Origin of the sequence: Leisingera sp. ANG-Vp (genome assembly GCF_000813725.1) — a bacterium.
In the GTDB taxonomy this organism is placed as follows: domain Bacteria; phylum Pseudomonadota; class Alphaproteobacteria; order Rhodobacterales; family Rhodobacteraceae; genus Leisingera.
This window is the reverse complement of the sequence record NZ_JWLD01000045.1, coordinates 57,672-102,870: the sequence shown is the minus strand read 5'-3', so window position 1 is coordinate 102,870 and position 45,199 is coordinate 57,672. Positions and strand designations below refer to the sequence as shown.

The window sequence follows — 45,199 nt, the reverse complement described above, 5'->3', positions numbered from 1 at the left end:
CGAGATGTATGGCGGCGGGGTGGCCACCCTGGGCCTGACGGCAGCGCTGCGATTGGCAAATTCAGAGGCGGACATCACTATAGTAGTCACCAGCATCCGCAACCAATGCCTGGATCTGGCGCATTTCACCCATCTGGGGCTGGAGCCGGAGAGCTTCCGTACGGTTTGCGTCAAAAGCACCGCCCATTTTCGCGCCGATTTCGAGCCGATAGCCAGTGCGGTCTACCCGGTCGCGGCACCGGGGGTGTTTCCCTGCGATCTGGAGCACTTCCCATACAGGAACTTGTATCCGGACGTCAGAACCGCCCCCGCTCAGGCCTGAACCCTGATGCAGGAGCGGTCTTCGCAAGCGGCCTGAGATCTGCCGCTTGCGGGGAGGATCACTCCTCGTCTTCGCCGTTCTGGTAGGGCACCACCAATGTCGGGATCTGCGAGCGCCGCAGAACCCGCTTGGCAACGGTGCCCAGGAAGGTGTGCGAGAACCCGTGGTCATGGGCGCCCAGCACAATCAGGTCGCAACCCAATTCGGCCGAGCGGCGCAGGATCACCTCTGCCGGATGGCCGTCGGTGACCTCAATCGAGGTCACCTGGTCGCGGATCTTGGCATCATCGCCGTCGAAAGAGGCCCAAAACCGGGTCTGGCGTTCGGCCAGAACCTGTTTGACCATTTCGTGCCGCCGCTTCGCCGCTGCTTTGCGGGTCTCGTCGTTCAGCACGAACATCTCGAAGGTGATCTTGGCATCTTCCGAGATCGGCTCGTTCACATGCAGCACGTGGATCTCGGCCCCGGTTGCCTGCGCCAGGCTGGCGGCATGGCGCAGTGCATGGGTCGAATTGTGCGACAGATCAGTGGCAAACAGGATGTTTGTGATCAGCGGTTTCATGTCAGTCCCCTTTCAGATCAGTAGCCAAACAGCCGTGGCAGCCACAGCGAGATTTCCGGGAAGAAGGCGATGATGAAGATCGCAATCGTGTTCACTGCAGCAAAAGGCAGGGCGCGCAGCGAGATCTGCTCGATTGTGATGTTCGAGATCCCCGAGGCGATGAACAGGTTCTCACCCAAGGGCGGCGTCTGGAAGCCGATGCCCAGGGTACAAACCATCACCACCCCAAAATGGATCGGGTCGATGCCCACCGAATAGGCCACCGGCAGCATCACCGGCACCAGGATCAGGATGGTGGCCAGCGTCTCCATGAACATGCCGACAAACAGCAGGAAGAAGATGATCAGCGCCCAGATGACATAGAGGTTCTGGGTGAAGCTCAGCATGCTGTCGGCAATCACCGCCGGGATCTGGTTTTCCACCAGGAGGCGGCCGAACACGGTTGCGGTGAACAGGATCAGGAGCACGCGGCCGGTGAGCCAGGTGGTGGCTTCCAGCGACTGGAACAGCGAGGACCAGGTCAGCTCGCGGTAGATGAAGACACCAACAACCAGAGTGTAGAAGATCGCGACGATGGCGGCTTCGGTCGGAGTGAAGAAGCCGGTGTAGATGCCGCCCAGGATCACAATCGGGGCCATCAGCGCCCAGAAACCGCGGTACATCTCGCAGCCCACGTTGCGGATCGACCAGCCGTCAGCGGAGCCTTTGTAGCCGCGTTTCTTCGACATGAAGAAGTTCAGGATCAAGAGGCTGGTGGCGATCAGGAAGGCGGGCACAAAGCCGGCAATGAACAGCTTCGAGATCGAGACCGACTGGAAGGTGCCGTATTTCTCAACCGCTTCCGGCGGCGGTGCCATGCCGAGGGCGGCAATGCCAAAGATCACCATCGGGATCGACGGCGGAATGATGATGCCGAGGCCGCCCGAGGATGCGGTGATCGCAGACGCATAGCCGCGCTCATAGCCGCGGTTGATCATCGCCGGGATCATCAGCATACCGACGGCGGCAGTGGTTGCCGGGCCGGAACCGGAGATTGCGCCGAAGAAAAGGCAGGCCATGACAGTCGCTGCCGAGATGCCGCCGGTGAACGGCCCGGCAAAGCTTTCGGCCACGTTGATCAGCCGCTTCGAGATCCCCGCGGCCTCCATCAATGCACCAGCCAGAATGAAGGCCGGCAGTGCCATCAGCGGGAAGGAGCCGACCGAGGTGAAGGCGATCTGCACAAACTTGATCGGGTTTTCGTCCAGATACAGGAACGACAGCAATGACGACACACCCAGCGCAACGGTGATCGGCGCGCCGAGGAACAAAAGCAGCAGAAATGATCCAAACAGGATCGTGACGATTTCGGTTTCCATTATTCTATCCCTCCCTTTTTCACGCGCGATTGTCCGCGCCAGCGCTGCCCTTGATCTCATCAAGGTCAATCTGGTCGGGATCGTGGATTTCTTCGCCACGGATCAGTTTGCGGTAGTTCACCTGCAGAATGCGGATGGTCATCAGGGTGAAGGCGATGGGCAGCACCATGTAGATGTACTTCATCTCAATGCCCAAGGTCTGCGACTTCCAGAACTTGTTCATTTTGTTGAAGACGAAATCGGTGGCCAGCCACAGGAAGTAGCAGTTGAAGAACAGCCAGAAGAGGTCGGCAAAGGCCTCAATGTATTTGATCCAGCCCGAGGGCAGGAATTTGAACTGGAAGGTGACCCGGTTGTGCGCCCCCTTCAGTGCGGCATAGCTTGCGCCAAAATAGACAAACCAGACGAACATGTAGACCGAGAGCTCTTCGATCCACGAGAATGAATGACCAAAGACTTCGCGTGAGATGATCTGCACGAACAGCAGAATGACAAAACCGGACAGTAATAGACGGCAGATATAGCTTTCTATGTTGTCCAGGACTTTCCAGATCATGATGTACTCCTCCCCTGTGCGAAGCAGCGCACGTGGCGCTGCTTCGTTGTTTTTATAGGTTTGCCAGAGGCTTACTGAACCGGGTCGCGGCCGATGGCGGTCAGGACCGCGTTCATCTTCTCAACACCGCCGATGGAGTCGTAGAACTTCGGCCACACGGCTTCGGTTGCCAGCTTGATGAACTCGGCTTCGTCGTTTTCCGGATCCACGATGGCCATGCCCTTGGCAGTCAGCTCTTCCTTGATCGCGGCTTCGGAGTCACGCAGGAACTGGGCCGATTTCAGGGTGGCTTCCTTGCCTGCTTCCAGAATGATCTGCTGATCTTCTTCCGACAGGCCCTGGAATACGGCTTCGGAGACGATCAGCGGCTCGATCGAGAAGATGTAGCGCAGGTTGGTGACGTGGTCCTGCACTTCGTAGAACTTCATCGCGTTGATGGTCATGTAGGGGTTGTCCTGACCATCAACCACCTTGGTCTGCAGACCGGTGAAGGTCTCGGACCAGGCCATCGGAGTCGGGTTGATGCCCCAGGACTTGTAGGTCTCGATCATGATCTCGTTCTTGGGAACGCGGATGACCAGATCCTGCAGGTCGGCAACCGAAGTGACCGGCTTCTTGGAGTTGGTCAGGCGGCGGAAGCCGGTGTAGGTCCAGGCAATGATGCGCACGCCGGCGTCACGCAGGGTGTTTTCGGTCAGCTCTTGGCCGATCGGGCCCTGGGTCAGGGTTTCTGCATCTTCCAGCGACAGGATCACGTAAGGCAGAGTGAACACGCCCACGGTCGGGGAGAACGGGGTCACGTTGTTGATAGCCAGCAGCGACATGTCCAGGGTGCCGATTGCGGCTTCGTTCACGGTGTCCTGCTCGGAGCCCAGCTGGCCGTTCAGGAACAGGGTTGCGGTGTGCTCGCCGCCGGACTTTGCTTCCAATGCCTCAACAAAGAACTTGCCGGTCGCTTCCTGCGGGCTGCCGGCGCTGTCGCCCACGGCAATCTTGAAGTTCTTTGCGGAAACGGCACCGGTGGTCAGCATCGCGGCGGCAGAAACGGCTGCGGTCAGCGTGCAGACCTTTTTGAGAAATGACATAACTTCCTCCCGTATTGTCATCTTGAAGCCCAAGGCGCGCGCCGGCATGCCCTCCATAAGCATAAATGCCGGTCCGATCCGTCCTTGGTGGGCAGGAAGCTACATTGCGTTTCATGTTTCTAGAATGTAAACTTTTGAAAGCAAAGTTTCACAAATTGCGAACCTGGAACATGAACCGGCAATCCCGTGTCAAACACATTGCAGACGCTGATCTGAAATTGCTCCGAGTCTTCAAGGCCGTGGCCGAAAGCGGCGGGCTGGCGGCAGCTGAAACCGAGTTGAACATCGGCAAATCCACGATTTCTAAGTACATAGCCGATTTGGAACTCCGGCTGGATCTGAAACTGTGCAACCGCGGCCCGGCCGGGTTTTCCCTGACCGACGACGGTGAACAAGTGCTGCGCTCTGCCGAAGGTCTGCTGGCCTCAGTCACTGACTTCCGCGCTCAGGTCAACGAGATCAAACAGCAGCTGGTCGGCACCATCCGGATTGCCCTGTTCGACCAATGCGCTTCTAATCCCGAGGCATTTGTCCCGGGCACCATCCGCGAGTTCAACAAGGCGGCACCCTCTGTGGAGATCGAATTGTCGCTGGAACCGCCGAACGTGATCGAAACCAAGGTGATCGGCGGCCAGCTTGATATCGGCATTCTGGCGCTGCACCGGCCATCCCCCAGCCTCGACTATTTGCCGCTTTATGGAGAGAGCATGTTTCTCTATTGCGGCAAGGGGCATCCGTTCTTTGACTGCGACCAGACCAGCCTTGGGCTGCCGGATGTGCAGGCCGAGAACTACGCCGGGATCCGGGTGAATTCGCCAAACTTGCACGTGGGGCAAAAGCTGGGGTTCCGGCGGGCTGCCAAGGTCCAGAACGAACAGGCGCTGGCCATACTGATCATGTCGGGCAGTTATCTGGGGTTCCTGCCCGATCATCTGGGAGACGGGTTTGTCCGCTACGGATTGATGAAGAAAGTGCTGCCTGGCGAAATCTCCTACCGCAGCCAGTTTGCTGCGGTCACCCGCAAGCGGCCTGCCGTAAACCGGATTACCAAGCTGTTTCTCGACACATTGGTTGCGGCGCATTCCGGACACGGCGACGGGGCTTGACGCGTTCCAGCCTGTGTCAGCCGCCTCGCTGATAAACTTTCAAAGTTTCCGCAGTTTCGGTCTGCAGCCAAAGTTTGAACGCTTCTGCAGCAGCAGCGGTTTTGCCGGGGCCGCCAGCTGAGCGCACCCAATAACCTTGCCCGGAGCGGCAGGCAGTGCCCGCCAGATAACCCAGAGATCCCGCACGCAACCCTCGATCGGCATTCATAAGGCTGACCAAGGCGAGGCAATCGCCGGATTGCACCGCGTCGATGGCGGCATGTTCGGCAGTAACCTGAAGCCCTGCAGGGAAATGCACTGCTGCTCCAAGCCGGTGCAGCCCCCAGTCGTGCCAGGAAAACTCGCCACTGCGGCTGCCCTGTTCGTGGCTGATATGCACCAGCGGGTAGGAGGAGAGAGTTTCCGGCAGAGAATCCTGCTCCAGAACAGGATGATCAGAGCTGCAAACAACAGCACAGATATCTTCGAACAATGGTTCCCAGTCACCGCCGTCCGGGCGCTGGCCGGAATGAACGATCACCAGGCTGGTACTGATACGCGCCTTCTGCACCGGGGTGTGGCTGGGCTCGATGGTGATCTTCAGGTCCGGAAAACTGGCCTGAAACCCAAGCAGGTTCGGGATCAGCCAGGAAACCGCAAACGAGTAGGACGCAACGACTTCCAGCGCCGGTGCGGCGGCGATTTCCCCGATCATCCGGCTGGCAATGCGGATCCTTTTAAATGCGTCGCCCAACTGAGCCAGTACTGCCCGGCCTTGCGGAGTCGGGAGAAACTGTCCGCTCTCGCGGTAGCAAAGCCTGGTTTCAGATCTTGCTTCCAGATCCTTCAGCCGGTGACTGATGGCAGCGGGTGTCACACAAAGCTCCTGCGCTGCACCGGTCAGAGAGCCATGCCGGATCACCGCCTCAAAGGCGCGCAGACCGGTCAGGGAAGGGGCGTTGTGCACGAAGCATCCTTTTTACTTTTTGTAAAAAACCTGCGGCGGAATCGTCATTTTGTAAAGCCGGTTGCAGCGGGCAGTCTCTGCAGCAACGCGAACCCGGGACTGCAGTCATGAAAAATACGGATACCTCCTTCGCCGTTGAGCTGACGGACAACAGATATGCACTTTATCAGGCACGGCTGGCACATACCCGCGAAGGGATGCGGCGGCACGATATCCCGGTGATGGCAGTGATCGACCCGAATCAGATCTTCTACTCCACCGGGGCAATGAACATGCAGCTATGGTCGTCGCGAACGCCGGCCCGCTACCTGCTGGTGTTCCTGGAAGGGCCAGTGATCCTGTACGATTTCGCAGGCTCCCAGCATCTGGCAGAAGACCTGCCGACGATTAGCGAAATCCGCATGGCGGAGGGATTGGATTATGTCAGCTCCGGCGGCGATATGCAGGGGGCCTGCGCGAGGTTTGCTGCGGAGATTGCCCAAACAGTGCGGGATTACAACCCGGCCATCGACCGTATCGCCGTCGACCGTTTTCCGTTTCAGGCTGTAGACGCTTTGCGGAGCGAAGGGCTGCAAACCAGCGATGCGGGCAAAGCGCTAGCGCTGACCCGGATGATAAAGCTGCCGGTTGAGCTTCCCTATATCCGCGAGGCAATGCGGCGGGTTGAAGCCGGTGTCGAACGGCTGGAGACCCGCGCCGAGCCCGGCAAGAGCGAAACCGAAACCTGGGCCGAATTTTACTACGCTCTGATGGCCAAACACGGCCACTATGTTTCAACCCGGCTGTTTCAGAGCGGGCCGAACACATTTCCCTACTTCCAGGAGGCCGGCAGCCGCCTGCTGCAAAAGGGGGATCTGCTGTGCCTCGACACCGACGCGCTGGCATTCGAGAACTATGCAGTTGATTTCTCCCGCACTTTCCTGTGCGGCGACCAAAAAGCAACTCCGGACCAGCAACTGCTTTATGCGCGCGCGCGTGAACAGCTGGAGTGGAATGCAGATCTGTTAAAGCCGGGTGTCGAGTACCGCGAACTGGCGGAAAAGGCCTGGAAGGTACCGCCTGAACACCAGGCCAGCCGCTATTACTGCATCGGCCACGGCCTGGGGATGGCTGGTGAATTCCCGAACATCCCGCACATGGGCAGCAGCGGCACTGTCTATCCTCTGCAGGGCGCGCTGGAACCCGGAATGATTATCTGCCTCGAAAGCTACATTGGCTGGGACCGCTCCAAAGAAGGCGTAAAGCTGGAGGATCAGTTCCTGATCCTTGAGGACGGGGTGGAGCGTATGTCGAACTATCACTTCGATCACCGGCTTGGCGGGCGGATGATTTAACAGCGATCCGTTCACGGCGCGAAACGCGGCAGAGCGGCATCCGCTGCAATGCTGGAACCATTGCCGGCGGCAGCTCAATGGCTGGCCAGATAGCCGACTTGCATTCCGAGGGCTGGACCCAGGCATCAAAACACACGGGCACTCATGGAGCGAGATTGAACCCAGACACAGCCCAAGCCTTGAGCAACTCCGGCCGGCCCGCCTGGCTGCCTCAGTTGCCGCTGAGCTCGACCCAATAGGGCAGATGGTCGGAGCCCTCCGCCTCCTTGTCCACCCACGCGCGCGCAACGCAATCCGCCAGGCCTGCGCTCAGCAAGCAATAGTCCAGCCGCAGCGGCTCGCCTGGTGCACGGTCTGGAGGATCGGGCAGCCAGGTGTGGCCTTCATCGCCAGCGCAGTCTTTGGCATGGGTCCAGCTGTCGGCGAAACTGTCCCAATGCAGGTTATGCCCTGTGGCGAGGTCGGGTTCTCCGGTGAGGGCCAAATACTCCGGACCGCCCGGTACCATATTGAAATCACCCATCAGGATCGTGTGGCGCGGCAGGGCAGGCTGTTCCTCTCCCTGAGCCCAGTCCATCGCGTGGAAGTTGGCCAGCTCACCCGGATCATGCACCGGAGCCTTGCCAGTCCAGGCGCCGCCGCGGGCATGGGCCCCCTGATGCAACGAGATCAGATGCTGGACCTGCAGCAGCTTTTCCCGCCGGGATGCCGAGGTCAGATGCAGGGAATAAACCCTGAGCGGACCATCCGGTGCATCCAGAACACATTCCAGCGCACCGGTTTCCATGCCGAAACTGCGCGCGGTGGCGATCTTGGGCAGCGGGTGGCGGCGGATTTCGAGAAGCCGGTGTTTCGACAGCAGCATCGGACCGAACTGGCGGCGGCGGTTCACGACACGGCCATCAGCGCCGGTGCTGCTGGCATCCATGTCAAAAGCCGGGAAGAAGGCCCAGTGATACTCCGGCAACAGCTTAGCCAGCAGCGCAGGCTGGTCGGCCATGCTGCTGCGGCGCCAGTTGCGCTCAACCTCTTGCAGCGCAATGACATCGGCACCGCGCACCGCATCAGCGATCCGGCCATAGTCATAAACCCCATCCGGACCAAGCGCATAGCGGATGTTGTAGGTAACCAGTTTCATCGGCGCGCCCTCATAAAAAACGGCGGACAGCCTGGGGCCGCCCGCCGCAGTCTTCGGGATATCAGATTACAGCAGCCAGGTTTTCACCAGCGCGCCATCGTACATCATGCCGCCGCCGGAATCGTTCTCCCAGCCGCCAACCTGCTCGCTGACCCCATCGATGAAATCGTTGAACATCGGAATGATGGCGCCGCCTTCGTTACCGACCATGACGCTCATTTCACGGTAGAGCGCGGTGCGCTTGGCCGTGTCCAGCTCGCCCTTGGCCTGCAGCAGCAGCGCGTCAAAGTCGTCGCGCTTGAACCGGGTGTCGTTCCAATCTGCGTCCGATTTATAGGCGGTCGAGAACATCTGGTCCTGCACCGGACGGCCGCCCCAGTAGGAGGCGCAGAAGGGCTCCTTGTTCCAGACTTCTGACCAGTAGCCGTCGCTGGGGACGCGCTCGATCTGCAGCGGGATGCCCGCCTTGGAGGCGCTTTGCTGGAACAGCTGCGCGGCGTCCACTGCACCCGGGAAGGCGGTATCGGAGACTTTCATCACGACCGGGCCGTCATGGCCGGACTTCTGATAATAGTGGCGGGCCCGGTCCGGATCGTAGGCGCGCTGCTCGATATCATCCGAGAACAGCGGATAGGCGGCATTGATCGGCGAGTCGTTGCCGACACTGCCAAAACCGCGCAGCACCTTGTCGACCATTTCCTGCCGGTCGATCGCCAGTTTCAGCGCCATCCGCAGATCATTGCTGGCAAACGGCGGAGTGTCGCAATGCATCAGGAAGCAGTAATGGCCGCGGCCGGCAATGCTCTCGATCCGCAAGCCGGGCGCGCGGCCCAGCAGCTTGGCGATCTTCGGAGCCACCCGGTTGATAAAATGCACCTGGCCGCTTTGCAGCGCGGCGGTGCGGGCGGTGTCATCGTTCAGCACAAGGATCTCGATCTCATCGGCGTGGCCGCGGCCGTCGTCCCAGTAATTGGCGAATTTCTTGAAGGCATGGCGGGCGCCCGGCTCATTGACTTCAAGCGTGTAGGGGCCGCAGCCGATGCCGGACGCCGGGGCATCCATGCCGCCATCCGGTTGCACCACCAAGTGGTAGTCGGCCATCAGATACGGCAGGTCGGCGTTCGGCGTGTCCAAGGTGACGCTGAAGTAGTCGCCGTCAACTTTCATCGACTCGATGCCGCGCATGATGCCAAGCGCGCCGGACTGGCTGTCTTCGCTGGAGTGGCGCTGCATGGTTTTCAGCACGTCCTCTGGCGTCATTGTCTTGCCGTTGTGGAACTCCACGCCTTTGCGGATCTTGAAGGTCCAGGTCTTGGCGTCGGCGCTGGCTTCAACCGCCTCTGCCAGGCGGGGCACGAGTTCCCCGTGCGTGTCGACTTCAACCAGCAGGTCGCCATAGGCAGTCAGCACATTGTTGGGGACCGAGCTGGCCGCCAGTGCCGGGTCAAGGCTGTCGGTGCTGGCGCCGCCCTGCAGGCCGGAGCGGAGCAGGCCACCCTTTTTGGGACCTTCTGCACGCACTGCCGAGGCCAGCAGGCTGTTGGCAGAGGCCGCGGCAACCCCCAGCGCGCCAAGACGGCCGATGAATTCGCGGCGGTTCATGAATCCCTTGGCCGCCTGTTGGACATAATGGTTGATAATGTCAGACATGTTCTTCCCCTGCCGGCTGCACGAGGCCCATCTGGCAGGCAAAGGGCAGCCATCTTTGCTGTTCATGTGCCCAAACGCGGGCTGACAGAGATGTGTTGGCAGGAATTGGTTTTACCATCAACGTCCAATTTGCTTAAATGTTGCAAACCATTTTTGGAGCCGGTCATTGACGGAGCAAACCAAACATACCGCACCGCTGCCCTTCCTTCAGCTGGAGCGTGAAAGCGGCACCCCGCTGTATCTGCAGCTGATACAGCAGCTGCGCCGGATGATCCGGAACGGCGGCATAAAGCCAGGGCAGAAGCTGCCCTCGACCCGGTGGATGAAAGAGCATCACGGCATCGCCCGCAGCACCTTGGTGGCTGCATATGAGCAGTTGGACAGCGAAGGATACCTGCAAAGCCGGACCGGTGCCGGGACCTTTGTCAACCCAGAGTTCCCGGGGCTGCGCCCCGGCGCCAGCAGCCCGGCCAAAAACAACCGCCTCCCGAATCTGTCAAGGCGCGGCAAGGCTGCCGCCGAAGGTTTGGACCCCTCCTATTTCGAGCCCCCGCAAGTGCGGCCATTCATTGCCAATATCCCCGCTATCGACTTGTTCCCGCACAAGATCTGGGGCCGGATCGAAAACCGTATCCGCAACCGGCTGGACAGCGCCATGATGGCCTATGGCCAGCCCGGAGGCTACCCGCCCTTGCGTGCAGCCATTGCCGATTATGTACTGAACCGGCGCGGGCTGAAGTGCTCTCCGGACCAGGTGATCATAACGAATGGCAGCCAGCAATCGCTGAACCTGATTGCCGCGCTGCTGGTGGATCCCGGGGAAAAAGTGCTGATGGAAGATCCTTCCAGCCCGGTCGTGCGGCTCAGCTTCCAGGCTCAGGGCGGATCTGTTGTACCTGTCCGTGTCAGCGGAACCGGCGCCGCAGTGCCGCCGGAAGGGCCGGATTCTGCCGGCGCACGGCTCGCCTACCTCACACCGTCCTGCCAGTACCCGCTGGGGGCGGTTATGCCGATTGCGCAGCGGCTGGAATGGATGGACTGGGCCGCCCGTACCGATGCCTGGCTGATCGAGGATGACCTGGACAATGAGTTCGTGTTCGGCGGCCGCCCGGATCCAGCCATCTATTGCGACGACCATCAGGCCCGTACGATCTATGTTTCAAGCTTCAACAACGCCTTGTTCCCTTCGCTGAGGCTGGGCTTCATCATCGCTCCGCCTGTACTGGCCAAACCGCTGATGGCGCTTAGCGCGATCACCGACCGCGGCCCCAACACCTGGCTGCAGGCGGTGCTGGCGGAGTTCATCGAACAGGGCCACCTCAGCAGCCACATCCGCCGCATGCACAGTGCCTATTCCCGGCGCCGCAAGGCGATGCTCAGCAGTTTTGCCAGGATATCCAGCCCTTTGGTAGAACTGCGCCAAAACACCAGCGGGCTGCGGGTGATCGCCAATCTGCGAGAGGACATCCGCGATATGGATGTATTGGGCGCATTGGGCGCCAATGGCCTTTCAGCTTACGCGCTGTCTTATTACTGCATGGAGCGGCAGGACCTGAACGGCCTGCTCCTGGGCTTCGGCTGCACCCACGAAGATGACATCCCCGCCGCGGTGGAAAAACTCTGCGCCTGCCTGGCCACAGCCTGACCCTCAGAAGATATCCAGAGACACTTTCACCCGGTCCATCACCACCGATGATGTAAAGCGGCTGACGTTGGATTCATCAAAGAAGTACTCCTGAGTGAAGGTCTCGTATTCCTTGATGTCCTTGACGATCACCACCAGGATGAAGTCCGCCTCGCCCGTGGTGTAGTAGCACTGCTGCACCTCCCGCGCCTGGCGCATCTTGCGCTTGAAGGCGTCCAGATGCATGCGGCTTTCGCGCTCCAGCACCACCTGCACGATCACCGTCATTTCCCGCCCCAGCTTGGACGGCGATAACAGGGCAATCTCCTTTTCGATCACACCCGTATCGCGCAGCTTCTTGAGCCGTTTCTGAACTGCGGGCGGCGACAGGCCCACCTCATGACTGATTGCCTCAGCCGTCAATTGAGCATTGGACTGGATCAGCCTCAGAATATCGTAGTCTTTGTCATCCATGGTTGATTTTTCGTCCGATCCGCTGGGTTTGACAATGTTTTTCGTACTTTGCCGCAGTGTCCAGCCGCCTCACGCTGCGGAACCCTGATCAGCCAGCCAGGAAAAAATCTCGTGGCGGCCTTTGCGCCATGACAGGAAAACACGCTGACTGAAAGCGGCAGAGCCCTCAACTTCGAACAGGCGGCCCTCTGCGACCAAGCCGGCCACCATACGCCGGGGCAGATAGGCTGAACCGCCATGAGCCAGCAAATGCCGCAAGGCCCAATCAGGGTTGCTGAAGGCGACTGCGGCAGTTTCTCCTGTCGGCCATGTCTCTGCATGCTGGGCCCGTATCGCCGGGCCGTAGTCGACATAGATGTAACCCGGGTCCCATTTCACCGCCTTGCGGGGCTGGATTGCGACCTGGATCAGATCATCCGCCGCCAGTTCGCGGCTCTCGAAACCTGCCCCGGTCAGCGGCTCTGTCAGCAGGGCCGCATCGCTCATCCCGCTTTGCAACCAGGACCGGGCATCCCCGGCGGTTCCGGACCAGATCTCAAAGGCGGTTTCCGGATGGCCGGAGCGGATCTGCGCGGTCCAGGCCTCGCCCAGCCCTGTCCACAGGCAAGGGTCGCAGACAAAACTGAATAGCCGGGTGACTCCGCTCGGCAGGCTGATACGCGCACGCGCGTTCTCCCAGCTGCGGGTAATCACCTCGGCCTGCTCGAGAAAGGCGAACCCCTCCTTGGTCAGGGCCGCGCCTTTGCGGGACCGGATGAGAAGTTTGGCGCCCAGAGCCTGTTCCAGCGTGTCCAGCCGGGCCGTAACAGCGGATTGGGTGACATTGAGCTCCTCCGCAGCGCGGTTGAGGTTACGGGTGCGGACAACACAGAGGAAAGTCTGGATGGCAGAGATGTTCATTCGGCCGATAATGCAAATTTCTTGCACCAACTGATAGATTAAATCCGTTTTCCTGTTTTAAATTTTTCTGCCAACCTGCCTGCACATGACAGGGAGGGGCTCCATGGAATTCTCTATTCAGCTGTCCGCGGATTATCCGGACAAATCCTACGGTGGCGACCGGGTCTATGTCGACATGCTGGATCAGGCAGTGCTGGCCGACCGGCTGGGGTTTGATGCTGTGTCGGTGACCGAGCATCATCTGATCAACTGCTTGATGATGCCTGCACCGCTGCAGTTTGCCGTCAAAATCGCAGCCATGACCCGCCGGATCAAAATCATGACATCCATCGTGGTGCTGCCACTGCATGACATGCGCACCTATGCGGGCGAGGTGGTGGCCACGGATATCTTCACCGATGGGCGGCTTCTGCTTGGCGTAGGCCGCGGCGCCTTCAAATACGAGATGGAGCGGCTGGGGGTGCCGATGGAGGAGACCCAGGCCCGGTTCAATGAATCGCTGGCCGTGCTGCAGGCGCTGCTGTCCGAGGAAGAAGTGAGCTGGGACGGCGACTATTACAAGTTCGATCCGATCACCATCATGCCGCGTCCGGTGCGCCCCGGCGGGCCGCAGATGATGATGGCGGTCTTGAACCCCGAAGGCATCTATCATTGCACCAAACGCGGCTTTCACATCCAGACCACGCCGCTGGCGGGCAACCATCAGCTGCTTCTTGACCAGGTTAGCGGCTTCAACCGCGCCAAGGCGGAAATGGGAGACGCGGGGCAGGGGCTGACCCTGTCGCTGTCGCGGGTAGGGTTTGTGACCCAAACCCCTGAAGATCGGCAGCGGAAGATCGAAGCCGCACACCGCTACTACAGCCGGTTCGACAATGTTTTCACCGGTCCGGGCCTTGTCGACAACGGCATGGTCCGTGAACTGCCGCGCAAGCAGACGGCAGATGAACTGGCCGAAAGCCTGCTGATCGGCACCCCGCAGGAAATGACGGACAAGCTGGCGCCTTATGCGGAACTGGGTATCGACCGGGTGATCCTCAACCCCAATTTCGGCTGCGGCGCGCAGGAAACCCTGGATGCAATCCAGTGCTTTGCAGAAGAGGTGATGCCGCATTTCACTTCACGCTCTGCGGCGGAGGCGGCGGAATGAAAATGGCGGACCGCGATGCCTTCATAGCGGCAATGCGGCAAGTGGCCAGTTCTGTCACCGTGGTCACGACTGACGGGCCCGCCGGCGCCGCGGGCGCAACCGTCAGCGCCTTTTCCTCGCTGTCGGCGGATCCGCCTTCTGTTCTGGTCTGCCTGCGCAGCGGCAGCAGGATTGCCCGGGCAGTAACGGCAAACGAAGCGTTCTGCGTCAACGTCCTGCCCGAGCATGCCAGCGGGACCGCGCAAACCTTTGCAGGCCATCTGGATCATCTATGCGATGATCGTTTTCAGGGAATTGCGCTGACCAGTTCCCGATCAGGACCGGTGCTTGACGGAGCCACTGCTTTTATCTGCACTGTCGGGAATACTCTGGTTCACGGCACCCATACCATAATCGTTGGCAATGCCATGGACATTCAAAATACGGGCCTGCGCCCACTGACCTACATGGACGGCGCTTTTCATGCCGTCCGCCCTCAACAACCTTTATCAGGAGAGCAGCAATGCCGATAATCCGTGTCGAAATGTTCACCGGCCGCAGCGAAGATCAGAAGCGGGCGATTGTCCGCGACCTGACTGATGCCTTTGTCAAGGCAGCAGGCGGCAATCCCGAAAGCGTGCATGTTGTGATCACCGACGTGGACAAAAGCAACTGGGGCTCCGGCGGCCAGCTGTGCTCTGACAAGTTCCCCGATTGATGGAGGCCGCCATGACAGATGTTATCGACTGTGCCTACTCGGTTCAGGGCGACGGTCCGCCGCTGTTCCTGATCCACGGAATTGGCGCCGCGCGTAATACCTGGGCCAAGGCACTGCCGCTTCTGACCCGCCATTTCACCGTTGTCACCTATGATCTGCGCGGCCATGGTGCTTCGCCTCTGCCGCAAGGGCCGTTCGGATTGGACGAACTGGTGGCCGACCTCGAACGGGTCCGGCAGCGGACCGGATTCGACAGCGCACATTTCGCAGGCCATTCACTGGGGGGCATGATCGGACCTGCTTACGCATTGCAACACCCGGACCGGGTGCGGTCCTTGGGTTTGCTTTCGACGGCCGCCTTCCGGACGGAAGACGACAGTGCCAAGGTCTGGGGGGTTGTGCAGGCGATGGAGGACAAGGGCATCCCGCAAGTGCTGGAGACCCTTACCGCCCGCTGGTTCACCGACAGCTTCATTGCGGAAAACCCGGACATGGTCCGGAACCGGTTGAAGCAGGTGGTGGACACCGATCCTGAAGTGTTCCTGAACGTTTTCCGCATCTATGCCGGCACCGAAATGGCTCCTTGGCTGCATCAGGTGGCCGCGCCGTCGCTGGTGCTGACCGGCGAGCATGACGGCGGCTGCAATCCGCGGCTGAACCGGCAAATCGATCAGGCCTTGCCGCACTCGGAACTGGTAATCCTGCCGGATTTGAAGCACTCGCTGCTGCTGGAGGCCGGTGAAACTGTGGCGGAACACATTGTCCGCTTCCTTACCACGGCAGAGTAATTTTATTACCACGGCACCGGAGCAACGGCCGGGCCAGCCCCCGGCAGAGGTCGGCATTTCCTGCAGAAACACGAAATATAAAACCGTCCGCACCGGACGGTTTGCGACACATAAATGGCCTCGGAGGGCTAAAGATACATCGACTGCCCGAATTTTTTGTGGGCTTTCCGCAGCAAATGCCCGAACCTTCAATTTGCGGCAGCAGGAAAGAGGGATTTCCAGAAATCTTCATTTGTGATGGGTTTGCGATATACGATTTCTCAGGACTTTCCTGATTAACACTCCTCAATGCCCCGGCCGCTTTGGCCGAGGCCCGCCGACTGCAGGAGACCTTCGCCAATGCCCCGGACCACGAATCTGCCTCTGAAATGGAAACTGCCTCTGATCATGGTAGCGCTGACAGGAGCCTTTCTGGTCACTGTGTCGCTGCTCATCTACTCGATGGCAGAACGCAGCATCCGGGAAAATGCCTTTGCCGCCCAGGAGATCGAGGCGAAGTCCGGTGCCCAGGCGCTGGCGTTCCGGCTCCAGGCCGCACGCTCGGATGTCTCGAGCCTGGCAGGCCAGCCTGCAGTGTTCCGCGCCATCAGCAATTTTGAGCGGGTGATCGGCATGGTCGAGGAAGACGACCCGGTGTCTTACCTGAAGCAGACCTATGCGGCCGGAAACCCGCATCCCGCCCATCAGCGCGAAGAGCTGACCGATGCAGGTGACGGTTCCTACTACAACCAGTCACATGTGACCTACCATCCGACTTTCCTGCAAAGCCTCCGCCTCAACGGCTATCAGGACCTGTACCTGATCAGCGCCCAGGGGCAGGTGGTCTATTCGGTGAAGAAACAGGCCGACTTTCTGACCGGAATCCAGGCCGGAGCAAGCGACGGCCTGGCGCAGGTGTTTGAAGCTGCCATGCAGGCGGAATCAGGCACAGTGGTGACCGCGGACTTTGCCGCATACAGCCACAGCACCGAAGGAGTCGCTGCCTTCATGGCCGCGCCGGTGTTCACCAAGCGGGGCGACATCGCCGGCGTAATCGCCGTGCAACTTGGAAGCGCCGCCATTGTCGAAGCGCTGACCAGCAACCTCTCTGGCGGCTCTCACCAGAACATCTTTGTGGTCAGCAGCGATGGTCTTGCCCGCAGCCCTTCGTCGGTCGAAGGGCTGTTCCCGGTACTGCAGCCAATGCCCAACACACCCCAGATCCGCGCAGCCGCAGCACGCGAGCCAGGCCAGTTTGCAACGGCCGCTTCCTCGCTCGGCGAAGCCGCAATTGCACTCGTCATGCCCCTGGACCTGCCCGGGTTCGACTGGTCGCTGGTACTTGAAACCGACGAGCAGACTGCCTTTGCCGCGGTGGAGAAAATCCGCCTGGCAGCCGCAGGACTAATTGCGGCAGCGCTGCTGATTGCAGTCGCGGTTTCCTGGATTGCCGCCCGCAGCGTCACCCGCCCGGTCCACGCGCTGCAGCAGGCCACCAATGCGTTGGCGGACAGCGACTATGACACGGATATTCCCGGCCTCACCCGTGGCGACGAGCTGGGCGACCTGGCCCGAAGCCTGGACAGTTTCCGCGGCAAACTGAAAGCCGCGGATACCGCAGCCGCACGCGAAGTGGAGACCGCGCGGCACACGGCGGCGGTTGTCGACAGCATGAGCGCGGCTCTCTCCGAATTGCAGCGGGGCAACCTGGCCTGCGACATCCAAGCGCCGTTTGACGGCCACTACGAGACCTTGAGGGAGAACTTCAACCGCAGTCTGGATAAGCTGCGCGGCTCGATGAGCGAGGTTGTCGGCACGGCTGGCAATGTAGGCCGCTTCTCTGAAGAGCAAGGCAGTGCCGCCACCGAAATGGCGCATCGCACCGAAGGCCAGGCTGCCACTTTGGAGGAAACCGCTGGCGCGATCCGGGAGCTGACCGGTGGCATCCGTGCCACCGCCGACCGGGCCGGGCGGATGGACGAAGCAATGCGCGGCACCCGCCAGGAGGCCGAACAGAGCACCCAGGTGGTTACATCAGCCGTTCAGGCAATGGATCAGATCCAGGAAGCCGCGGCAGAGATCTCGAAGATCATCAATCTGATCGACGACATCGCCTTCCAAACTAATCTCTTGGCTCTGAACGCAGGCGTCGAGGCAGCCCGGGCAGGACAGGCGGGTGCGGGCTTCGCCGTAGTCGCTTCCGAGGTGCGCGCGCTTGCGCAGCGGGCCTCCAATGCAGCCGGGCAGATCAAGGCGCTCACCAGCGCAAGCGAAGAGCATGTTGCCAACGGGGTCTCAATGGTCGGCAGGGCGGGCAATGCGCTGACCAGCATCATTGAACAGGTTTCGGAAGTTTCGGGCCTGGTAAGCGAAATCGCCGACGGGGTGCGCGCCCAATCCCGCGGATTGGAGAAGATTGACAGCGCCATGCACCAGCTCGACAGCATGACTCAGCAGAATGCCGCAATGGCTGAGCAAGCGGCAGCGTCCAGCCAGCTGCTGCAGAATGAATCGCACAGCCTGTCGGGCATTGTCGGCCGGTTCGACTTGGGTCAGCCCAGTGCCGGTACCGCGGGCACAAGCCGCTTTGCAGCAGAGCGCTTGCGGGCCTGACAGGCCAGATGGGCGCGGCAGGGCTTACTGCATCCGGTATTGGAAGCCCGTTTGCGCGGCGCTGTAGCTTGACCGCGCAAACCGGCTGCCCGGTGAAGGCTTGTTATCAGGCTGCAAGCTGACCAGACAAAAGTTCTCGCTAATCATGGAATAATCTTTACATAAGACGGATTACAGGTCGAAATCACACACCCAGGTAGCGGTCTGCGATTTCTCCTTGCAGATCGGCAATCCGACCTTTCCAAACGTTGCTTCCTTTGTTGAGGATCACAGCACGGTCCGCAATGAAAGACAGTTCCTTCAGCGACTTGTCGACGACAAGAATGGACAGGCCCGCATTGACTTTAAGTTGGCCAATTGCGCTCCATATCTCCTGGCGCACCACCGGAGCCAAACCTTCGGTCGCCTCATCCAGGATCAGCAGCCGCGGGTTGGTCATCAGGGCGCGGCCGATCGTCAGCATCTGCTGCTCGCCGCCAGACAGCGAGCCGGCCTTCTGGCTCCGCCGCTCCTCCAGCCGCGGGAACAGCGCTGCCACTTGTTTCAAATCCCAAGGACCGGGGCGGGCCGCCGCGATCAGGTTTTCCTCCACTGTCAGCGGTGCAAAGCAGCGGCGTCCTTCGGGCACCAGACCGATGCCCAGCCGGGCAATTCTGTGCGACGGCAGCTGGCGCAGGTCATGGCCGTCAAACCGCAACTCGCCTGCAGAAGCCGCCAGCATGCCGCAGATTGTCTTGATGGTGGTCGATTTGCCCATGCCGTTGCGGCCCATCAGCGCCACCACCTCGCCTTCAGCAATCTCCAGGCCGACCCCGAACAGCGCTTGTGCCGGCCCGTAAGACGCCTCGACTCCTTGCAAGCTCAGCAGGCTCATGCAGCGTCCTCCTCTCCCAGATAAGCGCGGCGCACCTCGGCGTTGGCGCGGATCTCATCCGCGGTGCCGGTGGCGATGATCTGGCCGTAGACCAAGACGCTGATCCGGTCGGCCAGGGCAAAGACCGCGTCCATATCATGCTCTACCAAGAGAATCGGCGCCTGCTGGCGCAACCCGTCCAGGAAGCCGGTCAGCTCTTTTGATCCGGCTGCGCCGAGCCCTGCCATCGGTTCATCCATCAGAAACAGTTTCGGCTGCAGCGTCAGCGCCACCGCCACCTCCAGCTGGCGGCGCTGGCCGTGCGACAGATCGGCGGTGCGGCGGCCAGCGTCATCTACCAGCCCGACCCGCTCCAGCGCGTCGCGGGCAGGCTCCAGTAGGCCTGGATCCTTCATCACATTGCGGAAAAACCGGAACGGACGGCCCTGCCCGCCAAGCGCGCCCAGCACCGCGTTCTGCAGCACCGTGTATTCCATCGCCAGCGCCGAGATCTGAAACGTCCGCCCCAGCCCCATCCGCGCCCGCGCCACCGTGTCCAGACGGGTGACATCGCGGCCGAGCAGCTCAACAGTGCCGCTGTCCGGCGCGATATTGCCTGCGATCTGCTTGATCAGGGTGGACTTCCCCGCGCCGTTCGGACCAATCAGAGCGTGGATTTCACCCGTTAGCAGGTCCAGCGAGACGTCGCTGCTGGCCTTCAATGCGCCAAAACTCTTGTTCAGCTTGTTGGTCTGTAAAACCAGATCAGCCATGCGCCTTCTCCCGCCCTGCCAAGGCTCCGATCAGCCCGCCGCGGGCAAACAGCACGATCAGCAGCAGAAGCAGCCCGAGGAAAATCTGCCAGTAGTCACTGATCCCGCCCAGAAGATGCTCCAGCATGATGTAGAGCGCAGCCCCCGCCACCGGGCCATACAGCCGCCCGACCCCGCCAAGGATGACAAAAATCATGATCTCGCCGCTGGTGTGCCAGCTGAGCATGGTGGGGCTGACAAAACGGTTGAGGTCGGCAAACAGCGCCCCCGCCAGCCCGGTGATCGCGCCGGAGATCACAAAGGCAATCAGCCGCAGGGTAAAAGGCGTGAGGCCAACCGCTTCAACCCTGTCCTCGTTCTGCCGCGCCGCCGCCAGCGCCAGGCCAAAAGGCGAGCGTGCCAGCCGGGCGGCAAAGACCAGCGCCAGGCAAAGGATCACATAGGCAATGGCAAAGAACTGGATCGGATCGAGGGTGTTGAGGCCAGGGAATTCATTGCGCACCCAGATCGACAGCCCGTCCTCGCCGCCGTATGCGCTCCAGCTGATGGCGAAGTAATAGAGCATTTGACCGAACGCCAAGGTGATCATGATGAAATAGACACCTGAGGTGCGCAGGGACAACGCCCCGATCACCAGCGCCGCCAGCGCGCTGAAGACAACCGCCACCAGCCAGATCAGCGGCATCTGGTTGCTTCCTTCGAACAGAAACGGCCATGCGAACAGCGGCTCATAGTTCTGGGCATGGGCCGCAAGGATGCCCATCGCATAGCCGCCAATCCCAAAGAATGCCGCATGGCCCAGGCTGATCATCCCGCCAAGGCCAAGCGCGATGTTCAAGCCGACACCGGCCAGCGCCAGGATCGCCGCTTTGGTGGCGAGCGTAATGATGAAGGGTTCGTCCAGGCTCCAGGCGGCCAGCGGCACGATCAGAAGTGCTGCAATCATTGCCCAATTGAGAAGGCGCTCACGGGTCAGCATCATGCGCTCCCTCCATAAAGCCCCGAAGGGCGCACCAGCAGGATCGCCGCCATCAGGATGTAGATCAGCATCGACGCCAGCGAGGCGCCGGCCGAGGCAGCACTTGCCGGATCCATGAAGACGGCAAACAGCTGCGGCAGGAACACTCCGCCCAGAGTGTCGGTCATTCCGACCAGCAGCGCACCGGCCAAGGCGCCCTTGATCGAGCCGATGCCGCCAATGACGATGACCACAAAGGCGAGGATCAGCACCGGCTCGCCCATGCCGACCTGGACCGACTGGATCGCACCCACCAGTGCGCCCGCAAGCCCGGCCAGCGCCGCGCCAAGGGCGAAGACCAGCGTGTAAAGCTTGGATATGTCGACACCAAGCGCAGCGATCATCTCGCGGTCCGCCTCCCCTGCCCGGATCTGAATGCCGATGCGGGTGCGGGCGATCAGCAGGAACAGCCCGGCGGCAATCGCCAAACCAATCAGGATGATCGTCAGCCGGTAAAGCGGGTATTCAATGCCGCCCGGCAGGCTGACGGGCCCGGACAAGTGGGACGGCACATCCAGAAACAGCGGGAACGAGCCGAACAGCCAGCGGGTGCCTTCGGAAAAGATCAGGATCAGGGCAAAGGTTGCAAGCACCTGGTCCAGGTGGTCGCGCTGATACAGGCGCCGGATCACCACCAGCTCCATCAGCGCCCCCGCGGCGGCCGCCGCGGCAAGGCTTGCAATCAGCGCCAGCAGGAAGGAACCGGTCCAGCCTGCCACAGCCGCGGCGGCAAAGGCGCCCACCATGTAGAGCGAGCCATGGGCCAGGTTGATCAGCCCCATCACCCCGAACACCAGCGTCAGCCCGGCTGCCATCAAGAACAGCATCACCCCGAGCTGGAGCCCATTCAGGATCTGCTCCAGAACTAGAATATAGGTCATTTGATTTTCCGAAGGGGACGTCTTGCCGCTTGCGGAGGCGCCTTAGACGCCTCCGCTTTCAGGCAATGCCTTACATCTTGCACTCGCCGGCATAGGCGTCGGCATGGTCGCTCAGCCCGGTGGCGATAATCTTGTTGGTGAAGACATCGCCTTCCTTGATCACTTCACGCACATAGATGTCCTGCACCGGATGGTGGTTGGAGCCGAACTTGAAGTCGCCGCGGACCGAGTCGAACTCAGCTGCCTGCAGCGCCGCACGGAAAGCGTCCTGGTCGGAGGCCTCAGCCTTGTCCAGCGCGCTCAGGATCAGGTTGGCAGTGTCATAGCCCTGGCTGGCATAAAGCGAAGGCAGACGGCCGTATTTTTCCTGGAAGGCGGAAACAAAGGCAGCGTTGGCCGCATTGTCGATGTCCTTGTTCCACTGCGAGGTGTTCTTGACCCCCAGCGCGGCCTCGCCCACAGCCTGCAGGATGCCCTGATCAAAGGAGAAGGCCGGGCCGACCACCGGCAGGTCGACACCGCTGCCCGCGTACTGCTTGAGGAAGGAAATGCCCATGCCGCCGGGCAGGAAGAAATAAACCGAGTCGGCGCCCGATGCCCGGATCTGGGCAATTTCTGCCGCATAATCGGTCTGCCCCAGCTTTGTGTAGATCTCACCGGCCAGCTCACCGCCGTACATCCGCTTGTAACCGGTCAGCGCATCTTTGCCCGCCGGATAGTTCGGCGCCAGGATAAAGCTGTTCTTCAAGCCCGCCTCATTGGCATAGGCACCGGCTGCTTCGTGCAGATTGTCGTTCTGCCAGGCCACGTTGAAATAATTCGGATGGCAGCGCTTGCCCGCAAGGGCCGACGGGCCGGCATTGGGCGAGAGATAGAACACGCCCTGGGCCGTTGCGGCGGGAACAACAGCCATCGCCAGGTTGGACCAGATGATGCCGGTCAGGATGTCGACCTTCTCGGATTGGATCATCCGGTCGGCGATCTGCACTGCGGCATCGGGTTTGCGCTGATCGTCCTCGATTACCACCTCGACGCCGTCGCGCCCGTCCTGTTCGATCGCCAGCATGAAGCCGTCGCGCACATCCACGCCAAGGCCCGCGCCGCCGCCGGACAGGGTGGTGATCATACCGATCTTCGTCTCAGCCTGTGCTGCAGCTGCCAGCGCCGGAATTGCGGCCGCCATGGCGAGCATTCGAATGGTTTTCATAACGTCGTGTCCTCCCGGAATTTTCCCGGCCAGCGGCCGGGGTTCTTGTTCAAATGCTTGCGACAATACCGCGGCGGCAGCAGAAGCCAAGCCCGGCGGCGGTCCGCATTTCCCTGGCCGGTCTTGCGCCGGCCTTGCAATGAGCCTACGCAGGCTTGGCAATATATTTCAAGATTAAAATATATAGGGCAGAAGCGCTGTCCTTGTTCCCGCACCACCGCCGGGGGTTATACAGAGCGCGGCTGCAGAAGCGAGGGGCCGGCCCCTCGCGCTCCCCGGGGTACTTTTCACCAGAAAGAAGCAAGTTGCGGCTCAACCATCTGCAGAAGAACGCATTTTCGCTGCTTGGCAGGGCATTGCGGTCTCTTTATTCCGGGCTGAAATAGCTTGCCAGGTGATCGATCAAAGTCCTGATCCGCGCCGTGAGATGACGGCTCGGCGGGTAGACGGCATACAGCGTGATCGGGCCGGTTTCCTGGCCTTCAAACAGCACTTGCAACCGCCCATCCGCCAGAAAAGGCCGCGCGGTGTAGTGCGGACAGCGGGCAATTCCGAGACCATGGGCCGCCATATGGGCCACGGCACGCGGGGAATTGGCGCGGAAGCTGCCGCCGACGCTGACGGTCTTTTTCCCGCCCTCTTCAAACGTCCAAATATCCGGCTGCGGCGAGGTCATTTGCAGCAGGCAATTGTGGGTGGCCAGGGCCTCGGGGTCTGACGGCGCTCCGTGCGCGGCAAGGTAATCCGGCGAAGCCACTACCACCAGCCGCATGTCGCAAAGCTTGCGCGCCACCAGTGTCGAATCCTTGAGGGCACCAAAACGCACTGCCAGATCTACCCCCTCCTCCAGGATTGGCAGATGGCGGTCAGAGAGAACCAGTTCGATTTCCACCTGGGGATGGGCTTCCTGAAACGGCTGCAGCGCCTCGACCAGCTCGCGGCTGCCGAAACCCGTGGGGGCCGTGATCCGGACAGGACCAGCCAGCTCCTTCTGGCGCAGCTGCACCACGTCCTCCAGCTCATCAAATTGATCCAGCAGCGGCAGGCAGCGCTCCAGATACGCCCGGCCCGTATCGGTCAGCGTCACTTTGCGGGTGGTGCGGTTCAGCAACTGCGCCCCCAGCTGCTCCTCCAGCCGGGCGACATATTTGCTGGCCAGCTTGGTGCTGATCCCCAGCTGCCGGGCACCACCGGTAAAGGAGCTCTGCGCTGCAACGGCGGCAAAGCTGCGCATGCAGTCCAGCTTATCCATGCCTGTATCTCCCGCTTCAGATTGTGAATGGAACGTACACAATCATTCGCCGCATTGGAATATTATCGCCGGGCAGATGGGGGCGTAACTTCCGGGTGTCTTCAACAACCGCGGCAGATGCCGAGCAAAAGGATCCCAGATATGACCCAGCCCATTCGCATTCACAGCTTCCCTCTTTCAGGCCATGCCCACCGGGTGGAGCTGTTCGCCAGCCTCACCGGCATTGCCCATGAGGTGATCAATGTCGACCTCGCTGGCGGCGAGCACAAACAAGCCGCTTTCCTGGCACTGAACCCGGCCGGCCAGGTACCGGTGATCGAGGACGGCAGCACCGTCATCAGCGACTCCAACGCCATCCTGGTTTACCTGGCCCGCAGATACGCCCCCTCCTGGCTGCCCACTGATCCGGTTCTGGAAGCAGAGGTGCAGAAATTCCTGACCCTGGCAGCGGGTGAGATTGCCTTTGGCCCGGCAGCGGCGCGGCTGATCAACGTATTCAACGCACCTTTGGACGCCGAGTTCTGCGCAACGGTCGCGGGCCGGGTTCTCGGCAAGATCGACGCTCATATGGAGGGCCGCAGCTTCCTGGTCGGCGATGCGCCCACAATCGCCGACGTGGCAGTCTACTCTTACGTTGCGCACGCGCCGGAGGGCGGCATCTCGCTGGACCCTTATCCGAACGTCCGCGCCCTTCTTGCCAGTATTGAAAACCTGCAAGGGTTCAAGCCGATGCCTGCCACCAAAGCCGGCCTGGCAGCCTGATACCCCGGCGGCGGGCCGGTCAGGTCCGCCGCAATTTCCTACGAAAACAGGAGGTTTCCATGGCCCCCATTGACGCAAATCAGCCCTCCCCCTTTCACGAAGGCGAACAGGAAATGCAGCGCCGCGCGGGCAAGCGCGAGATGGCTGAGACCGTTGGCCGCCGCATGATCCGCCCCTTCATGCCGGATCAGCACAGGGAATTCTTTGCCCAGCTGCCGTTTCTGGCAGCGGGAGCAGCAGATCGCGACGGCTGGCCCTGGGCGAGCCTTCTGTGCGGGCCGCCCGGCTTTGCCGCCTCGCCGGACCCAGAGCATTTGCACATTGCTTTGAACAAGGCGGCAAAGGATCCCGTTCACGCGGCCATCCGCAAAGGCGCTGCACTGGGGCTCTTGGGGATCGAACTGCACAGCCGCCGCCGCAACCGGCTGAATGGGCGGGTGGCCGCAGCCGGGCCGGACGGGTTTACCCTGAAAGTGGATCAATCCTTCGGCAATTGCCCGCAATACATCCAGCTCCGCGATCTGGAACCGGTCGAAGCCGCGCCCCCAGCAGAACCGCAGCCTTTCACGGACCTCGGCACGGGTCACGCGGCCCTGATCGGACAAGCAGACATGTTCTTTGTCGCCAGCCACGTGCCCGCCGCCGGTCATCCGGAACGGGAAGGTGTAGACGTCTCGCACCGTGGCGGCCGGCCCGGCTTTGTCCGTGTTGACGGCAATACCCTGACCATTCCGGACTTCCGCGGTAACAACCACTTCAACACGTTAGGGAATTTCCTGCTGAACCCGCGTGCGGGCCTGGCCTTCCCGGACTTTGCAACCGGCAGCTTGCTGTTGATGACCGGCACGGCCGAGGTGCTGGGCGAAGACCACCCTGACCTGCGCGGTTTCCAGGGTGCACTGCGCGGCTGGCGGTTCACCCTGCGCAACGGCCTGTGGCTGGACCGCGCCCTGCCCTGGCGTGCCGGATCCGGCGGATTTGCCCCGCAAACCCTGCAGACCGGCACCTGGCAGGAGACCCAGGCCTAGGCCTCCTCGCCAGGGCTAAGTGCCCGGCAAGCTGCTCTCTGGAAGATTCCTCTGGACAAAGCTGTCCAGGATCGCTGATGTATTGGACAACATTGTCCAAAGGGTGGATTCGGGGCCCTCCCCGCCGCCTGCGGCCTCAGACAGGGAGCAAGCTCATGAAGTCGCACTATCGTGCCGTTGTGATCGGGGGCGGCGTTGTCGGCACCTCGGTTCTGTATCATCTGGCGAAATTCGGCTGGACTGATGTCTGCTTGATCGAGCGCTCGGTGCTGACTGCCGGTTCCAGCTGGCACGCCGCGGGCGGATTTCACGCGCTGAACGCGGATCCCAACATCGCCTCGCTGCAAGCCTATACAATCGACCTGCTGTCAGAGATCGAACAGGAATCCGGCCAGTCTGTCGGCATGCATATGACCGGCGGCATGACGCTGGCGGGCACGCCGGACCGCTGGGAGTGGCTGCAGTCGGCCTACCGCACCTTCCAGTCGATCGGCATCGACGACTGCCGCCTGATCACCCCGCAAGAGGCCGGCGAGCTGTGCCCGATCATGTCCACCGAAGGCATCATTGGCGGCATGTGGGCCGACCGCGAGGGCTATGTCGACACCACCGGCACCGTCCACGCCTATGCGGGCGCCGCCAAGAAACGCGGCGCGGAAGTCATTGAAAACAACCGGGTGCTGGAGCTGCATCAGGTCGACGATGGCTGGCAGATCGTGACTGAAAAAGGCACCATCCATGCCGAACATGTGGTCAACGCCGCAGGCCTCTGGGCCAAGCAAGTGGGCCGCATGGCGGGCGTGGAACTGCCGGTCTCGCCGCTCAATCACCACTACCTGATTTCCGACACCATCCCTGAACTGGAGAAGCTCGACTTCGAGGTGCCGATGACAGTCGACCTCGAAGGCTTCACCTATATGCGCCAGGACCAGAAGGGCATCCTTCTGGGCATCTACGAGATCGACCACGAGCACTGGATGATGGACGGGGCGCCGTGGGAGTACGGGTTTGAGCTGCAGCAGGAGGACCCGGACCGGATCGAAAAGGAACTCACCCTTGGTTTTGGACGCTACCCTGCCCTGCAGACCACCGGTGTAAAGACCTGGGTCAACGGCGCCTTCACCTTTGCCCCGGACGGCAACCCGCTGGTCGGCCCGGTCCGCGGCAAGCCCGGCTATTGGTGCGCCTGCGGCGTGATGGCAGGCTTCCTGCAGGGCGGCGGCGTCGGCAAATCGCTGGCCGAATGGATGATCCACGGCGAGCCGGAGGCAGATGTCTTTGGCATGGATGTGGCCCGTTTCGGCGACTACGCCCAGAACAAGCGGTTCATCAAGGAAACCACCGGCCAGTTCTACACCCGCCGCTTTGTGATGACCTACCCGAACGAGCAGCTGCCAGCTGGCCGCCCGCTGAAAAAGGCCCCCGCCTATGACGGCATGACCGCCGCAGGCTGCCGCTGGGGCGCCAGCTACGGGCTGGAAATCCCGCTCTATTTCGCGCCGTCGGAAGATTTCACCGAAACCCCGACCCTAAAGCGCTCCAACGCCTTTGAAATCGTCGCAGAGGAATGCAAGGCGGTGCGCGAGACTGTGGGCCTCTTGGACATCTCCGCCTTTTCGCGGTTTGAAGTCTCAGGCGCCGGCGCAGAAGCCTGGCTTAACCGGATCATGGCCTCGAAACTGCCGAAACCCGGCCGCGCCAGGCTGGCGCCGATGCTCTCATCCGAAGGGCGCCTCAAGGGCGACCTCACCGTGTTCAATTGGGGCGGCGGAACCTGGTGGATCATGGGCAGCTACTACCTGCGTGAATGGCACATGCGCTGGTTCCAGGACCATATGGGCGACGGCGTTGAGGTGCGCGACGTGACCGATGCCGTCACCGGCTTCAGCCTCTCCGGTCCGAACAGCCGCAAGGTGCTGGAAAAGCTCACTGATGGCCCCGTCGCAGACCTGCCGTTTATGGGCTGCACCACGCTCGACATCGGCATGCTGCGTGTCAAAGTTGGCCGCCTCTCGGTTGCGGGTGAGCTGGGATATGAAATCCACTGCTCCGCCGCCGAGCACATCACACTGCGTGAAACCCTGCTGGAGGCCGGCACAGATCTTGGCATCCGCGAATACGGCTTCAACGCGCTGCTCAGCCTGCGTCTTGAGAAAAGCTTTGGCATCTGGAGCGCCGAATTCACCCAAGGGTATACAGCGGCACAAACCGGCATGGACCGCTGGATCGACTGGGAGAAAGACTTCATCGGCCGCGAGGCCGCGCTGAAGGAACGCGATGCAGGCGGCCCGGCGCAGATCGTGGTTCCGATTGAGGTCGACGCAGCCGACGCCGACGCCAGCGGCTATGAACCGGTCTGGCAGGGCGGCAAACGGGTGGGCTTTGTCACCTCCGGCGGCTTTGGCCACACCACTGGCAAGTCGCTTGCCATGGCAATGGTCGACCGCGCCGCAGCGGCTGAAGGCACGGAACTGACAGTGCATATCGTCGGCCAGGAACGCCCGGCCCGGGTGATTGCAGCCTCGCCCTATGATCCTGCCGGCAAGGCTATGCGGGGCTGATCGGATGACGCTCCTGCAGCAATTCAACGCGCTTACCAGCCCGGAGTTCAGACAGAACCCCTATCCGGTGCTGGCCCGCATGCGCGAGGAGCACCCGGTCTTCCACCTGTCGCCCGGTCTCACCGAAAGCTGGCATGTGTTCCGCTACGAGGACGTGCGCCAGGTGCTGCTTTCGCCAGAGATCTTTTCTTCAGACCGCAGCCTGCAGGACGGCGGCGCGCTGGCAGAGGCCAACCTCAGCTTCCTGTTCAACAACATGATTTCCGCAGGCGGGGACAAGCACCGCCGCCTGCGGATGATCGCCAACCGGGTGTTCATGGCCAAGGCCATCGAAGCCCTGCGCCCGGCGGTGCAAAAGGTGGTGGATCAGCGCATGGACATCGCCCTTCAAGCCGGGGAATTCGACTTGGTCGAGGATTTTGCAGCCCATGTGACTGTTGCCATGATCTGCGAGGTCCTGGGCTTGCCGCCGGAAGACATGACGCAAATCCGGCAGTGGACTGCGGTTCTCGGCGACAACTCCGGCGCGGTCACCTGGCTGCCGGACATGGACCCGGCCCTGGCCGAGCGCAGCCGCAGGGCGGGCGAGGAAATGACCGCCTATTTCCGCGATTTCCTGTCCCGCCCGGATTGGGGCGGCGAGGCTTTGTTCTCTGCTTTCCGCAACGCGGGCCCCGAGGGCGAACAGCTCTCTGAGGCAGAGCTTTTGTCAATGGCGATGCTGCTCCTGCTGGCGGGCAACGAGACCACCACCAACCTGATCACCAACTTCGTGCGGCTGCTGGATGCCTTTCCGGATCAAGCCGAGCGGCTGCGGGCTGATCCGGAGCTGGCAGAGGGTGCGGTGGAGGAGACCCTGCGGATGCGCAATTCGATCCGCAACATCGACCGCTTTGCGCTGCAGGACGTCGAGATGCACGGTGTCACCATCCCCAAGGGCGCGCGTGTGGTGGTTTGGCTGACTGCCGCCAACCGCGACCCGCGCGTGTTTTCGGATCCGGACCTGTTCCAGCCGGATCGCAGTCCCAACCGCCACCTCGCCTTTGGCCAGGGGGCGCATATGTGCCTGGGCGCGGCGCTTGCGCGGATGGAAACTCAAGCGGCCGCCCGCGCCATTCTCACCCGCACCCGCCGCATCACCCTCACCCGCCCGGCTGAACTGGGCGTAAACGCGAATTTCGACAATGTGACGCGCCAGATGGTGCGCTTTGCCCCCGTGGAAGGACATCAATGAGACAGGACCGTTCCGAACGGCGCCGGGGCCGCAAAACCGCGGCCGATACCGCGCCCAAACGCAATGCGGACTACCGCCAGCTGAAGAACCCCTTCCCGCTAATGGAGGTCTTCCCGGCGCATCAGATCGCGGACATGCACGAAACCGCCCTGAAGATGCTGGAAGAACTGGGCATGAAAGTGCTTCTGCCAGAGGCGCGCAAGATCTATGCCAAGGGCGGCGCCAGCGTCGACGAAGACAGTGAAATGGTCTACATCGGCCGGGACATTGTCGAGGCAGCGCTGACCACAGCACCCCGCTCGATCAACTGCCGGGCCGGGGCAAGGGACCGCGATATCACGCTGGAGCTTGGCAGCCTGGTGTTCCAGGCCGGCGCCGGCGCACCCAATGCCACCGATCTGGAACGCGGCCGCCGCCCCGGCTCAGCCCAGGATTATCTGGAATACCTGAAGCTTACTCATCACTTTGACGTCTTCCACATGATCTCACCCCAAGTGGAGCCGCAAGACGTTCCCACCCATCTGCGCCACTACTTCACGACTGAGGCGCAGATGACCCTGACAGACAAGTTCCCCTTCATCTACTCCCGCGGCACGCCGCAGGTGATGGACTGCTTCGAGATGATCCGCGACTTCCGGGGCGTCTCGGACACGGAATTTCAGGCCGCCCCCCATTGTTACACGATCATCAACACCAACAGCCCCCGCACGCTGGATATTCCAATGGCGCAAGGGCTGATCGACTTTGCCCGTCACGGCCAGGTCTCGATTGTGACCCCCTTTACTTTGATGGGGGCAATGGCACCAATCACCGTGGCAGGCTCCATTACCCTCAGCCACGCCGAGGTTCTTGCCGCCATCACCCTGACCCAGCTGGCCAATCCCGGAGCGCCAGTATGCTATGGCACTTTCACCTCCAACGTGGACATGAAATCCGGTGCCCCCGCCTTTGGCACGCCCGCGCATTTTCAGGCCTCGCTGGCGGCGGGCCAGCTGGCGCGCTTCCTCGGCCTGCCCTGGCGCTCGGCGGCCGGCTCCGCCGCGAACACCAACGACGTGCAGGCCGCAAACGAAAACCAGATGGGGCTTTGGGGCTGCCTGATGGCCGGGGCGACCGTGGTAATCCACTCGGCCGGCTGGCTGGAGGGCGGGCTGTCCGTCTCATACGAGAAACTGATCACTGACGCCGAAGTGCTGAACATGATCGCCGAGCTTTGCGCAGGCGCCCAGGCCGGCACGGATGAAATCGGCTATGACAATGCACTGAAGGAAGTTGAGCCAAGCGGCCACTTCTTTGCCTCCAGCCAGACCATGGCGCGCTATAATACGGAGTTCTACGAGCCGGTGGTGCATGACTATGCCAATTTCGGAACCTGGACCGAACGCGGCGGCCTCGACGCCAACCAGCGCGCCACCCAGGTCTGGAAGGATATCCTGTCCCATGATAACCGGCCCCGGACCGACGACACCCGCGTTGACGCCCTGAAAAGCTTCATCGCCAAGCGCACCGCGGAAGGCGGCGCCCCACCGGAGAGCTGACATGGCCAAACGCGCAGGTTCCGTGCTGCACCGGGACAACCCGGAGAAGGAGCCGCTCACCGGCCATGTCAAAGTCACGCCCGAAGACTGGCTGAACGTCGCCCGCGACCTGCTGATCAGCGACGGGGTGGCGGGTGTCAAAGTGCTCGCCATCGGCGAGCGCCTCGGCGTCTCCCGCTCCAGCTTCTACTGGTACTTCAAAAGCCGCAAGCACCTGCTGGAGGCACTTCTGGATGACTGGGAAGCCCGCAACACGGAGCCGATCCTGACCCATTGCGAGCTGCCGGCCGGCAATATCTCCTGGGCGGTCTGCAACTTCTTCCGCTGCTTTGTCGATCCGGAGCTGTTCGACGCAAACCTCGACTTTGCGGTGCGGGAATGGTCCCGGCGCGACGGCAAAGTCCGCAACCGCATCGATGCCGCCGATTCACAGCGGCTTAAGGCTGTCACGGCCATGTTTGAACGCCACGGCTACTCCGCTTATGAAGCCGACTCGCGGGCGCGGATCCTTTACTTCATGCAGTGTGGGTACCATGCTCTGGAAGTCCGTGAGCCGATGCAGGCCCGTACTGCCAGACTGGAAGGCTATTTGCTGGGCTTCACCGGGGTAGAGCCGGACCCCGAAGCTGTGGCAAGCGCCCGGGCCTTTGCTGAGCAGAAAATGGAACCGTGAAAGCGCAGCTGATTGCGGTAACTGGAGCGCGGGGTAAGCCCCTCGGATTTCTCTAAGTATACTCAGCCAGAGAGAAGCACTTCCCAATTCAAAATACCTGGCACGCCAATAGGAGAGGGGCGTGCCAGGCTTTCCGCTGCCTTGCAAAGGCAAGAGCAAGCGGGAGGAGACTTATGTCTTGTTGTGGAAGATGAAGCCGATGAAGTTCAGCAGCAGCTGCGCCGCCAGGATCTGGGTGCTCTCGGCCGGGTCATAGGCCGGGGCCACTTCCACCAGGTCGATGCCGACCACATCGCCGCGTTTGCTGAGGCCCTGCAGGATTTCCAGCACGTCGTAGTACTGGAAGCCGCCATGGCTCGGCGTGCCGGTGCCCGGCGCAATCGAAGGGCAGAAAGCGTCGATATCGATGGTGACGTAGTAGCGCGCGCCCTCGGGAATGCGGTCCAGCACGGCCTCAGTCCCCAGCTTGCGCACCTGGCGCACCGACAGGATATCCGAGCCGCGCTTACGGGCGTCAATGTAGCCCTCCCTGGCGGTCGACGACACATTGCGGATGCCAAGCTGGGTCATGCCGGAGACGTAGTCTTTCTCAATCGCACGGCGCATCGGGTTGCCGTGGCCGTCGGTGACACCCTTGCGCTCGTCGACAAAGTCCAGATGCGCGTCGATCTGGATCACATGGATCGGGCCGTTCTTGGCACAGTCTTCCTTGTAGGCGTTGATGCAGGGAATGTTGACCGAATGGTCGCCGCCGATGGTCACCGGAATCGCGCCTGCGTCCAGGATCTTTTTCACGCCGTATTCGATGTTGGCGTGGCTTTCCTCGGTCTTGGTGTGGATGATGTCGGCATCGCCCAGATCGACAATCCGCACCTCCTCGCCGAGGTAGGTGGCGTCATCCTCGTGGTCATAGGCGCCGGCATGGCCGAAGCTGAACAGCGTCGAGGCTTCACGTACCGCCCGCGGGCCGAAGCGCGCGCCGGAGCGGAACTGGCAGCCGAAGTCAAATGGCGCGCCGAGAATGGCGACGTCGGCATTGATGTTGTCCCAATCCTCGACATAGGGCTTCTTGCCAAAGGTCGCGATGCCGACAAAGGGCAGGTTCAGGCGGCCGGATTCGTAACCGTGTCCAGACATGTTTCTCTCCAGTTTCTTGTTTTAGCGGTAAGCCAGTTCCGGCAGGAACAGGGCGATTTGCGGGAAGGCGACCAGCAGCCCGGTCACGATCAGAAGGATGATGAGGAAGGGTGGCACACCGCGCACCACTTCGACAAACGGTCTGCGGAAGACTGCGATGGCGGTGAACAGGTTGCAACCGAAAGGCGGAGTTGCGGCGCCAATGGCCACCTGAAGGGTGATCAGCACGCCGACCAGCACCGGATCGAGGCCCGCAGCTTTGATCATCGGCGCAAAGATCGGCACCAGGATCAGGATCACCACGATTGAGTCCACGAACATGCAGCCGACAAAGAAGGCCACGTTCACGGCCAGGAGCACCATCAGCGGCCCGGCCTCATCCAGCCCCAGCGAGGCGATGATCTGCTGCGGCACCTGGGCAAAGCTCAGCGTCCAGCTGAAGGCTGCTCCGGCTGCGATCAGAATGAACACCACCGAGGTTATGGCTCCGGTCGACAGCGCAATGTCCCAAAGGTCGCGCAGTTTAACCGAGCGGAAGATCAGCACTTCCAGCACCGCAGCATAAAGCACGCAGATCGCGGCGGCTTCAGTGGGGGAGAACACGCCACCGTAGATTCCGCCAACGATGATCGCCGGGAAGCCCATCGGCCAAAGAGCGCGTCGCATTGCGGTGAAGCGCTGGCCCCAGCCCTCGCGCGGCAGCACCGGGATGTCGTGGCGGTAGGCGTAGACCATGCAATAAGCCGAGAACAGCGCCACGATCAGCAGGCCGGGCACGATGCCCGCGATGAACAGCTGCGAGATCGAGGTGCCGGAGACCACGCCATAGATGATCATGCCGATGGAAGGCGGGATCAGATAAGCAAGGTCAGCGGCGTTGACGATCAGGCCGATGGCAAAGCTGTCCTTATAGCCGGACTTCAGCATCCGAGGCCGCATCGCACCGCCAATCGCCACAACGGTCGCCTGTGTCGAGCCGCAAACCGCGCCGAACAGCGCGCAGGCCGAGGTCACCGAGATCGCCAGCCCGCCCTTGATATGGCCCATGAAGCTCATCACCACGTCAATCAGCCGGTTGGCGGAGTGGCCGCGGGTGATGATGTCGGCGGCCAGGATGAACATCGGCACCGCGATCAGCGCAGCGGGCTTTACGCCGCCAATCATCTGCTGGATCAGAATCTGCATGTTCATGGATGGGAAGTAGACGAGGAAGCCCAGCACCGCGGCCGAGATCAGCGGCATCTTCATCGGGAACCCTGCCAGCAGCAGCAGGATCATCACGGCAAGCATCAGTTCGGTCATTGTTTGTCCTCCCCGGCAGCGTCTTCATAGCGTTGAATGGCCGCAGCAGTTTCCGGGTCTTCGTAGCTGTCCACCTCCAGGTAGGAGACATAGATCTCCTCCTCGGCGAAATTCAGGTTGCGCAGCGCGGTCAGCAAGTACTGGAACGCGGTCAGCGCCAGCCCGATCACCACCCAGACGTATGTCAGATACAGGGGCACCTGCAGCGCCGGGGTGATGCGGCCTCGGCTGGCCACTTTCTGCACATATTCCAGCGCGTACCAGGCCAGGAGCGCCATCATCACCGCGGTGGTGGCGGCGATCACCACCATCAGCCCCTTGCGCATCTTCACCGGCAGCGCGTCATAGATCGCAGACATGCGGATATGGATGCCCTTGCGGGTGGCATAGCCAAGCCCCATGAACGTCACGATGACAATCAGGAACTCGTTCAGTTCTTCAGAGAAGTAGATCGACTGGTTGAACACATAGCGGCCAAAGACATTGGCGATGGTGTTGCCAGCCATCAGGATGATCCCCCAGCCCAGGATCCAGACCTCGATACGCCCGATGGCACCGTCAATCTTTCCCAGAAAGCCGAAGGGAGCGGATTTGCTGTCTTGCATGATATCCTCCCTTGGTGTGGCCCCGCGCATAGCGGCGCAGGGCCGGAGGCGGGATCAGTTGCCCGCCAGCTCTGCCTGCAGCGCGTCCAGCAGTTCCTGGCCGCGGGCGCCTGCGGTCTCGACATAAGCCGCGGCAGTATCGCCCGAGCGGGCACGGAAGACGTCACGCTCTTCCTCGGTCAGAACCACCAGGCCGATGTCGGGCTTGGCTTCCTTGATGGTGTCCAAGCGGGCCTGATTGAAATCGGTGACGACACCGTCGATGAATCCGGTCATATCCGCCATGGTGTCGCGCACCAGCTGCTGGCGGTCCGGGGTCAGGGTGGCGAACCAGTCGGAGCCTGCGACAACGGTGGTGACCAGTTCCTGCTCACCAGCCCAGATCAGGTGGCTGGTGACCTCATAGAACTTCATCTCCTCAATGGTCGGGATCGGGTTCACCTGGCCGTCCACAGCCCCCAGCTGCAGCGCACCAAACACTTCGCCGAACGGCAGCGGGGTCGGGCTTGCACCCATGTTCTTGTAAGTCTCCAGCAGGATCGGCGACACCATCACCCGCATCTTGAAGTTCTCAAAGTCCTCCGGCGTGCGGATCTCGCGGTTGGTGGTCCAAACCTGCGGGCCTTCGGAATACATGGTCATCACTTCCAGACCGCGTTTCTGGAAGTCCGCATTCAGGTCACCATAGATGGTGTCCGAGCTGCTCAAGATCTTCGAGATCGCCGCCGGATCGGAGGGCAGCAGATAGGGCAGCAGGAACACCTGGCTCTCGGGAACGATGGTGCCCAGGTTGCCGATCGACACGTTGGTCAGCTGGATGATGCCGTCTGCCGCCTGCTCAACAGTCTCAGTCGGGGTGCCAAGCGTGCCCATCGGGTAGACGGTCACGGTGACATCACCGTCAGTCGCCGCCTCGATGCGCTTTTTGAACTCCTGCGCATAGGCATCCATGATCGAGCCCGGAATTTCCTCAATCGCAAATTTCCAGTCTTCAGCAAAAACTGCTGCCGGTGCCAGGCTCAGCAGCGCAGCAGCGGCAGTTGTCTTCAGGGTCTTCAAGGTAAAGGCCATGCGGGTCTCCTCCCAATTGGCATGGTTGACAGTGGTCGGGGAGTAGATCAGCACAGGCTAATGCATGAAAAAATATTACACTGATTATCTTCACATGAAGGAAATTTATGTAATAGCAGATGACCGATCAAAGGAGGGCGCACAATGAAACTGCTGCGCAACACGCTCTTGGAAACCTTTGTCACCGTGGTGGAATGCGGCGGCTTCTCCGATGCGCAATATGCGCTTGGGATCACCCAGTCGGCGATCAGCATCCGCATCCGCGACCTGGAAACCTCGCTCGGCTACCGGGTCTGCGAGCGCGGCCGCGGCGGTTTCCGCCTGACCGAACGCGGCGAGATTGCCTACCAGAAGGCGCGCGATATCCTGCGCAGCGCCCGTGACTTCGACGCCGAGCTTCTGGAGCTGCGCGATGCAGTCACCGGCGATCTGCGCATTGGGGTAGTGGATGCCGTAAATAGCCTGCCCGGCCTCAACCTGTCCCAGGCACTGCAGCGGTTTCTCAGCCGTCCCAACGAGGTCCGGCTGGAAATTGTCGTCGCCTCGCCCGCCGATTTAACCCAACAGCTGATCACAGGTGAGCTGCATGCCGCCATCGCCCCCTTCCGCAACCAGATCACCGACCTGACTTATGAGGAGCTATGCACCGAAGAGCACCGCCTCTATTGCGGCGGGACCCACCCGCTGTACTCCCTGCCGGAGCAGGAGGTGACCCCGCAGCAGGTTGCCCCCTACCCGCTCTGCCAGCGCTCATACGACATGCTGGTCTCCCCGGATCTTGGCAGCCCCGAACCGAAAGCGGTGGTTGCCAATATGGAAGCCATGGCGATGCTGATCGGAACCGGCCAGTATCTTGGCCCCTTGCCCGCGCACTTTGCGCAGTCCTGGGTATCAGCAGGCAAGCTGCGTGAACTCAGCCACCCTCAGTTGCGCTGGCATTCTCCCTTTTGCCTGGCTACACGGCGCATCCAGGTGCACCGCCGTGCAGTAGAACTGTTCGTTCAGGATGTGAAAGACTGCTGCCAGCCAGGGCCCGGCGGACCCTCAGAAACCTGACGCAACCGCGCCGGGCACCAGCCCGGCGCCACGCCCAACTGTGAGGCGCATTTTCCAAATGTGCTGGAACAGGCGGGAGGCCGGCCTTGCCGGTCACTCTTCCGCCGAACCATTGCCTTCCGGCATATCCCGCTTCAGCAGGAACTGGTTTTTGAAATTCTGCAGCCCCAGCATGACATCGGCGTCGGCGATATCATCGCTGCCGTGAATTTCACTCTCCAAGAACCCTTTCAGCGCATCGCTGTCATCGCTGACCAGCTCGACGATCAGATCGTAGCGTCCGGCCACCCAGAGGATGAAAACGACACGCTGATCTTTCTCAAGCCGTTCCGCCACTTGCCGCGGTGTCACGCCTGGGGCCACATTGATGCCGATCATCGCATCAGTGGTGTACTCCGTGGCCACTGGGTCCGACATCGCCACGATCCGCAGCATGTTGTTTTCGCGCAAACCGCTCACCCGGTTCCGGATCGTGCCTTCCGACACATCCAGTTTCTGAGCTATTTCGGAAAATGCCATCCGCCCGTCATGCTGCAGCAGACGGATGATCTGCTGGTTGAGGTCATCGCCCGGTGAACGGATGCTTTGACTGGCGCGTTTCACGCGCGAAGACGGTTGCTGCTTTCCTGCCATGCTGCTTGCTGCCCGGTTACTGTTTCCGCAGCCGAGACTAGGCCAGCACATCGGAATCCGCAAACGGGTCGTGCGGAAATTCCCAGATTCAAAGCCGGACAGTACGGGAACTCCACCCGCCCCGGCTGCGGATGCAAGAAACCACCAGCCGGACAGAGCGGATTCCGCCGTGGTTTTCAGCCGAACTTGCGATTCTCCGCAGCAATCTGGCGATTGCATGCGAATTTCGCACCCTCTTGACGCTTTCTGAACAGATTCCTCCTGATTCTTACTTGAAAATTCCACCACATAACGAAAAACGTAAAAAACTATTGCCAAGTAGTACGCTTTTCGTAAGCATGATCTTCAACCCCTGCCCCCGGCTGAGAACCTGCGGACAGCACAGCCGGAGACAGGGAAAGGTTCCATGCGCAGGCCGCACCAAAGGCAGGGCGCATGTGGCAGTGTCGAAGGGAGGAATAATGACAATTGCCGAAGAGAGAACAAAGGTTGCTGGCGGGCCGGAACACGGGCTGACCGCCGAGGCCTACCGCAGCGAGGAGTTCTGGCAGAAGGAATGCCAGACGGTGCTGTCCAAGAACTGGATGTTCATCGGGTTTGCCCATCAGGTGGCCAACCCCGGCGACGCCCACCCGGTCAGCTGCGCCGGCCTGCCGCTGCTGACAGTGCGCGGCCAGGACGGCGGGATCCAGGTGTTTCACAACGTCTGCCTGCACCGCTGCATGACCCTGGTCGACAAGCCCAAGAACGTCGGCAAGCTGATCCGCTGCCCCTATCACGCCTGGGCCTATGACCTGGAGGGCCGCCTGCGCGCCGCGCCGCATTTTGCCGGCACCGGCAAACAGGAGTTCGACGGCTTCGACCTTAAAGAGCACCGGCTGAAGCCCGTGCGGACCCATGTCTGGCACGACTGGATCTTCGTCAACCTGGACGGCAGCGCGCCCGAGTTCGAAGACTATGCCGCGCCGCTGATCAGCCGTTTGGAGGGCATCGACTACGAAAAGCTGGAGCCGATCGGCCTGCTCGATTTCGGCGAGATCGACACCAACTGGAAACTGATCATGGAGAACTTCATCGAGCCCTACCATGTCCAGTTCGTGCATTCCTCCACCACCGATCAGCCGCTGGAAGATCACTACACCATCACCGATGGCAACTGTCTTGGCAGTGCGGTGGACCTGAAGGAAGAGGTCGGCACCGCCGGCAGCCTGGCGGTCAGCTCGCGCTATCTGACGCTGTATCCCAACTTCATCCTGGGCCGCTATTTCCCCGATCAGCTGGGTGTCTATCTGAACGTGCCGGTCGGGCCCGGCAAGATGCGCCAGTACCGCGCGCTGTACACCACCGAAGGGCAGGAGCTCAGTGCCGAGGAGATCCAGGGGCTGAAGGACCTGTGGTGGGATGTCCACAAAGAAGACCACGAGATGGTCGAACGCATGTTTGAGGGCCGCAAATCCCCCGTTGCCGATGACGGCGGGCTGCTGTCCCCGGCCTGGGAAGACAGCGTCCGCGCCTTCCAGGACATGATCGAACGCGACATTGCCAGTGACGGTGCCCCCGCCCCGGCGAACGCCTGAACCAAAAGGAAGACGACACATGAGTGAACCCATTTCCAAGGGTTTCCGCCTGGCCCACACGATGATGCGGGTGATGGACATGGAGAAATCGCTGGAATTCTACTGCGGAATTCTGGGCATGGAGGTGCTGCGCCGCACCGACTACCCCGAAGGCAAATTCACCAATACCTTCATCGGCTACGGCCCGGAGGCAGAGTCCCCCACGCTGGAACTCACTGCCAACTGGGAACAGGAAGAGCCTTACGACAAGGGCAACGGCTGGGGCCACATCTGCATCGAAACCCCGGATGTCTATGCCGCCTGCGAGCAGCTGGCAGCGGCCGGCGTCAACATCACCCGCCCGCCGGGACCGATGAAGAACGGCACCCGCGTCATCGCCTTCTGCGAAGACCCGGACGGCTACAAGGTCGAACTGAACGAAAGCATCCTGAAACACCTGGCCAGCGAGGGGAAGTAACCCATGGGCGATCAACCGCAGCTTTTCAAATTCGATCTGGTCCAGGAGCGCTATGACTCCATGGGCGACAGCGACACTTACATCAAGCCGATGGTCACCAGCGAATTCAGCAAGTCCATGTGCGGCGGCATCAATGTTTTGAACAACATCAAGGTGCCGTGGGACCTGACCTGCGACGAGATCATCTACTGCCTGGAGGGCACCTTCCGCCTGGTCTGCGACGGCAAGGAGTACATCTGCAACCGTGGCGACGTGCTGTTTGTGCCCAAGGACAACCACATCTCATACGAGGCGGACGGCAAATGCGTGATCTTCTACGCCGCCTATCCGCACAACTGGAAACAGCTGGCCGGGATCACCGAGGTTCCGGGCATCGACCCGTCGGACTTTGTCCCCGGCTAAGAAACGCCGCTCCTGGCGACTGGGCACCCTAGTCCGAGCCCCGGGCGACGGGTTGCCCGCCCTTTTCGCCGGGTAACTGCAGAAAACGAAACCGAAACAACGCTGACCGGCCCCCGGCAGTGAACGGCGCCCCTGTGCCATTCCCCGCGCGCCAATCAATGGGAGGAACAACCATGCTGAAAGCCAATCCCGAAGCGAAGATCTATTACGAAAGCTTCCACGACGCGGTAGAGCGCAACCGCCCCCGGATCCCCGAAGTGCGCGAGCGGCTGGAAGCGGCCGGCGTTAAATACGTCATGGCGGCCTGGATCGACCTGCACGGCATCCCCAAGACCAAACCGGTGCCGATGAGCGATTTCGAACCGCTCTGCCTGGGCAAGGGCCCGCAGTTCGCAGTGCATTCGATCTCCTTTGTGCCGGAACTCAGCCCCGCCGACAGCGACCAGGTGGTGGTGCCGGATCTGGACGCCGTCTATGTCTGCCCCTGGGACACCTCGATGGCGATCATCTTCTCGGATCTCTACTGGGAAGACGCGCCCTACAACGTCTGCTCGCGCCAGGCCCTGAAGCGCGCCATGCATGAGGCCAAGCTGGAAGGCTATACCGGATTTGCCGGCGTCGAACCCGAATTCATCGTGATGAAATACGACGAGAACGGCCTGCCGGTGAAAGCCTTCGACGACGATCTGGGCAAGGCCATCTCGCCGCGCCGCCAGGCCTTTGGCTATGACGTGGAATATTCGATCGACTCGATGCCCTTCCTGAAGGACATGATCGACATCATCGAGGGCCTGGGCTGGAACCTGCACGACGTGGTGGCCGAGGGCGCCTATTCCCAGTTTGAGCTGGATTTCCACTATACCAACATGCTGGAGATGTCGGACCGGCTGGCCTTCCTGCGCATCACCCTCAAGGAAGTGGCCAAGAAGCACGGCATGTTCGTGACCTTCATGCCGAAGCCGACGGTGGGCGACTGGCGCTCCGGCGCGCATATCAACATGTCGATGCAGCATGACAGCCGCCCCGGCGAGAACATCTTTGAAACCGCCGACGGCAGCGACTGGTCCGACGAAAGCCGCTGGGCCGTGGGCGGGCTGATGAGCCATGCCGAGGCGATCACCGCGATCACCTGCCCGACCGTGAACTCCTACAACGGCCTGGTGCCGCGGGTGGGCGGTTTCGAGGGCGGCACCGTCACCTGGGCGCCGACCAACATCACCTACGGCTTCAACAACCGCTCGGCCCAGTTCCGCCTGCCGCAAAGCCGCCACTGCATCGAAAACCGCGCCTGCGACATGACCATGAACGTCTACCTGGCGATGGCGATGCACCTGAGCTGCGCGCTGAAGGGCATCAAACACAAGATCGACCCGGGCAAGCCGACCGACTTCGATCTGTACTCGAAGACCGAAGCCGAGTTGCAGGAACTGGGCATCCGCCGCCTGCCCCGCACCCTGTTCAACGCCATCGAGGCGCTGCGCCATGACGAGATGGCCGAACATGTGATGGGCCCGGTGATGCGCAAGTCGTACCTCGAATACAAGAACGACGAATGGGAGCGCTACCACCAGTCCGTCACCGACTGGGAAGTGCAGGAATACCTGCGCCTCTACTAATCCTCCCAGCAAAGGACAGACCTATGACCCAGGCCCTTCGGACTTTACCAGCAACCCGGGCCAAGGACACGCGCCCGAAACTGCGGATCTTCGAGTTCAAATCGGATATCCCCGCGTCCTGGCGCCTCACCCTCGGGGTGGCGGTCTGGGTCCTGTTCTTTGCCATCTGGCAGATCGCCGCCTGGTCCGGCGTGATGCCCGCAATCCTGCTGCCAGGGCCCGGCAAGGTCCTGACAGCGCTTTACACGCTCTTTGCCGAGAACGGTTTTCTCGGCGATGTGCTGGTCAGTGTCTGGCGGGTGATGTTCAGCTTTGCCCTGGCCTGCGCCGTGGCGGTGCCGCTCGGCATCCTGATGGGCGCGTTCAAGTCGGTCGAGGCGTTTTTCTCCCCCTTCGTTTCGGCTTGGCGCTACCTGCCCGCCCCTTCCTTCATTCCCCTGTTGCTGATGTGGTTCGGGGCGGGCGACGCGCAAAAGCTGGCACTCTTGTTCATCGGTGTAATCTGGTTCCTGATCACCCTGATTGCCGACCATACAAAGGCGGTGCCGAAGGATCTGATCAACACATCCGTGACCCTGGGCGGCTCCCGCTGGCAGGTGCTGCGCACGGTCGTAGTCCCGGCAGCGCTCCCCAACATCGTGATCGCCATGCGCCAGATGCTGGCGGTCAGCTGGACCTATCTGGTGATCGCCGAGATCACCGCCGCCGACGCCGGCATCGGCGCCATGATGATGCGCGCCAAACGCTTCCTGCATGTGGATCAGATCATGGCCGGCATCCTGGTGATCGGCCTGCTGGGGCTGATCTTCGACTACCTGCTGCGGGCGCTGCACCGCCGGGCATTCCAGTATCTCGACGAATATTCCTGAGGAGCCGGAGCAGAACTCAAAACAACAAGCCAAAAATCAAAATGACGTCGCAAGGGAGGTATCGTGACGATGACCAAGAAACTGCTGAAATCCGCCAGCGGCTGCATTGCAGCCCTCGCACTGGCAAGCGCCGCCGCGCCCGCATGGGCCGCAGAAAGCGTCAAGATCGCGGGCTTCACCTGGCCAGGCTACGGCTTCTGGCACATCGCGGCGGAAAAGGGCCTAGCCCCGGATCTGGACATCCAATACCAGACCATCGAAGACCCCTATGAAAGCTTCAATCTGGTTGCCGCCGGGCAGCTTGACGTGGTTTCCTCCACCGCCGAATTCACCCCTGTTGGCGTCGAGCGCGGCCTGCCGGTCAAGCTGGTGGCCTTTGGCAACCTTTCGAACGGCACCGACAAGGTCGTCGCGGGCCCCGGCATTGAAAGCGCCGCCGACCTGGCCGGCAAAGAGGTTGCGGTGCTCGAAGGCGGGCTGGCGCAGATCTATGTCGCCATGTGGCTGGAGCAGAACGGCGCCGCCTATGACTCGGTCGTCTACCGCAACATCATCGCCGACGATGCATTTGCCGCCATGATCGGCGGCGGCGTGGCAGCCTCTGAATTCTGGGAACCCTATGGCACCAACACACTGAAGGCGCTGGAAGGCGCCAGCATCCTGACCCAGTCGGACGAACCCTTCTGGTTGAAAAATGCCGTGGTCGCGGATGGCCACTACATGAGCAACGCGCTGATCAACGACCGCCGCGACGTAGCTCTGAAAACCATGCAGGCGATGTATGACGCCATCGCCTGGTGGAAGGAGAACCCGGCCGAAGGCAATGAGATCATCGCCAAGGGCATGGGAATGAGCATCTCGGACGTCGAGCTTGTTCTGGGCAAGGACGGCACCTCATTGGATGGGGGCCTCTATGTCTATGACTTCATCGAAGCTGCGCAGTTCTGCGGCGCGGCCCCGGGCAATCCGCCGTTTGAGCAGACCAACGGCCAGATGTCGGACCACTGGAACCTGGTCAGCGAATGGTGGGTCAAATTCGGCCTGATCCAAGAGGTCAAAGCACCCGAAACCGGCGTCGAATGCAGCCTGCACAAGGAGCTTTACGACAGCGGCTACCGCGGCTGATCCACCTCGGACCCAACCAGAAAAGAGGGGCGCATCATGCAATCCAGCACCATTCTATCCGTCCAGAATGTCTGCAAGACATTCCCCACACGCGGCGGCGGGGTCGAGGCCTTGCGCGATGTGTCCTTCTCGGTGGCCCGCAACGAGCTTTGCGTGCTCCTGGGCCCTTCGGGCTGCGGCAAGTCCACGCTTCTCAACATCGTCGCGGGCCTCCACACCCCCACCAGCGGCACTCTCAGCCTGGAGGGCCGCCCGATCCACGGCCCGGCGCGGGAACGCGGCATGGTATTTCAAAGCTACACGTCGTTTCCCTGGCTCACGGTGCTGGAAAACGTCGAATACGGCATGAAACTGAACGGCATCCCCAAGGCGGAACGCCGCGAACGCGCACTGCATTACATCGACCTGGTGCATCTGACCAAGTTCCGCGACGCCTACCCCAAGACCCTCTCCGGCGGCATGAAGCAACGCGTCGCCATCGCCCGCACCCTGGCCAATGCGCCGGAAATCCTCTTGATGGATGAACCCTACGGAGCGCTGGATGCCGAAACCCGCTGGCACATGCAGGAAATGCTGCTGGACATCATGCGCACCACCCAGACCACCATCCTGCTGGTCACCCATGACATTCAGGAGGCAATCTTTCTTGCCGACCGCATCGTCTTCCTCTCCGCCCACCCGGGCCGCCTGAAGACTATCCTCGAACTGGATTTCAAGAAGGGCAAAGAGATCCGCAGCAAGGAGGATCTGGTCGAACTCGAAGGCTACCCCGAATGCGAGCGTGAGATCATGCAGCTGATGCGCGGCGAAGCCAAGCAGGAAGAGGACGCCTGACCGATACGTGAAATAGGGACTTCACGAACTCTGCTGGCCCGAACGGGCCGCAAAACCGCACTTGCGGCAAACGCAAGGCACTCCAATACCGACAGGAAGGAATTTTAGATGCCGATAAAACCACCGATAACGGACCTGCACATAGAGACCCACGACCAGGGGTTCTACCGCGGGTTCAACAGGATGGTCGCCCTGGGTTCAAAGATTGCCATTGGTCTCCTGATCCTTTGGGCCGCGGTCTGGCCGGATCAGGCCGGCGCGGTGCTGAAAAGCATCCGCGGCGCCATCGATGCCAATACCGGCAGCTGGTACATGTATGTGATGGCGTTTTACATCGTGGTCTGCGTCGCGCTGGCCATCTGGCCCGCCACCGGACGTCTGAAGCTGGGCACCGCCGGAGAAAAACCGGAGTTTTCCAATTTCTCCTGGTTTTCCATGATGTTCGGCGCCGGGATC

General features: G+C 61.3%; 44 protein-coding genes (1 of these 44 running past the window's edge). 24 read left to right on the top strand and 20 right to left on the bottom strand.

Annotated features, from left to right (window positions below):
• The coding region (locus tag RA20_RS15775; protein ID WP_193748853.1) for an MlrC C-terminal domain-containing protein at window positions 1-322 on the top strand (322 nt) is incomplete at its 5' end.
• Window positions 323-380: 58 nt separating this feature from the next.
• Here RA20_RS15775 and RA20_RS15770 read toward each other — a convergent pair.
• From RA20_RS15770 to RA20_RS15755, 4 genes are all read right to left on the bottom strand, one after another.
• On the bottom strand, window positions 381-884 hold the full coding sequence (locus RA20_RS15770) for a universal stress protein (protein WP_039130745.1): 504 nt from the start codon (window positions 882-884) through the stop codon (window positions 381-383).
• Between the two features lie 17 nt (window positions 885-901).
• Window positions 902-2,242: a TRAP transporter large permease gene (locus tag RA20_RS15765; protein ID WP_039130742.1), complete on the bottom strand. Its 1,341-nt coding sequence runs from the start codon at window positions 2,240-2,242 to the stop codon at window positions 902-904.
• Between the two features lie 19 nt (window positions 2,243-2,261).
• The gene (locus tag RA20_RS15760; protein ID WP_039130739.1) at window positions 2,262-2,798 is read right to left on the bottom strand and encodes a TRAP transporter small permease; all 537 of its coding nucleotides are present in this window, start codon (window positions 2,796-2,798) and stop codon (window positions 2,262-2,264) included.
• 71 nt (window positions 2,799-2,869) lie between these two features.
• Entirely contained in the window at window positions 2,870-3,883 is a 1,014-nt protein-coding gene (locus tag RA20_RS15755) for a TRAP transporter substrate-binding protein (RefSeq protein ID WP_039130737.1), read from the bottom strand.
• 170 nt (window positions 3,884-4,053) lie between these two features.
• On the opposite strand from RA20_RS15755, the gene RA20_RS15750 reads away from it, so the two are divergent.
• Window positions 4,054-4,989 carry a LysR family transcriptional regulator gene (locus tag RA20_RS15750; protein ID WP_039130733.1) on the top strand — a complete coding sequence of 312 codons (936 nt, stop codon included), beginning with the start codon at window positions 4,054-4,056 and terminating at the stop codon, window positions 4,987-4,989.
• A 16-nt stretch (window positions 4,990-5,005) separates the two neighbouring features.
• Here the strand turns inward: RA20_RS15750 and RA20_RS24710 are convergent, their stop codons facing one another.
• On the bottom strand, window positions 5,006-5,935 hold the full coding sequence (locus RA20_RS24710) for a LysR family transcriptional regulator (protein WP_052249026.1): 930 nt from the start codon (window positions 5,933-5,935) through the stop codon (window positions 5,006-5,008).
• 107 nt (window positions 5,936-6,042) lie between these two features.
• Between RA20_RS24710 and RA20_RS15740 the strand changes: the two genes are divergently transcribed.
• Entirely contained in the window at window positions 6,043-7,269 is a 1,227-nt protein-coding gene (locus RA20_RS15740; RefSeq protein ID WP_052249025.1) for a M24 family metallopeptidase, read from the top strand.
• A gap of 211 nt (window positions 7,270-7,480) precedes the next feature.
• Here RA20_RS15740 and RA20_RS15735 read toward each other — a convergent pair whose 3' ends face one another.
• Window positions 7,481-8,407 (bottom strand): endonuclease/exonuclease/phosphatase family protein, encoded by a 927-nt coding sequence (locus tag RA20_RS15735; protein WP_039130730.1) that lies wholly within the window; start codon window positions 8,405-8,407, stop codon window positions 7,481-7,483.
• A gap of 66 nt (window positions 8,408-8,473) precedes the next feature.
• Complete coding sequence (locus RA20_RS15730) at window positions 8,474-10,057, bottom strand: ABC transporter substrate-binding protein (protein WP_039130728.1); 1,584 nt, start codon at window positions 10,055-10,057, stop codon at window positions 8,474-8,476.
• 166 nt (window positions 10,058-10,223) lie between these two features.
• On the opposite strand from RA20_RS15730, the gene pdxR reads away from it, so the two are divergent.
• On the top strand, window positions 10,224-11,702 hold the full coding sequence (gene pdxR / locus RA20_RS15725) for a MocR-like pyridoxine biosynthesis transcription factor PdxR (RefSeq protein ID WP_052249024.1): 1,479 nt from the start codon (window positions 10,224-10,226) through the stop codon (window positions 11,700-11,702).
• A gap of 3 nt (window positions 11,703-11,705) precedes the next feature.
• On the opposite strand, the gene RA20_RS15720 is transcribed toward pdxR, so the two are convergent.
• Both RA20_RS15720 and RA20_RS15715 read right to left on the bottom strand, forming a co-directional pair.
• Complete coding sequence (locus RA20_RS15720; protein ID WP_039130725.1) at window positions 11,706-12,155, bottom strand: Lrp/AsnC family transcriptional regulator; 450 nt, start codon at window positions 12,153-12,155, stop codon at window positions 11,706-11,708.
• 69 nt (window positions 12,156-12,224) lie between these two features.
• Complete coding sequence (locus RA20_RS15715; protein ID WP_052249023.1) at window positions 12,225-13,055, bottom strand: LysR family transcriptional regulator; 831 nt, start codon at window positions 13,053-13,055, stop codon at window positions 12,225-12,227.
• A 103-nt stretch (window positions 13,056-13,158) separates the two neighbouring features.
• Between RA20_RS15715 and RA20_RS15710 the strand changes: the two genes are divergently transcribed.
• The 5 genes from RA20_RS15710 (at window position 13,159) to RA20_RS15690 (ending at window position 18,279) form a co-directional block, all read left to right on the top strand.
• Window positions 13,159-14,202 (top strand): LLM class flavin-dependent oxidoreductase, encoded by a 1,044-nt coding sequence (locus RA20_RS15710; RefSeq protein WP_039130723.1) that lies wholly within the window; start codon window positions 13,159-13,161, stop codon window positions 14,200-14,202.
• Complete coding sequence (locus RA20_RS15705; protein WP_342586153.1) at window positions 14,199-14,714, top strand: flavin reductase family protein; 516 nt, start codon at window positions 14,199-14,201, stop codon at window positions 14,712-14,714. Before RA20_RS15710 ends, RA20_RS15705 begins: the two co-directional genes overlap by 4 nt.
• Window positions 14,705-14,899, top strand: coding sequence for a 2-hydroxymuconate tautomerase (locus tag RA20_RS15700; RefSeq protein ID WP_039130722.1), 195 nt, complete (start codon window positions 14,705-14,707; stop codon window positions 14,897-14,899). Before RA20_RS15705 ends, RA20_RS15700 begins: the two co-directional genes overlap by 10 nt.
• 11 nt (window positions 14,900-14,910) lie before the next feature.
• Window positions 14,911-15,687, top strand: coding sequence for an alpha/beta fold hydrolase (locus RA20_RS15695; RefSeq protein ID WP_039130773.1), 777 nt, complete (start codon window positions 14,911-14,913; stop codon window positions 15,685-15,687).
• Between the two features lie 339 nt (window positions 15,688-16,026).
• Window positions 16,027-18,279 carry a methyl-accepting chemotaxis protein gene (locus RA20_RS15690; RefSeq protein WP_039130719.1) on the top strand — a complete coding sequence of 751 codons (2,253 nt, stop codon included), beginning with the start codon at window positions 16,027-16,029 and terminating at the stop codon, window positions 18,277-18,279.
• Between the two features lie 184 nt (window positions 18,280-18,463).
• On the opposite strand, the gene RA20_RS15685 is transcribed toward RA20_RS15690, so the two are convergent.
• From RA20_RS15685 to RA20_RS15660, 6 genes are all read right to left on the bottom strand, one after another.
• On the bottom strand, window positions 18,464-19,153 hold the full coding sequence (locus tag RA20_RS15685) for an ABC transporter ATP-binding protein (RefSeq protein WP_039130717.1): 690 nt from the start codon (window positions 19,151-19,153) through the stop codon (window positions 18,464-18,466).
• Window positions 19,150-19,905 carry an ABC transporter ATP-binding protein gene (locus tag RA20_RS15680; RefSeq protein WP_039130714.1) on the bottom strand — a complete coding sequence of 252 codons (756 nt, stop codon included), beginning with the start codon at window positions 19,903-19,905 and terminating at the stop codon, window positions 19,150-19,152. The genes RA20_RS15685 and RA20_RS15680 overlap by 4 nt, the downstream gene beginning before the upstream one ends.
• Window positions 19,898-20,881, bottom strand: a complete 984-nt coding sequence (locus RA20_RS15675) for a branched-chain amino acid ABC transporter permease (RefSeq protein ID WP_193748854.1) — start codon at window positions 20,879-20,881, stop codon at window positions 19,898-19,900. Before RA20_RS15675 ends, RA20_RS15680 begins: the two co-directional genes overlap by 8 nt.
• A gap of 2 nt (window positions 20,882-20,883) precedes the next feature.
• Window positions 20,884-21,804 carry a branched-chain amino acid ABC transporter permease gene (locus RA20_RS15670; RefSeq protein ID WP_039130710.1) on the bottom strand — a complete coding sequence of 307 codons (921 nt, stop codon included), beginning with the start codon at window positions 21,802-21,804 and terminating at the stop codon, window positions 20,884-20,886.
• A gap of 70 nt (window positions 21,805-21,874) precedes the next feature.
• Complete coding sequence (locus RA20_RS15665; RefSeq protein WP_039130707.1) at window positions 21,875-23,011, bottom strand: ABC transporter substrate-binding protein; 1,137 nt, start codon at window positions 23,009-23,011, stop codon at window positions 21,875-21,877.
• A gap of 367 nt (window positions 23,012-23,378) precedes the next feature.
• Window positions 23,379-24,263, bottom strand: a complete 885-nt coding sequence (locus RA20_RS15660; RefSeq protein ID WP_039130705.1) for a LysR family transcriptional regulator — start codon at window positions 24,261-24,263, stop codon at window positions 23,379-23,381.
• Between the two features lie 141 nt (window positions 24,264-24,404).
• Here RA20_RS15660 and RA20_RS15655 point away from each other — a divergent pair, with 141 nt between their 5' ends.
• The 6 genes from RA20_RS15655 to RA20_RS15630 all read left to right on the top strand — a co-directional run bounded on the left by RA20_RS15655 (window position 24,405) and on the right by RA20_RS15630 (window position 32,059).
• A complete protein-coding gene (locus RA20_RS15655; protein WP_039130703.1) occupies window positions 24,405-25,025 on the top strand; it encodes a glutathione S-transferase family protein in 621 nt (206 codons plus the stop codon).
• Between the two features lie 59 nt (window positions 25,026-25,084).
• The gene (locus RA20_RS15650; RefSeq protein WP_039130772.1) at window positions 25,085-26,053 is read left to right on the top strand and encodes a pyridoxamine 5'-phosphate oxidase family protein; all 969 of its coding nucleotides are present in this window, start codon (window positions 25,085-25,087) and stop codon (window positions 26,051-26,053) included.
• Window positions 26,054-26,208: 155 nt separating this feature from the next.
• On the top strand, window positions 26,209-28,614 hold the full coding sequence (locus RA20_RS15645) for a GcvT family protein (protein WP_039130701.1): 2,406 nt from the start codon (window positions 26,209-26,211) through the stop codon (window positions 28,612-28,614).
• 4 nt (window positions 28,615-28,618) lie between these two features.
• Window positions 28,619-29,848, top strand: a complete 1,230-nt coding sequence (locus RA20_RS15640) for a cytochrome P450 (protein ID WP_052249022.1) — start codon at window positions 28,619-28,621, stop codon at window positions 29,846-29,848.
• A complete protein-coding gene (locus RA20_RS15635; protein WP_039130699.1) occupies window positions 29,845-31,386 on the top strand; it encodes a trimethylamine methyltransferase family protein in 1,542 nt (513 codons plus the stop codon). Before RA20_RS15640 ends, RA20_RS15635 begins: the two co-directional genes overlap by 4 nt.
• A 1-nt stretch (window position 31,387) precedes the next feature.
• Window positions 31,388-32,059 carry a TetR/AcrR family transcriptional regulator gene (locus RA20_RS15630; protein WP_039130696.1) on the top strand — a complete coding sequence of 224 codons (672 nt, stop codon included), beginning with the start codon at window positions 31,388-31,390 and terminating at the stop codon, window positions 32,057-32,059.
• Window positions 32,060-32,230: 171 nt separating this feature from the next.
• Here the strand turns inward: RA20_RS15630 and speB are convergent, their stop codons facing one another.
• From speB to RA20_RS15610, 4 genes are read right to left on the bottom strand one after another with little or no spacing between them, the layout of a single operon-like run.
• Window positions 32,231-33,196: an agmatinase gene (gene speB, locus RA20_RS15625; RefSeq protein WP_039130694.1), complete on the bottom strand. Its 966-nt coding sequence runs from the start codon at window positions 33,194-33,196 to the stop codon at window positions 32,231-32,233.
• A gap of 21 nt (window positions 33,197-33,217) precedes the next feature.
• Window positions 33,218-34,498, bottom strand: a complete 1,281-nt coding sequence (locus RA20_RS15620; protein ID WP_039130692.1) for a TRAP transporter large permease — start codon at window positions 34,496-34,498, stop codon at window positions 33,218-33,220.
• Window positions 34,495-35,103, bottom strand: coding sequence for a TRAP transporter small permease (locus tag RA20_RS15615; RefSeq protein ID WP_039130689.1), 609 nt, complete (start codon window positions 35,101-35,103; stop codon window positions 34,495-34,497). Before RA20_RS15615 ends, RA20_RS15620 begins: the two co-directional genes overlap by 4 nt.
• A gap of 54 nt (window positions 35,104-35,157) precedes the next feature.
• Complete coding sequence (locus tag RA20_RS15610; protein WP_039130768.1) at window positions 35,158-36,174, bottom strand: TRAP transporter substrate-binding protein; 1,017 nt, start codon at window positions 36,172-36,174, stop codon at window positions 35,158-35,160.
• A 144-nt stretch (window positions 36,175-36,318) separates the two neighbouring features.
• On the opposite strand from RA20_RS15610, the gene RA20_RS15605 reads away from it, so the two are divergent.
• A complete protein-coding gene (locus RA20_RS15605) occupies window positions 36,319-37,230 on the top strand; it encodes a LysR family transcriptional regulator (RefSeq protein WP_039130687.1) in 912 nt (303 codons plus the stop codon).
• A 93-nt stretch (window positions 37,231-37,323) separates the two neighbouring features.
• Here RA20_RS15605 and RA20_RS15600 read toward each other — a convergent pair whose 3' ends face one another.
• Complete coding sequence (locus tag RA20_RS15600; RefSeq protein ID WP_052249021.1) at window positions 37,324-37,863, bottom strand: Lrp/AsnC family transcriptional regulator; 540 nt, start codon at window positions 37,861-37,863, stop codon at window positions 37,324-37,326.
• A 461-nt stretch (window positions 37,864-38,324) separates the two neighbouring features.
• Between RA20_RS15600 and RA20_RS15595 the strand changes: the two genes are divergently transcribed.
• The 8 genes from RA20_RS15595 to RA20_RS15560 all read left to right on the top strand — a co-directional run.
• Window positions 38,325-39,440 carry an aromatic ring-hydroxylating oxygenase subunit alpha gene (locus RA20_RS15595; protein ID WP_039130684.1) on the top strand — a complete coding sequence of 372 codons (1,116 nt, stop codon included), beginning with the start codon at window positions 38,325-38,327 and terminating at the stop codon, window positions 39,438-39,440.
• A 19-nt stretch (window positions 39,441-39,459) separates the two neighbouring features.
• A complete protein-coding gene (gloA, locus tag RA20_RS15590) occupies window positions 39,460-39,897 on the top strand; it encodes a lactoylglutathione lyase (protein WP_039130681.1) in 438 nt (145 codons plus the stop codon).
• A gap of 3 nt (window positions 39,898-39,900) precedes the next feature.
• Window positions 39,901-40,299, top strand: a complete 399-nt coding sequence (locus RA20_RS15585; RefSeq protein ID WP_039130679.1) for a cupin domain-containing protein — start codon at window positions 39,901-39,903, stop codon at window positions 40,297-40,299.
• Between the two features lie 173 nt (window positions 40,300-40,472).
• Entirely contained in the window at window positions 40,473-41,915 is a 1,443-nt protein-coding gene (locus tag RA20_RS15580) for a glutamine synthetase family protein (RefSeq protein WP_039130676.1), read from the top strand.
• 23 nt (window positions 41,916-41,938) lie between these two features.
• Complete coding sequence (locus RA20_RS15575) at window positions 41,939-42,784, top strand: ABC transporter permease (RefSeq protein WP_039130674.1); 846 nt, start codon at window positions 41,939-41,941, stop codon at window positions 42,782-42,784.
• Window positions 42,785-42,853: 69 nt separating this feature from the next.
• Window positions 42,854-43,909, top strand: coding sequence for an ABC transporter substrate-binding protein (locus RA20_RS15570; RefSeq protein WP_052249020.1), 1,056 nt, complete (start codon window positions 42,854-42,856; stop codon window positions 43,907-43,909).
• A 36-nt stretch (window positions 43,910-43,945) separates the two neighbouring features.
• Window positions 43,946-44,743, top strand: coding sequence for an ABC transporter ATP-binding protein (locus RA20_RS15565; protein WP_039130671.1), 798 nt, complete (start codon window positions 43,946-43,948; stop codon window positions 44,741-44,743).
• 108 nt (window positions 44,744-44,851) lie between these two features.
• Window positions 44,852-45,199: the 5' end (the start) of a BCCT family transporter gene (locus RA20_RS15560; RefSeq protein ID WP_039130668.1), read on the top strand. 1,305 nt of this gene lie beyond the right edge of the window; 348 of the gene's 1,653 nt are visible here — the first part of the coding sequence; the start codon lies at window positions 44,852-44,854; its stop codon lies off the right edge, out of view.

Bases quoted from the DNA above. Each gene is read 5' to 3' on its own strand.
- RA20_RS15770 (WP_039130745.1), bottom strand. From the start codon at position 884: ATGAAACCGCTGATCACAAACATCCTGTTTGCCACTGATCTGTCGCAC.
- RA20_RS15765 (WP_039130742.1), bottom strand. From the start codon at position 2,242: ATGGAAACCGAAATCGTCACGATCCTGTTTGGATCATTTCTGCTGCTT.
- RA20_RS15760 (WP_039130739.1), bottom strand. From the start codon at position 2,798: ATGATCTGGAAAGTCCTGGACAACATAGAAAGCTATATCTGCCGTCTA.
- RA20_RS15755 (WP_039130737.1), bottom strand. From the start codon at position 3,883: ATGTCATTTCTCAAAAAGGTCTGCACGCTGACCGCAGCCGTTTCTGCC.
- RA20_RS15750 (WP_039130733.1), top strand. From the start codon at position 4,054: ATGAACCGGCAATCCCGTGTCAAACACATTGCAGACGCTGATCTGAAA.
- RA20_RS15740 (WP_052249025.1), top strand. From the start codon at position 6,043: ATGAAAAATACGGATACCTCCTTCGCCGTTGAGCTGACGGACAACAGA.
- RA20_RS15735 (WP_039130730.1), bottom strand. From the start codon at position 8,407: ATGAAACTGGTTACCTACAACATCCGCTATGCGCTTGGTCCGGATGGG.
- RA20_RS15730 (WP_039130728.1), bottom strand. From the start codon at position 10,057: ATGTCTGACATTATCAACCATTATGTCCAACAGGCGGCCAAGGGATTC.
- RA20_RS15720 (WP_039130725.1), bottom strand. From the start codon at position 12,155: ATGGATGACAAAGACTACGATATTCTGAGGCTGATCCAGTCCAATGCT.
- RA20_RS15715 (WP_052249023.1), bottom strand. From the start codon at position 13,055: ATGAACATCTCTGCCATCCAGACTTTCCTCTGTGTTGTCCGCACCCGT.
- RA20_RS15710 (WP_039130723.1), top strand. From the start codon at position 13,159: ATGGAATTCTCTATTCAGCTGTCCGCGGATTATCCGGACAAATCCTAC.
- RA20_RS15705 (WP_342586153.1), top strand. From the start codon at position 14,199: ATGAAAATGGCGGACCGCGATGCCTTCATAGCGGCAATGCGGCAAGTG.
- RA20_RS15700 (WP_039130722.1), top strand. From the start codon at position 14,705: ATGCCGATAATCCGTGTCGAAATGTTCACCGGCCGCAGCGAAGATCAG.
- RA20_RS15695 (WP_039130773.1), top strand. From the start codon at position 14,911: ATGACAGATGTTATCGACTGTGCCTACTCGGTTCAGGGCGACGGTCCG.
- RA20_RS15690 (WP_039130719.1), top strand. From the start codon at position 16,027: ATGCCCCGGACCACGAATCTGCCTCTGAAATGGAAACTGCCTCTGATC.
- RA20_RS15685 (WP_039130717.1), bottom strand. From the start codon at position 19,153: ATGAGCCTGCTGAGCTTGCAAGGAGTCGAGGCGTCTTACGGGCCGGCA.
- RA20_RS15680 (WP_039130714.1), bottom strand. From the start codon at position 19,905: ATGGCTGATCTGGTTTTACAGACCAACAAGCTGAACAAGAGTTTTGGC.
- RA20_RS15670 (WP_039130710.1), bottom strand. From the start codon at position 21,804: ATGACCTATATTCTAGTTCTGGAGCAGATCCTGAATGGGCTCCAGCTC.
- RA20_RS15665 (WP_039130707.1), bottom strand. From the start codon at position 23,011: ATGAAAACCATTCGAATGCTCGCCATGGCGGCCGCAATTCCGGCGCTG.
- RA20_RS15660 (WP_039130705.1), bottom strand. From the start codon at position 24,263: ATGGATAAGCTGGACTGCATGCGCAGCTTTGCCGCCGTTGCAGCGCAG.
- RA20_RS15655 (WP_039130703.1), top strand. From the start codon at position 24,405: ATGACCCAGCCCATTCGCATTCACAGCTTCCCTCTTTCAGGCCATGCC.
- RA20_RS15650 (WP_039130772.1), top strand. From the start codon at position 25,085: ATGGCCCCCATTGACGCAAATCAGCCCTCCCCCTTTCACGAAGGCGAA.
- RA20_RS15645 (WP_039130701.1), top strand. From the start codon at position 26,209: ATGAAGTCGCACTATCGTGCCGTTGTGATCGGGGGCGGCGTTGTCGGC.
- RA20_RS15640 (WP_052249022.1), top strand. From the start codon at position 28,619: ATGACGCTCCTGCAGCAATTCAACGCGCTTACCAGCCCGGAGTTCAGA.
- RA20_RS15635 (WP_039130699.1), top strand. From the start codon at position 29,845: ATGAGACAGGACCGTTCCGAACGGCGCCGGGGCCGCAAAACCGCGGCC.
- RA20_RS15630 (WP_039130696.1), top strand. From the start codon at position 31,388: ATGGCCAAACGCGCAGGTTCCGTGCTGCACCGGGACAACCCGGAGAAG.
- speB (WP_039130694.1), bottom strand. From the start codon at position 33,196: ATGTCTGGACACGGTTACGAATCCGGCCGCCTGAACCTGCCCTTTGTC.
- RA20_RS15620 (WP_039130692.1), bottom strand. From the start codon at position 34,498: ATGACCGAACTGATGCTTGCCGTGATGATCCTGCTGCTGCTGGCAGGG.
- RA20_RS15615 (WP_039130689.1), bottom strand. From the start codon at position 35,103: ATGCAAGACAGCAAATCCGCTCCCTTCGGCTTTCTGGGAAAGATTGAC.
- RA20_RS15610 (WP_039130768.1), bottom strand. From the start codon at position 36,174: ATGGCCTTTACCTTGAAGACCCTGAAGACAACTGCCGCTGCTGCGCTG.
- RA20_RS15605 (WP_039130687.1), top strand. From the start codon at position 36,319: ATGAAACTGCTGCGCAACACGCTCTTGGAAACCTTTGTCACCGTGGTG.
- RA20_RS15600 (WP_052249021.1), bottom strand. From the start codon at position 37,863: ATGGCAGGAAAGCAGCAACCGTCTTCGCGCGTGAAACGCGCCAGTCAA.
- RA20_RS15595 (WP_039130684.1), top strand. From the start codon at position 38,325: ATGACAATTGCCGAAGAGAGAACAAAGGTTGCTGGCGGGCCGGAACAC.
- gloA (WP_039130681.1), top strand. From the start codon at position 39,460: ATGAGTGAACCCATTTCCAAGGGTTTCCGCCTGGCCCACACGATGATG.
- RA20_RS15585 (WP_039130679.1), top strand. From the start codon at position 39,901: ATGGGCGATCAACCGCAGCTTTTCAAATTCGATCTGGTCCAGGAGCGC.
- RA20_RS15580 (WP_039130676.1), top strand. From the start codon at position 40,473: ATGCTGAAAGCCAATCCCGAAGCGAAGATCTATTACGAAAGCTTCCAC.
- RA20_RS15575 (WP_039130674.1), top strand. From the start codon at position 41,939: ATGACCCAGGCCCTTCGGACTTTACCAGCAACCCGGGCCAAGGACACG.
- RA20_RS15570 (WP_052249020.1), top strand. From the start codon at position 42,854: ATGACCAAGAAACTGCTGAAATCCGCCAGCGGCTGCATTGCAGCCCTC.
- RA20_RS15565 (WP_039130671.1), top strand. From the start codon at position 43,946: ATGCAATCCAGCACCATTCTATCCGTCCAGAATGTCTGCAAGACATTC.